The organism is Streptomyces sp. NPDC005181 (genome assembly GCF_040608395.1).
GTDB lineage: Bacteria > Actinomycetota > Actinomycetes > Streptomycetales > Streptomycetaceae > Streptomyces.
In genome coordinates this window covers 1-57671 of record NZ_JBEXID010000010.1, presented here as the reverse complement: position 1 = coordinate 57671, position 57671 = coordinate 1, and the positions used below count along the sequence as shown (strand labels likewise).

Below are 57671 nucleotides of genomic sequence, written 5' to 3'. Positions count from 1 at the left end.
CACTGATGTGGCGCGTCGACGGATGGCTGGGGCTGCTGCCCCAGCTGGGGGGCGTCCAGGACTGGCTGCTGGGCCTGCCGTTCGGATCGGGGTACGCCCGGCTGGTGGACGGCGGTCTGGTATCCGTATCACCGCACAACTACTACCTGCAGGTGCTTCTGCGGCTCGGCCTGGTCGGTCTGGCCGCCCTGCTCACCCTGTACGTCGCGGTCTGGCGCACGACCGGCCCCGGCGTTGCGGGACCGGTGATGGCACCCGCCACCGCTTCGGCCCCGGCCGAGCCGGACGCCGACGACCGGGCCCGCCTCCTGCTGCGTCTGCTGCTCTGCAGCCAGCTGGTCTTCTGCATCACCTATCCGCTCTTCCCCGAACAGGCCGTGGTGCTAGGCCTGCTGGCCGCCCATGCGCGGCCGCTCGGCAGAGCCGTCTCCCGTACACCCAAGGAGTTCCCATGTCCAGGACGACCGCTCTCATCACCGGAATCACCGGTCAGGACGGCTCGTACCTAGCCGAACTGCTGCTCGGCAAGGGATATGAGGTGCACGGACTGATCCGCCGCTCCTCGTCGTTCTCCACCGGCCGGATCGACCACCTCTACCAGGATCCGCACGAGGCGGACTCCCGGCTGCGGCTGCACTACGGCGACCTCGCCGACGGCTCCCGTATCGCCGCCCTGCTGGACCGCATTCAGCCGCATGAGGTCTACCACCTGGCCGCCCAGTCCCATGTCCGTGTCTCGTTCGACGAACCGGAGTTCACCGGCTCCACCACCGGACTCGGCACCACCCGTCTGCTCGAGGCCATCCGGATGACCGGCCTGCCCTGCCGCTTCTACCAGGCGTCGAGCTCCGAAATGTTCGGCACATCGGCGCCCCCGCAGTGCGAGCTCACACCGTTCCATCCGCGCTCCCCGTACGCGGCCGCGAAGGTGTACGCGTACTGGATCACCCGCAACTACCGTGAGGCGTACGGCATCCACGCGGTCAACGGCATTCTCTTCAACCACGAGTCGCCGCGCCGCGGTGAGACCTTCGTGACCCGGAAGATCGCCCGGGCCGCCGCCCGCATCGCCAGTGGCGAGCAGCAGTTCCTGCACATGGGCAATCTGGAGGCGCGCCGTGACTGGGGATACGCCCCCGAGTACGTCGAAGCGATGTGGCGCATGCTCCAGCGCGACCGGCCGGACGACTACGTCGTGGCCACCGGCACCAGTTACAGCGTCCGTGACTTCCTGACGTTCTGCTTCGAACACGTCGGGCTGGACTGGGAGAAGCACGTCCGCTTCGACGAGAGGTACCTGCGCCCGTCCGAGGTGCCGGATCTCGTCGGTGATGCGTCCAAGGCGGAGCGCGAGCTGGGCTGGCAGTCCGTCGTGCACGCCCCCGAACTCGCCCGGATCATGACCGATGCCGAGGTCAGGGCGGTTGTGGCATGAGCGCGCCTTCGGTGCTGCACCTCAGCAACGAACCCTCGCTGCAGGCGGGTCCGCGTTTCTCCCGGGCGTTTGCCGGATTCGAAGCGTCCGGTTCGCTGCGGTGCACTGTTGTCTCACCACGTGCCCTGCTCGCGGAGGGTGCCACACCGGAGGAAGCCTTCGCCCGGACGGTCTCCGCCGCCCGGGAAGCCGCCCCGGACCTGGTGTTCGTCCAGACACCGGGGCCGTTTCCCTGGAACGACGAGCGGGTGCGCGCCCTGCTGCACGCCACCGGGTCGCCACCTGTCGTGTTCTGGGACGGGGATGCCTGGGGCGGACGGAAGGCCCTGCCGGGCTCCGCGCTCGCGTGGCTGCGCCGTGCGGACCAGGTCTTCACGGTGGCAGCCGGGCAACAGGCGGAGCTCTTCCGGTCGGTGTCCCGCGGACACGTGAGGTACGTACCGCATGTGCTGCCCCCGGCGGTCGACCCACCGGACGGCGCAGCGCCGGCTGATGCGGGGCGGACCCCGGCGAACCGGGCCGACGCCGTAGACGCCGGAACAACAGACCGCCCGGATGTGGCCGTGGTCGGGAACCGCTATCTCCGGTTCGGCGTGCTCGAGCGGGTGGCGGGCAGCCGTGACCGTGCCCGCCTGGTGCGTGGCCTGCAACGCATCCCCGGCATCCGGACCGCCGTGTACGGACATGGCTGGCGCGGCCCCGGCGCCCGCGGCCCGCTGCCGTTCGCCGCGCAGCTGTCCGCCCTGGGCCGGGCCCGGATCACCGCGGGCTGGGACCACTACAACCGTCACCACGGCTACTTCTCCGACCGTCTCCCCATCGCCCTGTGCGCCGGCCGCGCCCACGTCACATCGCGCCAGCCGGGGATGGACTGGCTCCCGGGCCCCGATCACGGTCTGTACCTCGCGGACACCCCGGCCGCGGCGGTCTCGGTCGTCGAGTCCCTGCTGACCGAGGAGCCCGCGGAACTGGATTCTGCGGCGGCGCGGGGCGCTGCCTGGGTGCGCGAGCGCCTCACCGACCGTGAGGCGCTGTGCCACATGCTCGGCGGGTACGTTCCGTTGCCCGCTCCGCCCGCCGACCCGTGGGCACGCTTCGCATGAGCGTCCCGACCGGTGCGCCCGCTGCCCCTCAGGAAGACCAGCAAACGGTCGGCCCGCCGGGACGAGGGCAGCGGCGTCGCCGGTGGCGCACCCGGTTCGGCTCCGGTGCACAGGGACTGCTGTGGAACTACGCCGGTTCGCTGCTCGCGGTGTTTCTCCAGCTCGGCTACACCGCCTGCACCGGACGTCTGGTGTCCCCGGCCGCTTTCGGCTCCTACGCCCTCGCCACCGCCACCATCGCTGTCCTCGGCTACGTCGCCAACGGCGGGGTCGCCACCTGTCTGCTGCGGGCTCCGGTGCTCACCCGGCCGCTCGTCCTTCTGGCGCTGCGCATCACCGCGACCGCCGGGCTCTGCTGCTTCCTGGTGGCCCAGCTCGGGGCACACGTCGCGGAGCGGTTCACAGGCACGGAGGCCGGATCGGCGTTCCTGGTGCCGTTGGTGAGGCTGCTCGCCGTCCAGTTCCTCGTCGGGCCGATGGGGCTGGCCGCGACAGCGGCTCTGCGTCGCACGGGCCGGGCCGGCGCATGCGTCCGGCTGGAGCTGCTCGGCCAGGTGGCGGGCTGCGTGGCGTCGCTCACCCTGCTGACAGCAGGATGGAACCCGTACGCGCTCGCTGTGGCCGCTCCACTCGCGTCGGCTGTCACGCTGACCGGCTGTCTGTGGCACCTGGCGCGGGCCGGACTGCAGGGTGGGCCGACTCCCGCCCTCAGCGAACTCCTGGGCCCGTCCACCTTCTTCGCCGGTCACAGCATGGTGCAGTACATCTGCAACAGCGCCCCGCTGTGGCTGACCGGAGCGCTGTTCGGACCCGCTGCCACCGGCCACTTCTCACGAGCGGCGCTGTTCACCGGTCTGCCGCTCACCATGCTGGCTCAGGGCATCACCCGCGCCGTCGCCCCGCTGCTCGCCGAGGCGCGCGGAGCGGCACGGCAACGAGCCGAGCACGACGCGCTCTGTCTGGCCTCCGCTCTGGGATTCATCGGTTTCGGCGCGCTGGCGGCTGCCGGACCGGCGGCCCTGGGCCTGCTGCTCGGGCCCGGGTGGGGGGAGGCCCAGCGGCTGGTGCCGGTCCTGGCTGCCGGCGCCGCACCCGCGCTCATCGCCTCCGTGGGCGACGCGGTCAACCAGGTGCGCCACGAACCGCGCGCACTGATCCGTTCCCAGCTCGCCGCCGCTGCGGCGCTTGCCGCCACCCTGCTGACCGCGATCGCGCTGCGCAACGAACTACTGCTCGCCGCATGCGCGATCGCGATGCCCGCCGCGGCGCACTGCGTGCAACTGGCCACGTGGGGCGGCCTGCAGGCCCGCCTTCTGCTGCGGGCCCACGCGGCTCACGCGGCCCTGGGGGTCGCCCTGTACGCCATCGGTCCCACGGTGGCGCAGCGTCCGGCGGCCGGACTGGCCGCCGCGCTGCTCGTCCTCACCGGTGCGGTACTTCTGCGCAACCGGCTGCCCGGTTATGTCCTGGCCGCACGGTACGGGCTGATCCGCGCCCCGGTCCGTGCCCACCGGCAGCTGCCGTCTCCTGCGCAGGACCGTGTGTACCCCCAGAAGACCGACACGACCCCGGGCTCCGCCCCGACGACAGGAGAAGACTTCCGTGATCAGCCGTCCGCTCGTCCTTCACCTCAGCAATGAGAGCCGGCCGCTCGGTCCGTACACAGGCTTCGCGCCCGCCTTCACCCTGCTCGAGCGGGGGCCGGACGCCGATGCGAACGAAGGCGGACTGCTGCGGTACACATGTGTCCTGCCGGCCGCCGGCGACGCGCTGCCGACCCGGCTGCGGCCCGATCTCGTCTTCGTCCAGGTACCCCAGCCGCACCCGTGGCGCGCCCGGCAGGTGGCCGGCTGGCTGAGTGCGGTGGGATCGCCGCCGGTGGTGGTCTGGGCGGGCGACGCCTGGGGCGGCCTCACCAAGCAGGTACGGCAGCGGGACCTGGCGTGGATGCGCTGCGCGGATCAGATCTTCAGCGTGGCCATGGGGCCGCAGGCGCGGATGCTGGAGCGCCGCAGCGGCCGCCCCGTGCGCTATGTCCCCCATGTGGTGCCGGAGCCGTTCCTGCGCTACCGGAGCGACCACGATCCTCGCGGAGTCTCGCTGATCGGCAACCGGCTGACGTACTGCGGCGTGGAACTCATCCCGGGCGACCGGGCCCGGCAGACGCTGGTGCGGCAGCTGCAGCGGCTGCCCGAGGGACAGTTCTCGCTCTACGGGGCGGGCTGGCGCGGTCCCGGCACGTGCGGTCAGGTGCCGTTTCAGCAGCAGATGGAGGCGATGCGGCGTTCCCTGGTCACGGTCGGCTGGGACCGCTACACCGGTCACACCGGCTACTTCTCCGACCGGCTGCCGATCGCGATGAACTCGGGCCGCGTCCCCGTCAGTTCCCTCCAGCCCGGACTGGACTGGCTGCCCGGCCCCGACGACGGCCTGCACCTGCTCCGCACTCCGGCCGAGGCCGCCGCCCGGGTCCGGGACCTGCTGGCCGAGGACCCCGCACGGCTACTGGCGACGGCCCGCAGGCTGAGGCAGTGGACGGCAGGGCGGCTCACCCAGGGGCACGCGCTGTGCCACATGCTCGGCAGGTATCTGCCCCTGCCCGAGCCGCCGGCCGATCCATGGGGCGGCTTCTGATCCGCCATGCCGGCCGCGCGGGGCGGCCTGCCCGGCGCGGCCGGCGTGGCGGATCAGGAGTTGATGTCCTGGTCCTTGCGCAGCCGCTCGAAGAGCCGTCTCGCATCCGGCTGGGCCAATTCGTCGCGCTCGTGGTCGATCCGCGACGAACGCCGGGGCAGGATCAGGAAGTTGGTGTCCGTGCTGTCGATCGCTGTTGCTCTGTCCACCAGGGTGTACAGCTCCTTGATGGAATTCAGACCCGGATCCGCGGTCATGGACGAGGTCACCGCGCGCAGCAGCGGATAGATCCGGGCCGGGTCCTTCAGCGTTCCGCTGTCCATGATCTTGTCCATCAGCGCCCGCATGAAGCGCTGCTGACGTCCCATGCGCTGGGTGTCGCTGCCGTCGCCGACCCCGAGCCTGGTGCGCACATAGACCAGCGCCTTGGCTCCATCCAGGCGCTGAGTGCCCGGCTTCAGCCGCACACCCGATTCCGGGTCGTACACCGGTACGTCCACCTCGAGCGTGACACCGCCGGCGGCGTCGACGATCTGCTTGAATCCGGAGAAGTCGACCACCACATGGTGGTCGACCCGGATGCCGGTGAGCTTCTCGAAGGTGAGGATGGTGCAGGCCGGCCCGCCCAGCCCGTACGCCCAGTTGAACTGCACCCGCTGAGGGCGCGTGCGGCCGCCGCTCGGCCTCCGGCAGCTGGGCACCTGCACCAGCAGGTCCCGGGGGACGCTCATCAGGGCTGCCGAGGTCCGGTCGGCCGACAGATGCAGCAGCATGGTCGTGTCCGAGCGCTCGGATCCCGTGCCGGCCTCCTTGTCGGAGCCGAGCAGCAGGATGTTCTGTGCACCCCCCGCGGCAGGGCCGGGGCGCCCGTCCGGGATCTGGGACAGGGTCCGCTCGGTCGCCGTGTCGGTGCGGATATTGCCGTCGAGATCTTCATAGAGCATCCATGCGGCAGCTGCCCCGGCCGTGAGCGCGACGGCAGCGGTCAGGGCGGTGAAGCGCAGGACGCGACAGCGGGCGGACCGTCTCGGGACGGTCGGGACCGGTTTTCCGAAGCCGGCCGCGAGCACGCTTCCGCCACCGTGGTCATCGAGCCAGGCACGCGGCATCTGTTCGGGCGGTGGCCCGGTCTGCGGTCCCTGCTCCGGTTCAGGCTGTTCAGCTGACGCTGCATCGGACATCGACGAGTCCTTCCACTCCGTCGGCGAATCTGCGGGCCATCTCCTGCACGGTGTAGAGCGCGGCGTCGGCCCGGCATGCGGCGCTGAACCGGGCCAGACGCTCCGGCTGTTCGAGCAGCCGGGTCACGTGTGCCGCGTACGGCCGCGGGGTGGGTGCGTCGACGATCAGCGCGTTGCGGCCGTGCTGCAGGTAGGAGAACTCGGGGCCGTGAGCGGCGCGCAGGGTGGTGATCAGCGGCGTGCCAAGAGCGAAGGAGTCGACGGCGACCAGACCCACCGCACCCGGCACCATCAGCACATCGGCGACAGCCCCCAGCCGCGCCTTGTCCCCGTCGTTCGCGGTGCCCATGTACCGGACAGGGGCACCCGAGCGCTCCGCCTCCTCGACCAGCGTGCGCTGGGCCCCGTCCCCTGCCACCAGAAGCCGGAAGCCGGGGAGGGCCGCGGCCACCGCCCTGGCCGCCACCAGGAGAAAGGGGATGCGTTTGGCCGCGTCCAGGCCGCCGATGTACAGGCCGGTGCGGCCCTGGCGCAGCCCGTACTGCCGGCGGAGCGCCCCGCGATCCGCGTCGTCCACCGCAGCACCCGCGGCCACCAGGGACGTCGTGTCGATGGTGTTGTGCAGCACGGTCAACCGCCGGGCAGGGAAGCCTCCGGCGACGACATGCCGGGCCCCGGCCTCCGTGTAGGCGAAGAACCAGTCGGCCCGATTCGTCAGCAGGCGTTTCGCGCTGCGCAGCGGGCCCGGTTCCGGGCGGGTGTACGTCGCGCCGTGGCCCCAGAGCCCGACCGGCGGCCCTCCGCTGCGCAGCAGTGGCCGGTAGCTCTCCATGGCGTGCAGCGACTGGGTGAGCACGAGTGCGTCGCAGTCGTGCGCGAGGGAACCCAAGCGCCGCCGTACGAGATGCCGGGGGCCGCAGCGCAGGGTCTGCTGCGGAAGCTCGATGGCACCGGGGAGACGCTCGTCGTAGCCGCGCGAGGTGTCCTTGCCCCAGGGACGTCCATGAGCAAGCGTCAATTCGATACCACGTGCGGCGAGTTCCGGAACGAGATGCCGGTAGAACGCCACCCGGTACGCGGGTACGTGCGGCTGAACGACGACCACCCGCTTCATCCGCTCTCCGAGGTCGTGGCCAGTGACAGGGGAACGGCGCCGTCGCTTGCGTTGCCGACGCCCGCCAGAGGTCTGTGCGCGGCCGGCTGCGGTGCACGGGGGAGGGGTGCCGTCGAACGGCACAGCCGCTCATAGAGTCCCAAGGTCCGCTGCAGCCACAGAGATTCCCCGTACTGCCGCAGATATACGTCCCGGCAGTGCGTCCGCAGAGCGGGAAAGTCCCTGCTCGCCGCCTGCAGGGCGGCTGCGAGGGGGGTGTGCCACGAGATGACCGTGCCCGTGCCTTCGCGTTGCACCGAGGCGGCCACGGCGGAGCCGCCGAAGACGAGCACCGGGAGGCCTGCCACCAGCGCCTCCAGGTACACCAGCGGCAGACCTTCGAGCCACTGACTCGGGAAGACCAGCCCTCGGTAGCTGGCCAGGGTGGGGCGCAGCGTGTCCCGGTCGACGGGGCCGAGGAAACGTACCGACGACGGTGCGTGTCTGCGGCATTCCGCGTCCAGGGGGCCGTTGCCGATGACGTCGAGCCGCTCACCGCCGGGCCACCGGCGGAGCAGGTCGAGGATGCCCTTTTCGGGTGTGAGCCGTCCCACGTACACCCAGGCGTCCTGCTGCCCGGCGGGCTGAGCAGTCACGTCGGGGACGAAGTTCGGGATCAACTCGGCACGGGCGGGCGGCAGTCCGGTCGCGAGATAGGTGTCCCGGCTCAGCTCGGACAGGAACACCACCCGATCGGCCCGGCGCAGCAAAGGGTCGTCGGCCGCCCCCTTCAGGCCCGCCCAGGCGAGCGGCAGCGTGGCGAGGCGGGAGTCCCGGTAGCAGCCGTGACGCAGCCCCGCCCACCGATCGCCATCGGGACACCGGGTGCATGAGGCGCCGTCGCGGTGCAGAGTCGCCGCGGCGCACATCGGCCGGTAGTTGTGCAGCGTGGTGACGAGCGGCCCTTTCCACGATTCGACCCAGCGTCGACCGAAGTTGGGGAACAGATTGTGGATGTGCACGACGTCGGGTGCGAATGCGCGCAGAGCGCGCGCCGGGGAGCGCCCCCGTCCGGTGGCCACGGTCACCGCGCAGCCCAGTGGGTACAAGGGCTTGGTGCGGAGAGCGTCGGTGTGGGCGGCGTGCACGAGCACCTCGTGTCCGGCCCGGTGCAGCGCGGCGGCCTGGTCGCGCACGGCCTCGTTCTCACCGCCGGGCACGGCCGCTCCGTAGAAACTGTGGACCAGCGCGATTCTCATACGAGGGCCTCGGCGACGGCGGGTGGCCGAGTGGCCGCGGGCTCGCAGTCCCGGAACAGCACGAGGTCGCACTGGAGCATCCGTCCGTCGCGAGGGTCGGTGAAGCCGGGCACGACGGACATCAGGCTGAGTCCCAGTTCTCCCTGCGCCAGGTCCAGCGCCTGATTGAAGAGCAGTCCCCCCTCGTAAAGGGGCACGAAGGACGTCTCGGTCTGCAGACCTCTGCACGCGTGTGCGCAGGCACCTGCTCCGCGCAGCACATGCGCCTCGTATCCCTGGACATCCAGCTTGAGGAAGACGTGCTCGCCGGCGGTGGTGATCTGCGGCCACAGCTCGTCGAGTCTGCGCACCTCGACCGTTTCCGTGCCGGTGTAGGAGGCGTGGGGTGCGGCGGCCCGGTGACTGGGCAGCATGGGCAGAACGGAGCTGCTGGCACCGGAGTTGCCCGCGACGTTCATCGTCGTCGTGCAGGACCGGTCGCCGAGGGCGTACGGCAGCACGGTCCAGAGCGGATCGCCGGCCGCTGTGCGGTTGAGCTCGGCGCGCGCCGCACTGAGCGGTTCGAACGAGACGATGCGGCCGTCGTATCCGGAACGGCGCAGCATCGTCCCGTACCCTCCGGCGTGCGCCCCGACATCCAGCACCAGATCGATCTCGTACCGCTTCAGCAGCTGGACGAGTTGGTGGCCGCCCCAGGAGGCCGGGTAGCGGGCAATGTCGATACCGAAGCGCTGTGCGACGGTCCGTACGCGGTGGAGAAGAGTCATGTCCGTGCTCCTTTGTATGCTGCCCAGATGAACCGGGGATGGCCCCACAGCACCCGGCGCCACAGCCGGCGTGGTTCGCTGCAGAGCCGGAACAGCCATTCCAGGCCGCCTCGTTGCATCCAGAGCGGGGCCTGTGCCTTGTTGCCGGACACAAAATCGAAGGCCGCGCCCACTGCCACATAGACGGCCGGATGCGCAGCGGCGAGGCGGGCCGCCTCGTGGTCCTGTTTGGGGGTGCCCAGACCGAGCCAGACGATGTGTGCACGACTGGACCGGATCCGGTCCAGCTGCTCCTGCCGTTCCCCGGCGGTGAGTTCACGGAACGGCGGAGCCTCGGAACCCACGATGCGCGCGGCAGGGAACCGGGCCCGCAGTTCGGCGCCGAGTGCCTCCAGCACCTCGGGGGTCGAGCCCAGGAGGTAGTGGCGCAGGCCGGCTTCCTGCCCGGTGCGGAAGACATCGAGGAACAGGTCGGGGCCGTACACGCGCATCGGCGGAACGTTCCGGTGGACGAGCCGGTTGGCCCACACCACGCCCTGCCCGTCAGGGAAGTTGAGCGTGGCCGCACGAAGGGTCCGGTGCAGGCGTGGATCGCGGTCGGCGAGCGCCAGAGTGTAGGCGTTGCAGAGGTGGACGTCGGCGCCCTCGCCCCGGAGAGCGAGGCGTACGAGGGCGGCCGAGGCGTCGTCGGGAGTGGTGGCCACGACCGGGACACCCGCGCACAGGACGGTGGCAGGGGCCTTCGGCGTGCTGGGGAGACCGGAGGTCCGTTCGCCGACCGGGCCGGCCGGCGGGGCGGCCGCGAGGGGCTCGCGCGCGGCCGTCGCATCGTGGGGCATGAGCGGTGTCATTTCCTCTCTCCGGCGAGATCAGCGGGGGCCCGGCGGGCCGCCGGCGGGCTCATTGCCGCCCTGGCGCGATCACGGCCGTCGCGGTGGTGCGGGATGGCGGGAACCGTGCCCGTCCTGGCTCCGGTGTGCGTGCTGCTGACACCGGTCCCCGAGTTCCGGGCCGCGTACACCGGAATTCTGAGCAGCCCGCCGATCGCGGCCAGCGCACCGGCGATCGGTGCGAGGACCGTCAGCTGAGGCAGCAGCCCCGCGTAGACCAGCGTTCCGACGAGCGCCCCGACCGATGCGCCCAGGCCCAGCACGACAGCCGCTCCCTGCGCGGTGAAGTTGATCCGGCGCAGCCGGTGGGCGATGTGATCGGTGCCGCCCAGCAGCATCGGCCGGGCTGCCCGCCGACGGGAGACCATGACCAGCGCGGTATCGGTGAGGGCAACGACGGTGAGGGCCGGCAGCGATACCCAGTTGGCCCGTCCCTCAGGTGCCGCCGCGTGGACCAGGATGGCCGTGGAGGCGAGCAGAAACCCGGTGAACAGCGATCCGCAGTCGCCGAGGAAGATCCGGGCCGGAGCCCAGTTGTGGATCAGGAACCCGGCGAGCGACGCCATCAGGACGACCAGCAGCAGCACGATCCCGAACTGGCCGTCCACACAGGCGCAGACAAGCAGGCCGACCGCGGTGATCACGGCGGTAGTGCCCATGGCACCGTCGGAATTGTCCAGCAGATTGAAGGCGTTGGTGAGGAAGACGATCCAGATCACAGCGAGCACACCCGCCATCAAGGAGAGACCGGCGAACGACACGACGACACCGGCCGCGCACGTCTCGAATGCCAGCCGGAGCCGGGCGCCGAGTGGACGCAGATCGTCCACCAGCCCGAGCACCGCCACCGCGCTGGAGACGGCGAGCAGGCGCATGACCGCGCTCCCCGGTTCCGTGAGGCCCACCGCCGGTCCCGCGCACATGACCCCGGTGGTGGCCAGGAGGACCGCCACCCCGCCGAGATGCGGAGTGGGGCGCGCGTGCGCCTTGCGGCCGCCCGGCCGGTCCACCGCGCCGACGCGCAGAGCGACTCGGCGGATGCTCGAGGTCAGCATCGCCGCGACCAGCAGTGCGACGACGGCGGACACGACTGCCTGCAGTACGCTCACGCGTCCGCCCTTTCCCCGTGGGTGTGCCGGCGCGAATGGCCGTTGAAGGGCATGCCGATGCCCTGGTTCCTGCTCATGCGTCTGCGCATGTCCGTGCTGCCGCCGTACCCGGTCAGGCCGGCGCGGGCCGCCGTTCGGCCCGCACCTCGCTGATCGTTGCGTCGAGGATGTCGTCGAGGCTGCGCCGTGGGCGCCAGCCGGTCAGTTCCCGCAGCCTGGTGGTGTCCGGAAGCCTGCGCTCGATGTCCTCGAAGTTGGGGCCGTATGCCGTGTCGAAGGGGATCGAGTCGATGCGGGACGCGCTCTCGGCCCGGCTGACGATTCGGGCGGCCAGAGCGGCGATCGAGGTCTCCTCGTCCCCTCCGACGTTGAATACACTGCCGGCTGCCGCCGGATGGCGCAGCAGCAGGAGCAGGGCGTCGACGGCGTCCGCGACATGGGTGAAGCAGCGGCGCTGGGACCCGTCGCCGTAGACCGAGAGCGGCTCTCCCGCCACGGCCTGTCGGACCAGGCGGGGGATGACCATGCCGTACGCCGGGCTCTGGCGGGGCCCGACCGTGTTGAAGAGCCGGACGACCGTGGCGGGCAGACCGTACTCACGGTGATAGCCGAAGGCGAGGATCTCCTCGACGGCCTTCGCCGTGGAGTAGGACCAGCGGTCCACGGACGTGGCGCCGAGCACACGGTCGGCGTTCTCGTTCAGCGGGCCGCCGGAGTTCTTCCCGTAGATCTCCGATGTGGAGGCGAGGAGCACCGGCCGGTGATGGCGCCGGGCCGCCTCGACGACGATTTCCGCACCGCGCACATTGGCGAGGAAGGAAGCCAGCGGCTGCTCGACGATCAGCCGGACGCCCACGGCGGCGGCGAGATGGACGACCGCGTTGCACTGTCCGGTCAGTTCGTCGACGAGCCGTGCGTCGAGCACGGAACCGTGGACGAAGCGCAGCCGCGGGTCGTTCTGTTCGGCGAGGTTCTCCTTGCTGCCGGTGGAGAGGTCGTCCAGTACAACGACGCCGTGCCCTTCGGCGAGTAAGGCATCCGTGAGGTGCGAGCCGATAAAACCGGCACCGCCGGTGACCAGGTACGTCATTTCGGCGGATGAAGCGACAGTCATGTGGCGCCCGTTCGGTTGCGGTATCGGGGTGATGCATGACGGCACCTAAGTGGAGCCGATCCACAATTTAGAGGTTGTATGTCGGAATATGCCGGGAATGACACGAATCGCCGGTTATTGATCGGAGTTCAACACATGGAACCGAACAAGTACGCGCAGGGCGATGGGCGCGTCGACGGGCGTACGGGCGGGCCGACCGCCCCGGTGGGCCACTTGGCGGTCATCGGTCTCGGCTACGTCGGACTGCCGCTGGCGGTACGGGCGGCCGAGGCCGGATTCCGGGTGACCGGTCTCGATGTCGACGAGCGGCGCATCAAGGAACTCGCCTCCGGCGACTCCCATGTCGAGGACATCCCCGACGAACGGTTGCTGGCCGCGCTCGAGTCCGGGAGGCTGCGCATCTCGGAGTCGTACGAGGACGCCACGGGCTTCGACGTCTGTGTGATCGCCGTACCGACTCCGCTGCGCGGCGGCGCACCGGACCTCACCTACATCGAGAACGCGGCCCGCTCCATCGCCCCGCTGCTCACCCCGGGCGCAACTGTGGTGCTGGAGTCGACGACGTACCCCGGAACCACCGAGGACGTACTGGTGCCACTGCTGGAGGCGGGCAGCGGGCTACGCGCGGGCGCGCCGGGACACCGGTGCACGGAACCGGAATTGGAGGGCGGGGCCGACACCGGCGCCTGCTGTGTCACGGACCCGGCGCCGTACTTCCATGTCGGCTACAGCCCCGAGCGTATCGACCCGGGCAATGAGCGGTGGCACCTGGAGAACACCCCCAAAGTCGTCTCCGGCATCGACGACGCGTCACTGCGCAGCGTCGAGGCCTTCTACGGCCGGATCGTCGAGCGGACGGTGCCGGTCGCCTCGCCCCGGACGGCCGAGCTGACCAAACTCCTGGAGAACACCTTCCGGCAGGTGAACATCGCCCTGATCAACGAACTGGCCATGTGCGCCCGTCCGCTGGGTGTGGACATCTGGGAGGCGGTCGACGCCGCGGCAACCAAGCCCTTCGGTTTCATGCCGTTCTGGCCGGGCCCCGGTGTCGGCGGTCACTGCCTCCCGGTGGACCCCTCGTATCTGTCCTGGGAGGTCCGGCGCAAGCTCCAGCACGACGTGCGCTTCGTCTCGCTCGCCAATGAGATCAACGAGCAGATGCCCACCCATGTGGTGCAGCGCGTCGAGGACGGCCTCGGGCGTGAACTGACCGGCGCGGCGGTGCTCGTGCTGGGGCTGGCGTACAAGAAGAACAGCGGTGACGTACGGGAGTCACCGGCCGTCGCCGTGGCGGAACTGCTGAAGAAACGCGGCGCACGGGTACGCGCGGTGGAACCGTACGCCGAACCCCGGCTGCTGCCGGACGACGTCCTGTGTGTGGAGCTCACCGAGGAGGAGGTCGCGGCGGCCGATGCTGTGGTGATCGCCACGGATCACGACGTGTTCGACTACCCGATGGTGCAACGGCATGCGCGCTATCTCTTCGACGCCCGCAACCGCTGCCGCCCCGCCGGGCAGCTGCCCGCGCAGAACGGCGGCCCGATTCAGCCGGCCGGCGGGCTGGACCGCCTCTGAGGCTGATCCCTGCGTGGCTTCCCGTCCTCCTGCGGGAAAAAAACCGACCGGGTCGGCCTGCGGCTGTCGGATCGGGGCGGCGGTGGCGGGCCTCCCAGTCGCTGGGAGTCGAGGCAGGCGCGCTCGGCCTCGCTGAATTCATCGCAGCAGCCTCACGCGCCTGCCCCACCGCCGTCGTCCGACGCACCGGACAGTGGTCCTACGCCCTACGCCCTACGACCTGCGACCGGGTCGGCTCAGACCGGCAGGCCCCAGCGCGGCGCCGCCGCGTTCGGGGCGACCGGACGGATCGTCAGGTCGGGGCGGTCGCCCTCGGCCGTGATCAGCGCCGAGTCGCCCTTGCGGAGGTCGATCCGCACCGTGCCGTCCGCCACCTCCTCGTACGCCAGCGGCCGTCCGTGGCGGTCACGGATCTCGATCGGGCCGTCGATGCCGTGGCGTACGGCGCAGGGGGCGCCCGCCTCGCTGTTCACCCGCACCCAGCGGGTCCGGCCTTCTTCCCGCACCGCGCTGAGCAGGAAAGCGCCCTGGGTACGGAAGTCGTGGACGGTCAGCTCCCGCCAGGCGGCGGGCAGCGCCGGGAAGACCCTGATCGTGCCGCCCCAGGACTGGCACACCATGTCGTGCAGCGACTGGGCCGCCGAGAGCGGGGTCTCGATGACCGGGCCCGACTCCTTGTACATGGTGTTCGCCTGGATGAAGCGGCTCATCAGCTGGCCGAGGTACTTCAGCGCGTCCTCGCCCTTGCCGAGCAGCGCGGACATCGAGGCGGCTCCGGTGAAGGTGTAGCCCTGCAGGGCGCCTTCGAACCCCACCCAGTGGGCGAGGGACTTCTCGATCAGGGCGCGCTCGTCGGGCGTCGCACCTGTCTCGTACAGCGGATAGACGGCGAGCATGTGCGAGTAGTGGCGGTGCGACTTCGCGAACGGGACCCTGGCGCCGATCATGAACCCATTGGCGTCGACCGGATAGGGCGCGAGCCTGGCGAGCACCTCCTGCCAGCGGGCCGTCAGCGGGTCGTGGACGCCGAGCTGCTCGGCCGAGTCCAGCAGGGTGCGGCAGCCCCAACGCAGCAGCATGAGGTCGTAGTTGCAGTCAGGGGCGTTGACGCCGTACTCGGGGGAGAATGTGGCCGGGAGGTGCAGCTTGCCGTCCGCACCGGGCGTCAGGAAGTGCAGGTAGTAGTTGACCGCCTTGCGCAGCAACGGGAACAACGTGTCGCGCAGGATCGACTTGTCCATGGTGTGCCGGTAGGAGAGCCACACGTTGTGCAGCGCCCAGGTGAGATTGCCGACCTCGGGGGTGGGCGAGTCCTGGCCGGGGATGCCGACGCCGTAGCCGCCGTCGGTCACGGAGGCGCCGTTGACCAGCTGGGGGTCGGTGGTACGCGGGATGCTGGCCGAGTCCGCCCGGTAGGGGGCCGCGACCTCGCGGGAGAGCTGGTCCCGGAACTCGCTCAGGGCACGGGTGACGGCGTCCAGCTCCAGATGGTTGGAGCCGTGGATCAGCCAGTACTCCAGCTGGACGTTGAGGTTCCACCAGGTGTTCGGCCACGGGGTGGGCTCCAGCCAGGGACCCGAGGTTGCCATTACGGGCGCGTCCTTGCGGGCCGCCGACGCCGTCTTGTAGAGCTGGATCCAGTAGAAGCGCTGCAGCCGGGCGTCCGGAAGGGACAGGAAGCTCTTCCGGTAGAACCGGTCCCACCAGGAACGGTGCGGGGCGGCGAGCAGTGCGTACGGGAGCGCGGAAGCGGTCTTGACGGTACGCAGCGCGCGGTCACGGGCGGTCGTCTTCGGGTGGGAGTGAGTGACGGTGACGTACAGCGTGCGGCTGTCGCCCCTGGTGCGCTCCCGCCAGGCGGTGACGTGCTGGCCGCCCGCAAGCAGCGGCTGGACGGCGGCGGTCACTTCGCCGTGCTGCTCGACGACGGCGGGCGGGTTGCCCGTGTAACCGTCCGGAAGAGGTTTGAAGCCTGCACGCGGGCTGATGGCATCGGCAGGGTGGAAGACCCAGCGGAAGCCCTGCTCGCCCTCGCTCGGGGTGATTTCGACGGCGAGCAGATCGCTGGAGGAGTGGACGAAGGCGCGGAGCTTCAAGGTGCCCGCGGTGGTGGTGATCGTGCCTTCGAGTTCGGCGGTGCGCAGCCGCATCCACCACTCGATGCCGGTGATGGTGCCGGTCGGTTCCAGGGTGAAGTGCCCGATCGGCAGGCGGGCGAGGCCGAAGAGGGAGCCGAACTCGGCGCGGTGGTCCTGGACCTCGGAGTGCTGGACGTTGAAACGGACGGCCGTGGCCGTGGCGCCCGGCTCGGCGTAGATGCCGGAGCCCAGGCGGCCGTTGCCCAGATACGGGCCCTCGTACCAGGTCGTCGGCAGCTTCTGCCAGAGCAGGTCGGCGTCGTCGAGGACGGTGCGCCAGCTGTCGTCGGGGGAGTGCACGACGGGCGCGGCGGAGGCGGCAGGTGCGGTGGCCGGGGCGGCTGCCCGGGCGGGGACGGCCACGCCGCCCACCACCAGGGCGCCGCCGAGCGCAGTGCTGGTGGCGAGAACAGTTCTTCGGGAGGGGGACGGCGAAGAGGAGGCCGTCCGGGGAGTGCGGGGCGTGCAGGAAGGGTCCGGTGCTGTGGGCAAGGCGTCTCCTGGCGACTCGTACGCAGGCGCATCAATTCATCCGAGCTATTCCTTCACGGAAGGTAGGCACGGGTGATCCTGGCGTCAATAGAGCGGGAGAGATCCGATGTGTTACTTCCTATCTGGACAACATCCAGCCTGATGATCCTCGGGAAGAGGTTCGGACGGTCAGCTCCGGATCACCGCGCCCAGCCACGCCCCCGTCACCAGCAGACACGCGAACAGCTCGACGAGTACGGAGTAGCCGGTGGCCCGCATCACCGAACGGAGCGAGGCCCGGGCTGCCCCGCCGCTGCCGAGCCGCAGCCGCTCCGCGCCGTAGATCGCCCCGACGTATCCCACGATCCCGCCCACCACCGGCACCACGAAGAAGCCCACGATCCCGGCGATCCCACCCAGCATCAGCGTCTTGCGCGGCGCCCCGGACTCACGCGGGCGGCGCGGCCGCAGCAGCGGCTTCAGTGCCTGGTTCAGCAGCAGGAGGGCGGTGGCGCCGATCAATACGCCCCAGGCGGCCGGGCTCCTGTCGGTGAGTGCCCACCACAGCACGGCTGCCCAGACGATCGCCTGCCCGGGCACCCCGGGCACCAGCACGCCGACCAGGCCGAGCAGCATGACCAGGCCCACGGCGATGAGCTGCCACACACCCATCTCACCAGCCTGCCGGAGTCCGGCCGGTCCCGCCCGTCAGCAAGGCGTCGGGCGGGAGCCGTCGGTGCAGCTCAGGGGCATGATGGGGCGTTCTCGAAGCCCTGTCGAAGCCGTGCCGGACGGCCCGCCTCACGCCTGTCTCAGGCCTGTCTCAGGCCCGCGGGGTGCGGGCCACCCAGCCCCGTTCGTATGCATGCCAGCCCAGCTGCAGCCGCGTCGACACCCCGGTCAGTTCCATCAGGCCCTTCACCCGCCGCTGGACGGTCCGCAGCCCCAGATCCAGCTGCTTCGCCACGCTTGCGTCCGTCAGCCCGGCCAGCAGCAGCGAAAGAATCTCCAAGTCGGTCGGATCGGGGCCCACAGTGGTCTCCTGCGCCCAGCCGCTCTCGCCCAGCCGGAGCGGCATGGCTTCGCGCCACACCGCCTCGAAGAGCCCCATGAGCGACTCCAGCAGCCCGGAGGCATGGACGACCAGTGCCGCCGGCTCGGCGCCGCGACCGGTCAACGGCACCATCGCCAGCGAGGCATCCGCGACGACCAGCTTGGTCGGCACCCGGTCGACGACCCGGCACTGCTCGTCCCGGCTCAGCGCCGCCGACAGCTCCAGGATCCCGCTCGGCAGCGCGAGCACCTCGCGCTCGATCACCACCCGGAACGACACCCCGCGGGTGGCGGCCCGCTCCTCGGACTCGTTCTCCAGGCCGCTGACCGCGATCGGGTTCCCGGTGACCAGGGCGCACACCTCGTTCGCCGCCCCCAGTTGCAGCTGGTGGAAGCGGTGCGCCACCGCGCTCGCGCCCGTGACGACCTCGACCAGATCGTGCACGGCGGGCTCGGCGGCATCCGCCCGGTACTCCTCGGCGAGCAGCGCCGCCGCCAGCTCCGCCTGCTCCAGCTCATGGCGCTGCTGGGTGAGCAGCGCACCCAGGGCGACCCCGGGCGGCGCAGCCACCCACCGCCCGGTGCGGGCGGACGACTGGGCGGCGAGGCCCTGCTGCTCCAGCCGGCGCAGCGCCCGCTCGGTCTCCGACTCGGGAAGCCCCAGCCGGTGTGCGAGGTCACTGACCTCCGCCGCCCCCATCGCGACGAGCGCGCGATAGGCGGATTCCTGTCTCTCGTCGAGACCTATGGCTCCCAGCACCCTTGGACCCCTCCCCGGACGCGTCATTTCCGCATCGTTACGCACTCTTCGGCCGGCCGGCTGTGGCGGAAAGCGGCCACGGCGTAAACCCGCCGTGTACATCATCCCTGTCTCGCCCGTACCTCTGCCAATGTGGCGCCACCGCAGTACCAACAACCTCCGGAAACACAGCCTTTGTGCTGCCTTCTTCCGGAATCACCTGGGGAGTGCGATGCGCCCGATATCGCGTACGGCGCTGGGAGCGGCGACAGCCGCCGTCCTGGCGGCCACCGTGGTAGCGCCGTCCGTGGCCGTGCCACAGGACGCGTCCGCCGCGAAGAGACCGCTCACCGGCAGTGCGGCAGCCACCACTGCCGCTGCCGCGAAGGGCAGCAAGCCGGTCACCGTCACCCTGGTCACCGGGGACAAGGTTCTGGTGAGCACGGACCGTTCGGGGGCGGCGTCGGCCACCGCGCTGCCGCGCGAGGACGGCACCGTGCCACTCATCCAGACCCGGCAGTCCGGCAAGGACCTGTACGTCTACCCGGACACCGCGACCGAGGCGCTCGCCGCGGGCAAGGTCGACGAGGAACTCTTCAACGTCACCGGACTGATCCGCCAGGGCTACGACGACGCCGGCACCAAGTCGCTGCCGCTGATCGCGGTGTACAGCCAGAACCTGGCCCGCTCGGCGCCCGTCACCCCGCGCGGCGCCAAGCGCGGGCTCGCACTCGACGCCATCGACGGCGTCGCGCTCAAGGCGGACAAGGAGAAGGCCGCCGACTTCTGGTCGGACGTCACCGACACCCGGTCCCGCTCGGTCTCCGGTCTGAAGAAGCTGTGGCTCGACCGCAAGGTTCAGGCCACTCTCGACAAGTCGACCAAACAGGTCGGCGCTGACCTCGCCTGGGCCGCCGGATATGACGGCAAGGGCACCAAGGTCGCCGTGCTCGACACCGGCGTCGACGCCGAACACCCCGACCTCAAGGGCCGGATCGCCGCCTCGGCGAACTTCACCGACTCCGACACCACCGACGACCGGCAGGGCCACGGCACCCACACCATCTCCACCGTGGGCGGCACCGGCGCGGCCAGCGACGGCAAGAAGAAGGGCGTCGCCCCCGGCGCCGATCTGCTCGCCGGCAAGGTCCTCAACGACAGCGGCTCCGGCGCCGAGTCCTGGATCATCGCCGGTATGCAGTGGGCCGTCGACCAGAAGGCCGACGTCGTCTCCATGAGTCTCGGCAGCCAGACGCCGACCGACTGCACCGACCCGATGAGCGTCGCCGCCGAGGAACTCGCCCAGAGCGAGGACACCTTGTTCGTCATCGCGGCCGGAAACTCCGGTCCGTCGCTGAACACCGTCTCCTCGCCGGGCTGCGCCCCCAGCGTGCTGACCGTCGGCGCCGTCGACCGCGACGACTCCACGGCCCAGTTCTCCAGCCGCGGACCGGCGATCGGCTCGCACACCCTCAAGCCCGAGATCTCTGCCCCCGGGGTGAACATCTCGGCCGCTGCGGCCGGTGGCCGCGGGGTGTACGCGTACCGGACGATGTCCGGTACGTCGATGGCCACCCCGCATGTCGCGGGCGCCGCAGCCATCGTGAAGCAGCGTCATCCGGACTGGACCGCACAGCAGATCAAGGCGGCCCTGGTGTCGTCCGCGAAGAGTGACATCCCCGGCGACGTACGCGAGACCGGCGGCGGCCGCCTCGATGTCAAGGCCGCCATCGACACCACCGTCGTCGGCGCCCCCGCCGTCCAGGGCGGTACGTTCAACTGGCCGCAGGACAAGAGCGACCGCACCACGGTCGACGTCCCTTACACCAACTCCGGCACCAAGCCGGTGAAGCTGTCGCTGAAGGTCCAGGGCGTCACCGGCAACGACGGCTCGGCGGTTCGCTCCTCCGTCGCCGAGCTCGACGCGAGCAGCGTCACCGTCCCGGCCGGAGCGACGGTCAAGGTCCCGCTGCACATCGACCCGACCGCGCAGCTGAAGGCCGCCCAGTACGGCGACGTCACCGGGCGCGTGCTGGCCACGGGCGCCGACGGCGTCAAGGTCTCCACCCCGTTCTCGCTGTACGTCGGAGCCGAGACGGTCACCCTGCGCGTCAAGCTCGTCGACGCCACCGGGAAGCCCGCCGCGGGCGCCTCCTCGCTGGACGTCATCGGCACCGACACCGCCAGCGGTGAGCGCCGCTTCAACGACGGCGCGGCCGACCAGGTGTACCAGGTGCGCCCAGGCGCGTACTTCGTCTCCAGTTTCGTCACCTCGCCGGACCTGAAGGACACCACCGGCAGGATGGTCGAGTCCGTCGGCTACCTCGCCAGGCCGCAGCTGAACGTCACCAAGGACACCACCCTGGTACTGGACGCCCGCAAGGCCCACCGGGTGCAGGTCCGGACCGAGGACCGCAAGTCCGAGAACCACTCCACGACGCTCATCTTCGGCCGCAGCTGGGACGACGTCTGGCTGCACGCGGGTTCCGTCACCGGCAACCGCGCCATCAAGAAGTACACGGTCGACATTCAGGGCAGGGCGAGTGACGGCGACTTCGAGTTCGCCAGCTACTGGCGTGCGTATGCTCCGCAGATCGAGAAGCTCTCGGTCGCCGGCGGTGCCGAGCTGCACCCGCAGACGGCGAGCACCGGCTCCGTCAACCTCGACGGTACGGGCGAGGCCGCGCTCGTCGACGCGGGCACCGGCACCCCCGCCGAGCTGAAGGCCGCCGATGTCACGGGCAAGATCGCCCTGGTGAAGGTCGCCGACGACGGCTACATGACCGTCCAGGCACGGAACGCCAAGGCCGCCGGCGCAAAGGCGATCATCGTGTACCGGCCGTCCGAGGGCCCCTGGCTGCCGTCCGTCGGCTACGGTCAGGCACCGCTGCCCTCGCTGGGAGTCGAGGCGAGTGAGGCCGCCGGTCTGACCGCCGCCCTCGCCGAAGGTCCGGTGACGCTGCGCTGGAAGGCCACTGCCACCAGCCCGTTCGTGTACAACCTCGGCTTCCCCGAGACCGGCCCGGTCACCTCGGACCGCACGTACAAGGTCCGTGACAGCAAGCTCGGCAAGTCCACCGCCACGTACGAGGCGATGGGCGTCGCGGCCGACTACATCGACTCGATGGTCGTCGACCGGCCGTACGGCGGACGCTACTCCCTCGGGTTGTTCGACACCGTCGCTGCCCCGGGCAAGCGCACCGAGTACTACTCGGCGGGCGACACCGGCTGGGAGCGGTATCTCTCCTCCAGCTTCCCCTGGGGCGAGACCATGGTCGACCCGGCCCGCACCTACAAGTCCGGTTCGCAGCGCACGGAGAACTGGTACCGGGGGATTGTCGGCCCGTCCACTCCGCGCGACGCCCAGGGCAAGGAAGTGCTCGCCGCCGAGCGTCAGGACAACCTGATCGGTGTCGCCCCGGGCTTCTGGGCCGACAGCGAACACGCCGGCATCCAGGGCTCCTTCGGAGACCTGGGCAACATGAAGCTCACCAGCGGTGGTGAGGTGCTCGGGGAGTCCGGCTGGCCCTCCGGGGTGTTCACCGTCCCGGCCGAGGACGCACCGTACGAACTGACCATGACCACCATGAAGGTCGGTCAGCCCGCAGCCGTGTGGAAGCGGTCCACCCAGACCGAGGCCACCTGGAAATTCCGTTCGAAGCGGGACGAGAACGCGTACTCTCAGGGTATTCCGCTTCTCTTTCCGGGCTACGACCTGGCGACGGACGGGATGAAGACCCTGGCGGCGCAGGACGGTCAGACGATCGGTCTGAGCGTCACCGGCCACGCGGGCTACGCACCCGGCAAGCTGACCGCGGCCAAGGTCTCGTACTCGTACGACAGTGGCACGACCTGGACCCAGGCCACCACCGAACAGCGGGACGGGCGTTGGACCGCGACCGTGAACCACGCGGACGCGGCCGGCAAGCCGGTCACGCTGAAGACGGAACTGACGGACGCCAACGGCAACTCCGTCGTCCAGACCATCGTCGACGCATACGCGGTGCGCTGACCCGGGTCACACCAGGACCGGTCCGCCGGGCGTCCTTCCCGTGGGGGGTGGGGTCGCCCGGCGGACCTCTTTTTTCCGGATGACCCGTTATCGCACGGCCCGTGCGGTGGACAATAGGGGCATGAGTCAGCAGGGGGAGAGGCCCGCCGCCCACGAGGACGACTGGTGGCGCAGGCTGTACGACGAAACCGCCGCGGACACCGGGTCCACCGACGCGGCCGACAGTCTCGACGACCGCTTCGACTCGGCCTCGGACGCGGTGAGTTCGGCGGGGCGGGGCGGTCCCGGCCAGGACGACGGGTGCGGAGAGGCTGTCTCGGCCGTACCCGATCCACGGACGCCGCCCGCGCAACCTGCACGGGCCCGTGGGCCGTGGGAGCCTCCGACGGAGGCCGAGCGCGCCCCGTGGGAGCCACTGCGCGACGCCGCGCAACCACGCACCTTCGCCGCATCGCGGGCTTCTGCGCCGCCACTCGTCCATGCACCACCCCCGGTCCCGCCGCCCGGCGCTGAGCCACCGGGGCCCGTCGATGGACCACCACCGGTCCCGGCCCCACCACCGGTAACGGCCCCGCCACCGGTCCCGCCGCCGCCCGAGCACGTGCCGCCTCTGCCGAGGCGGCCGGTTGCCGAGCGGGCCGAGGCTTCGGAGGACTCCGCGCCTGCAGGAGCGGCCAGTTCCGGTTCCGCGGCCCGCCCGGCCGGTCCGGACCCGGTGGCTCCCGCCGCCACGTCCCGCCCCGGACTCACGTACGTAGGGGACCGGCCGCCCACCTACGACGCCGAGCCCACCGCCCTGCCCGCCACCACTCCCCAGGAACTCGACGGGCTCGTTGCCGACACCGTGCTCGACGGGGCCAGGTACGGCACGTACACCCTGCGGGCCGCCTCGGTGCGCGGCGATTCCGCGCGGTTCCGCGGCGAGCCCCGGTGCGACGCCCTGCTCACCGTGCGCTTCGGCGCCGCCGAGAACGCCCTCGTGCTCGTCGCCGTCGCCAGCGGCGCCCGCGCCGTCGAGGGCGCCCATCTCGCGGCCGCCGACGCCTGCCGTTGGATCGGCGGAGCCGTCGGCCGCAGCCACGCCCGGCTCTCCGAGGACATAAGGGCAGGCCGGCGGGGTGACCTCAAGTCCGGTCTGCACCGCCTCACCGACCGCAGCTACGGGAAGCTGCGCGCCCGCGCCGCCGAGCTGGGGCTCGGACCGCACGAGTACACCGCGGGCCTGCGCTGTCTGTTGCTGTCGGCCGACCCCGACTGCCGCACCCGGGTCTTCTTCGGAGTGGGCGGCGGCGGGCTCTTCCGGCTGCGCGACGGTGTCTGGCGTGACCTCGAACCGGACGTTCCGGCGCCCGGGACCGTCAGCGGGGAGCCCGTCGTCGGTTTCGGATCCGCGTCCCCCCAGAGCGGGCCCCACGGCGACCGGCTCACCATGGACCTGGGGATCACGACGCCCCCGTCCCCGTACATCGAGAGCCCGCCCCCGCCGCCCGCGGAGCCCTTCCGGTTCCGGGCCTCGGTGGCCCGCCCGGGGGACACACTGCTGCTCTGCAGCACCGGGCTGGCCGAGCCGTTGCGCGGCGAGCCCGCCCTCGCCGACGAGCTCGCCGAACGCTGGACGCCCCAGGAACCGCCCGGTCTGGCGGCCTTCCTCGCAGACATCCAGCTCAGGGTGAAGGGGTACGCCGACGACCGCACGAGTGTCGGCGTCTGGGAGGCGTAACCGTGCGGGCCATGGGTTGATGGACTCCTAGTGCGCTGCCGGCGCGGAGAGGATACGTACCCATGGCCAAGCAGAACGTGTCGGAGCAGTTCGTCGACATTCTCGTCCGGGCGGGCGTCAAACGGCTCTACGGCGTCGTCGGCGACAGCCTCAACCCGGTCGTCGACGCCATCCGCCGTAACGCCGCCATCGAGTGGATCCAGGTCAGGCACGAGGAGACCGCCGCGTTCGCCGCCGGTGCCGAGGCCCAGATCACCGGCGCCCTGGCGGCCTGCGCGGGCTCCTGCGGCCCGGGCAATCTGCACCTCATCAACGGCCTTTACGACGCCCACCGCTCCATGGCTCCCGTCCTCGCCCTGGCCTCGCACATCCCTTCGAGCGAGATCGGTCTCGGCTACTTCCAGGAGACGCATCCGGAACTGCTCTTCCAGGAATGCAGCCACTACAACGAGATGATCTCCAACCCGCAGCAGATGCCTCGGCTGCTCCAGACGGCGATCCAGCACGCGATCGGCCGAGGAGGGGTCAGCGTCGTCTCGATGCCGGGTGACATCGCCTCGCAGCCGGCGCCGGAGAAGTCGATCGAGCATGCCCTGGTCACCTCGCGGCCGACGGTACGGCCCGGCGACGCGGAGATCGAGAAGCTCTGCCGGATGGTCGACGAGGCGAAGCGGGTGACCCTGTTCTGCGGCAGCGGCACCGCGGGCGCCCACGCGGAGGTCATGGATTTCGCCGAGCGGGTGAAGGCCCCGGTCGGGCACGCGCTGCGGGGCAAGGAGTGGATCCAGTACGACAACCCGTACGACGTCGGCATGAGCGGACTGCTCGGCTACGGCGCCGCGTACGAGGCGACCCATGAGTGCGATCTGCTGATCCTGCTCGGCACCGACTTCCCGTACAACGCCTTCCTCCCCACCGATGTGAAGATCGTCCAGGTCGATGTGCGCCCCGAGAACCTGGGCCGCCGCTCCAAGCTGGATCTGGCGGTGTGGGGCGATGTCCGAGAGACGCTGCGCTGCCTGACGCCGCGGGTGAAGGCCAAGACCGACCGGAAGTTCCTCGACCGGATGCTGAAGAAGCACGCCGACGCGCTGGAGGGCGTGGTCAAGGCGTACACCCGCAAGGTCGAGAAGCACATCCCCATCCATCCGGAGTACGTCGCCTCGGTGCTCGACGACATCGCCGACGACGACGCGGTGTTCACCGTCGACACCGGGATGTGCAATGTCTGGGCGGCCCGCTATCTGTCGCCGAACGGCAAGCGCCGGGTGATCGGTTCGTTCAGCCACGGCTCGATGGCCAACGCGCTCCCGCAGGCCATCGGTGCCCAGTTCGTCGACCGGAACCGGCAGGTCGTGTCGATGTCGGGCGACGGCGGATTCACCATGCTGATGGGCGACTTCCTGACCCTCGTCCAGTACGACCTGCCGGTGAAGGTGGTCCTGTTCAACAACTCCGCGCTCTCCATGGTGGAGCTGGAGATGCTGGTCGCCGGTCTGCCGTCGTTCGGCACGACCAACAAGAACCCGGACTTCGCCGCGATCGCGCGGGCCGCCGGGGCGTACGGCGTGCGGGTCGAGAAGCCCAAACAGCTCGAAGGTGCCCTCAAGGACGCCTTCAAGCAGAAGGGGCCGGCCCTGGTCGACGTCGTCACCGACCCCAACGCGCTCTCCATCCCGCCGAAGATCAGCGCGGAGATGGTGACCGGGTTCGCCCTCTCCGCGAGCAAGATCGTGCTGGACGGCGGCGTGGGCCGGATGCTTCAGATGGCCCGCTCCAACCTGCGGAACGTGCCCCGCCCCTGAGCTGTTCCCGGACGGGGCGGTCGCTCAGGCCGGGGTCAGCCGCACGGTGAGGATCTGGAACGGCCGCAGCGCCAGTACGAGACCGTGCTCATCGGTCGTCGCGTCGTGCAAGGGCCGCTCCAGCAGGTCGGTGATCTGAGCCCGTACGACGGGGAAGCCGACCCGGAGCGTCGCCTCGGCGCGGCCGCCCGCCGACTCGTACAGCCGAACGATCACCTCGCCGCTGCGGTCCTCGGCCAGCTTCACCGACTCCACGGTCACCGCCGGATGACCGGTGGTGACCAGCGACGGCACCGCCGGGGCCACTGCCGCCCGCAGCGGCAGATTGAGCGCGAGCCCCGCGCGCACCGCGTCCGTGACATCGGCCCCGGGCGCCAGTGCGTACCGGAACCGGTGCGTGCCGAGGTCGGTCTCCGGGTCCGGGCTGTGCGGCGCGCGCAGCAGCGTCAGCCGTACGGTTGTGGCGAGACCCGACGCGTGCGGGGTCCGGGTCACATCGTGCCCGTACGTCGAGTCGTTGAGCACCGCGACGCCGTACCCCGGCTCGGCGACCCGCAGCCAGCGGTGCGCACAGATTTCGAAACGGGCCGCGTCCCAGCCGGTGTTGTCGTGCGTGGGCCGGTGGATGTGACCGAACTGGATCTCGGCCGTGGACCGTTCGGCATGCACGTCGAGCGGGAATGCCGCCTTCAGGACCTTCTCCGATTCCTGCCAGTCCACCTCGGTGTCGATGTCGATCTGCCGGCTGCCCGCGGCCAGCCGGATCTCCTGCACGATCAGGGACTTCCCGAACGTCCGCACCACGCGTACCGCCGCCCGCAGCGGCCCTTCCTCGACCAGCTCGACCGAGTCGGCGTCGGTCAGATCGGTGCGGGAGCGGCGGTAGTGCCGGTCGATGTCCCAGGCGTCCCAGTGGTTGGGGTGATCCGGGTGCAGCTGAAGGAGGTTGGCCCGGTGGCCGGGGGCGAGGACCTCGCGGCGCGCGTCGAGATCGCGGACCGCGGCGATCAGCCCGTCGCGGTCCACGGTGAGCCGCAGCAGCCCGTTGTCGAGGAGGAACCCGCCCTCCGCCGTGCGGCTCGCCGTGGCCTCCCGTTCCGGTACCGCCGCACCGTCGAGCGGCCCTGCGCCCAGTCCCGGCGCCTCGGCGAGGACGGCCGTGCGCCAGTCGTCGAGCGGCTGCACATGGGCGCCGGACGGCAGCAACGCGCTCGCCCCGGCGTCCAGTTCCACTACCTGCCTGCGTTCGTACGGCGAGGAGTTGAGAGCGACGAGCCCTTCCGTTGCACCCAGCGCCGACACCGCCTCCGCCACCAGGTCCGCCAGCTCCGCCCGCACCTGTTCATACGTGTCGCGGGCCTCGCGGTGCACCCACGCGATCGACGAGCCCGGCAGGATGTCATGGAACTGATGCAGCAGGACCGTCTTCCATACTCGGTCCAGCGTCTCGTACGGATACGCGTATCCGGGCGCCCGCAGCGCTGCCGTTGTCGCCCACAACTCGGACTCGCGCAACAGGTGTTCGCTGCGCCGGTTGCCCTGCTTGGTCTTGGCCTGCGTGGTGTATGTCGCCCGGTGCAGCTCCAGGTACAGCTCGCCGGACCAGACCGGCGCCTGCTCCGCGTACTCCTCCTCGGCCGCCGCGAAGAACGCCGACGGCTTCTCGATCGCGACCCGCGGCGAACCCTCCAGATCCCCCAGTCTGCGCGCCTTCTCCATCATCTCGCGGGTCGGACCGCCCCCGCCGTCACCCCAGCCGAACGGCACCAGGGAACGGGTCGCCCGTCCCTTGTCCGCGAAGTTCTTCTCCGCATGCGCGAGTTGACGTGCGTGAAAGTCCGCGTTGTATGTGTCGACGGGCGGGAAGTGGGTGAAGACACGGGTGCCGTCGATGCCCTCCCACCAGAAGGTGTGATGCGGCATTTTGTTGGTCTGGTTCCAGGACAGCTTCTGCGTCAGGAACCACTTCACCCCCGCCAGCCGTGCCAGCTGCGGGAAGGCCGCCGTGTGGCCGAAGGAGTCCGGCAGCCAGATCTCCTGCGTCTCCACCCCCAACTCCTGCTCGAAGAACCGCTTTCCGTGCACGATCTGCCGCGCCAGCGCCTCGCCACCCGGCATATTGGCATCGGACTCCACCCACATCGAGCCGACCGGTGCCCACTGCCCGTCCGCCACCGCCCGCTTGATCCGCTCCCAGATGTGCGGCTGATGGTCGCGCACCCAGGCGTACTGCTGAGCCTGCGAACAGGCGAAGACCAGCTCCGGATAGTCCTGGGCGAGCGCGGTGACATTGGCGAACGTACGCGAGGCCTTCCGCACCGTCTCGCGCAGCGGCCACAGCCACGCCGAGTCGATGTGCGCATGGCCGGCCGCCGTGATCCGGTGCGCACTTGCCGACGCCGGACGGGACAGGGCCCCGGTCAGTTCGGCGCGGCCCGCGGTCGCCGTGCCCGCCACATCGTGCAGGTCCAGCGCGTCGAGCATCCGCTCCAGCGCTCGCAGGATCTCGTGGCGCCGCGACCGGTCGGTGGGCAGTTCATGCATCAGCTCGGACAGCACCTCGATGTCCAGGACGAGATGCCAGACCTCCTCGTCCAGCACGGCAAGGTCCGCGGAGGCGAACCGGTAGAGGGGCCGGTCACCCGACGTCAGGACGTCACCGAGCGGAGTCGGCTCGAAGCCGTGCTCCAGGACGGCCGGGTTGGCCGCCGCCTCCAGCAGCAGGGAGACCGGCTCACCGCCCGACGCCGAGGCCGAGACGGTCAGATGGCGATTGCGAGGATGGATGCCCTTGAGCGGTACGCCCCCGGCGTCGTACAGCATTCCCTCGGCCTGGAAGCCGGGCCCCTGGCCGGAGAATCCAGGATCCACCACCACTTCGACATGGCGCCCCGTCCACGCCTCGGGTACCGCGCCCTCCAGCCGGAACCAGCTGGTCGACCAGGGCCTGCCCCACTCCGTGCCGGTCGCGAAGGGCTCGTACGTCCCCTTCATGGCCTCCGTCACCGGCACCGGCTCGCCCGGGGCATGCCACACCGAGAGGCTGAGCGGGGACCGGTCCGCGTACTGGGCGGGGCGGATGAATTGGTGGAGGGCCCGCTCCAGGCGGCCCTCCACCAGCGTGCGGTCGTCGTGCATCACGGCTCCTCGGGGTCGGCAGCTGCGGGGTGCTCATGGCACCACTTCCCCGGCGACGCGCGGGGCACCCCTGGTGCGGGTCCGTGACGGACGATGTACCCCGGTGGGCACCGGAGGCATACGCACGTGGTTCGCGGGTGCCCGGCCGCGGGCGCGGCGACGGTCAGCGCAGTCGCAGTGTGCCGGGCGCGGTCCGCTCCTCGATGATCTCCACCAGTTGGTCGAAGAGCGTCGGGCCGTGGCCGGCCAGCGCCTCGTCCAGATTCCGCTGGAGGGCCGGCCGGTTGGTGGGGTGTGCCCGGCCGAGCAGGTGGCGCACGTGGCGTGCGGTCTCCTCATGGCCCAGGGCGCGCGCGGAGAGCGCGTGATCGCGCCACTCGATGACGAAGTCGCCGTCGTCCGGTGTCCCCATGCCGCCGCTCAGACAGTCCGCGAAGGCGTCGAGGTTGCGGCCGAAGTAGCCACCGGGACCGTTCACCGCCTCGCCGATCACCTGCCAGAACCGTCCCAGTCCGGTGACTTCGGAGCCGTCGATCACATAGGTCACGGTCATGGGCGCAGCGTACAAGGCACCGCTTTCTCGTCGGTCCGGTGATCCGCGCCGCAGGTGGGGGGCTACGGCGCGGACCGGACCGGAGGGTGCTGCCGGTGGAGCCTCAGCAGCCGTGGTCGACGAGGTCGAACGTGGCGTAGTGGTCGGCGGTGTAGTAGTCCTCCTGGCTCTGCTCACCCGTGACGATCCGTCGCGCGCCGCGGGTGGACGAGCCCGGGGTGATCACCGTGTACTCGTGGTAGTAGCCGGTGCTCCGGCTGGGCAGGACGCCTTCCCGGTTCTGGAAGACGACGCCGTCCTGCGAGTAGGGGAAAGGGCCGCCCGCCTCGATGAGATCGAGGGTGTCGTGCGCCTGGGACGGCAGGTCCGAGTAGCAGATGCTGCCGACCGATGTGGTGGCGGCGGTGGCGGACGCCGTGATCGGGCCGCCGACGACGAGGACGGACAGGAGGGCGGCGACACCGCCGAGCGTAGTGATCCGTGGGGGGATTCGCATGTCCACCATGATGACGCGCGTAGACATGTCCCCGTCAACGCCAACCCGTGTGAATTTTTTGGAAGTTAATCGGGACGACGAGAATGTGCCGGCTGTGTTTCCGAGGCCAGGAGGGCGGCCCCGTCCCCATATGTGCTTATTGATGAGTCGACAAGCGTGACAGCTCGCGTGCGGGGCATGCATCCCGGGAAGGTGTTCGACGAGAAGGGGGTGATTCACTGTGCACGCGGGGGAAACTATGGAGCGTCAGCAGCTGATTCGAATGCACCGCAGACTGGCTCACACCGATCTGGCGGACATCTCCGAAGTGCGCTGTGCGCTGCGGGAATTCCTGCGATATCGATGGCGCGAGGACTCGGCCGAAGTGGCGGAGCTCCTGCTGAGCGAGCTGGTGACCAACGCACTGGTCCATACGAGGCATGGCGCAGTCGTCACGGTGACCGTGGCGCCGGCGACCCTGCGGGTCGAGGTGCGGGACTTCGTATCCGGACTGCCCCTGTCGTGCGGACCGGACGCCGACGACGGTACGCACGGCAGGGGGCTGGTCCTGGTACAGCGTCTCGCGGACGCCTGGGGCGTGAAGGCGCATGCGCTGGGCAAGGTGGTCTGGTTCGAGCTGGACGGCGGAAGGCCCTGAGGATTCTGGGAGTCCGGAGGTTCCGGAGGTCGGAACGGGGCCTTCCGCCCTGCACCGCAAGGGCGTTGTCGGGGCGGGTCCTGCGATGCGGGGTCCCGGTCAGCCGAACTGCTGCTCCAGGTCCTTGAGTTTTCGCTCCAGCGAGTCGAGCCGGGGCAGGGCCTGGGTGTCGTCCTCGGCCGTGAGGTCGACGGTCCTCGGATCACCTGTGCTCCGGTCCGAGGAGCCCTTCGCGCTCGTGCCGTTCACGGCTTGCAGGGACGGTCTGGGCCGCAGGGGCAGCTGTCCCGGCTCCGATATGGCGGGCTCCACGACGGACTGCGCGGAGCCCGCCGCCGGGGCGATGGCCGTGACGTCGACCTGGGCGCCGCCCCGGCCGGCCCGGCCCCAGGCCCGGTTCTGCCGGTTCAGGGCCTTGATGTGGGCCCGGTCCAGCTTCTCCTGGTCCCTCCTGCGGAGACGGTTCTGCTCCTTCTCCCGTCGGTCGTCGCGTACCTCGTCGACCGCTTCGTCCAGCGTGCGTACGCCCTCCAGCAGCATCAACGACCAGGCACCGAAGGTCTCCCGGGGCGCGCGCAGCCACCGTACGATCCTGATCTGCGGCAACGGACGGGGCACCAGGCCCTGTTCGCGCAAAGCGGCCCGGCGGGTCTGTTTCAGTGCCCGGTCGAAGAGCACCGCCGCGGAGAGCGACATCCCGGCGAAGAAGTGCGGGGCGCCCGCATGGTCCATGCCGCGCGGGGCGTGCACCCAGTTGAACCAGGCGGCCGCACCTGCGAACGTCCACACCAGCAGCCGTGAGCCGAGCGCCGCGTCACCGTGGCTGGCCTCGCGCACGGCGAGTACGGAGCAGAACATCGCTGCCCCGTCGAGGCCGAACGGGACGAGGTACTCCCAACCCCCGGAGAGGCTGAGGTTCTGCCGGCCGAAGCCGACCAGACCATGGAAGGAGAGCGCGGCGGCGACCGCCGCGCAGCAGAACAGCAACACGTACGAGGCGGTGGCGTAGAGGGCTTCCTTGCGCCTGCGCCGGTCCTCGCTGCGTTCCCAGCTGTCGTCGGCCGCGGACTTGTCAGCGGCGCGCTTGCCGCGCGCGACCATCGCCACCGCCGCCACGACCCCCACGAGCAGCACCGCGCTCGGAAGAAGCCAGTTGAGCGATATGTCGGTCAGTCTCATGCGCGGTCCCTTGCATCGCGTTAGGGGTTTCGGGCGCCATGGTGGCGGAAATCCCATCGGGCTCAGGGGGTTTCGGGGCAAGAGAACGCCATTGGGGTGGCGGGGCATACGGATGGGCGGGAACTCCTCGAACGCCCTTCTGTGCCAACCGAGTTGTGTTCGAATCGCGCCACCCGTGCGGGCGGTGCGGCACCGGCGGTGCGGATCAGGCGGCGGGCGTCAGCTTCCGTACCCGGTCGGTGTCGCACGTACGCGGGCAGGTGACACAGGTGTCCTCGGGCCGCAGCGTGTAGAAGAGGCAGCAGCTGGCCCGGTCACGGGTGGGCAGCGACTCGCCGTTCGGTCCGGTCAGTTCACGGAAGCCCGCGGTGCCGACATACGGCTTGGTGGTGCCCGGCAGGAGCGCTTCCAGCTCGGTCATCGCCCGCCGCTCCTCGCCGAGCAGATGCGCGATGTACCAGAGGCCCTCGACGATCTCGTCCGTCGCCATGCCCCACAGCGCCCGCTTGCCGCGGCGCATCCGGGGGCCGAAGCCGTCGAGCACCGGACCGATGTGTTCGGCCACCGAGGCCAGCACCTCGGCCCGCAGTGCCGCCTCGTCCGTCACCACCCTGGCCCCCGGCAGCGCGGCCGCCGGATCGTCCGGCAGGCAGGCGAACTCCCTTACGCGCACGGTCAGATGACCCAGGGCCCGCTGGAACGCGACGTCCTCGGCGGGGATCCGCGGCACCCTCCGGTACAGGAACCACGGCACCGTCACCAGCAGACACGCCGGCCAGGCATAGCGGTGCAGGCCGAAGCTGGCGACCACATCGGGCCGGGCCTGCTGCCCGTAGTCCTGCAGCACCTGCGCGTTGTCCCACGCGAGAAACGCATCCAGGGCGGCGCCGCCGGCCGCGAGTTCGTGCGCACCCACCCAGCCGACGCCGGACGGAGTGGGCTCGCCGTCCCCGAGAACCTCGGCACGCAGCCCGGGGAAGACCTCGGCCAGGCGGGTGTACGCGTCCGACACGGCGGACGTCGTTGTGCCGGGAAGCAGGGCGGGGAGGGTCATGCAGGGACCACCGAATCGCGATCGTTTGCAAGTTAGCCTTACCTTACCCGAAGAGATCGATGTTTGAACTGCGGCCTCCGCCGCCTATCGTGCACACGGGGCATGGCGTATACGAGCCGGGCCCGGAGCAGGCCGAGGAGGTCGGAGTGGAGCAGGGCAGCGCGCATGAGCAGGTGCGACCGCCGTACCTGTCCACCACGCCCGCGGCCGCTCGGCCGGCCGCACCGTCCGACCGGGTGCCCGGGCAGGCGCGCGCTCAACGGGCGCGAGACGAGCAGCCCGGCGGTGCGCGGTCCCCCGGTGAACAGCCGCGCGGCGAGCAGGCCCGCGGGGAGCACACCCACAGCGAGCCGCCCGCGCCCCGGGTCGTGGTGCAGCGGCACTCCGTACGCGGGCAGATCCTGGACGCCCTGCGCGCCGCCCTCGTCGGCGGTGAGCTGCTGCCCGGTCAGATCTACTCCGCCCCGGTGCTCGGCGCCCGTTTCGGCGTCTCGGCGACACCGGTCCGTGAGGCGATGCAACAGCTCGCCATCGAGGGTGCCGTGGAGGTCGTCCCGAACCGGGGCTTCCGGGTCGCCGAGCGCGGCCCGCACGAGCTGGCCGAGCTGGCCGAGGTGCGCGCCCTGATCGAGGTCCCTGTCATGCTGCGGCTGGCCCGCACTGTGCAGCGGGCCCGGTGGACCGCCCTGCGCCCGCTGGCCGACGCCACGGTCGCGGCCGCCGCGGTGGGCGACCGGGCGAGCTACGCGGAGTCCGACCGGGCCTTCCACCGCGCGGTCCTCGCGCTCTCCGGCAACCAGCAGCTCGTGATGGTCGCCGACGACCTGCACCGTCGCTCCCAGTGGCCGCTGGGGCACAACCCGGCCACCCGCCGGGCCGACCTCCTCGCCGATGCCGCGGAACACACCGCGCTGCTCGACGCACTGATCGCCCAGGATCTGCCCGTCGTGCAGTCACTGGTGCGCGAACACTTCACCGGCGCGGACCGCTGACCTCCCTCGTCCGGGCTGCCGCCACCTCCACGGACCGCTGTGGTTACTCTGTGCCTCTCATTGCATGATCGTTCTCGAGGGGGCGGGATGATACGGATCCGAGGGCCTCGGCCGGTGTCCGCGCTGCTGGTGGCGACGCTGGGCCTGGCACTGGCAGCGGCGGGCTGCTCCGAGTCCGGCAAGTCCACCGGGAAGCCTTCCGGGACACCCGCTCCCGCGACGCCGTCGCCGAGCGCGAGCCCCACCCGTACACCTGCGGATCCCGCCGCGCCTTCGCCGACGCACTCCGCGCCCCCGTCCGCCTCCGCTTCGGTCGCCGTCTCCGCGACGCCGACGAGGAATCCCGCACCGCCGAAATCCCCGGTCACGCCGCCCCGGCGCGACAGCAGCGGGCAGAACGGAAAGCCCGCCGCCGCCGTACCGCAGAACCCGAACCGCGGCCCGACCCCGCCGCCCGCTCCGCCGCGTCCGACGCCGACCCCCGAGGGGAGCGACGCGGGCTGGAAGCCCGGCGACCCGGTCGAGGACCGTGCCTGACGGTCCTCAGCGGCGGGCCCGTGCTCAGTTCGCGTCGGCCGCCTCCGGAGCGGGCGGGTCCAGGTGCGGGGCCAGCCAGGTGGGGACGCCGCCCAGGAGGCGGAAGAGGCGGCCCGCCTCGGCGCGCAGCCGCGCAGCCGCCTCCGGTTCCGGCTCGGCATCCGCCAGGGCGATGAGGGCCGGGGCCGTACCGACCAGATAGCCCAGCTCCTCCCGTATCCGCAGCGACTCGGTGAACCCGTGCCGGGCCTCGGCCAGTTCGCCCTCACGCAGCGAGAGCAGCGCGAGGTGGCGCCAGGTGGAGGAGAGCAGCAGTTCGTCGCCCTGGGCGGTCGCGCCGGCGTGCGCCCTGAGGTACGCGGCGCGGGCGGCCTGCGGCGAGTCGGCGATGTTCTGTGCGATCAGGCCCCGGCGGAAGTCGAGCAGCGGACGGGCCGGGGCGGCGGGGGAGAGCAGGGCCGCGGACCGGCTCAGCGCGACACGGGCCTCGTCGGCCCGGTCCCGTACCCCGAGAAGGGTCGACGCGTACGCCAGATGACCCCGTTCGCAGGCCGCGGCCCCGCGCTCGGCGTCGTCGTGGGCGAGGGCCTCGGCGGTGCGCAGGGCGTCCTCGGCATCGGTCCAGCCCTGGCCGGTGTACAGGCACCGTTCGATCAGCAGCGCCGTCCGCTGGAGCGCCGCGGCCGGATCGGTGGCGGCGTCGTGCTCGAGCAGAGCGGCGGCATCCGTCCAGCAGGCACGTGACCGCAGCCGCCATACCGCTGTCTGGAGCGGCGGATCGTCATCTGCTGTCGTTCCGGAACCAGACATGGCGGTATACGCCACATTGCCCTCCCCGAGCGCGGCATTGAGCTGTTGAGTCTGGCGGCATCTCAGCACGGAATGGCACTCCGGGCCAAGGGGTCAGGTGAATGAATTCACAATCGGCCGGTCGCGGGCAGGGCTGTGGTAGGTCCGCCGAGTCAGCTCATACGCAGGGCCAGGAAGAAATCGAGCTTGTCCTCCAGGCGGGAAAGGTCACGCCCCGTCAACTGCTCGATTCGCCCGACCCGGTAGCGCAAGGTGTTGACGTGCAGGTGCAGCCGGGCCGCGCAGCGGGTCCACGAACCGTCGCAGTCCAGGAACGCTTCCAGCGTCGGGATCAGTTCGGCGCGGTGGCGCCGGTCGTAGTTGCGCAGCGGGTCGAGCAACCGTGCGGTGAACGCACGGCGCACATCGTCGGGGACGAACGGCAGCAGCAGGACGTGCGAGGCCAACTCGTGGTGACCGGCCGCGCAGACCCGGCCCGGACGGGCTGCCGCCACCCGGCGGGCGTGCCGGGCCTCCTCCAGGGCGCCGCGCAGACCCTCGGGGGAGTGCACGGCGGCACTGACACCCAGTGTCAGGCGGCCGTCGTCGGCGAGGCCCGCGGAGAGCGGTTCGCGAACGGCGGCGAGCAGTGCGTCGGCGTGCAGCACCGGTTCGTCCTTGGCCGGCGTCGCACCGCCTGCGTCGTCGGCCTCCGCCAGGTCCGTGGCGTCGGCAGGCGGTGCGGCGAGGGCGGGCAGCGGTACGAGCGCGATGGCCTCGTCGGCGGTGTGCGCGACCGCGATCCGCTCGGCGGAGTCGGGGCCGGTGACCGCCGGGTCGACCAGGATCTCCTCCAGCAGTGCCTGGGCGACCGGGCCGCCCGCGACGCCGGATGCGACCGCTCCGCCGGGGGAGCCCGGCGCGCCCTCCGCGCCCCAGTCGACCCGGGCCACCACGACCTGCCAGTGCGGGGCGGTGCCCAGGCCGGGCAGCAGGACCGGGGCGGCGACCCGCAGCCTGGCCGCGATCTCGGCGGGTGCGGCGGCGGCCTGGACCAGTTCCAGGACTTCCTGGGCGAGCCTGCGGCGTACCGTACGGGCCGCGTCGCGCCGGTCCCGTTCGACCGCGATCAGCTGGGTGACGCCCTGGAGAAGATCCAGCCGGGCGGCCGGCCAGTCGCTCGCGTCGGCCTCGACGGCGAGCAGCCAGTCGGAGAGCACCGACTCGCGGACATCCCGGGATGCCGGGGCCGCACCCCGGCCGGTGTTGCGGATCGGGAACAGCGAATATGTGACGCCATCGACCGTGGCCCGGTGCGGACCCCGACGGCCGGTGCGGGTGGCGGCCAGATGGTGGCCCGCCAGCGTCGCGCCCACCGGTCCGGGCAGCGGCGCACCGGCGCCCGCGATCTGCCGGCCGGTGGGGGACAGCACCCAGGCGTGCAGGTCGAGGTCGGAGCCGAGCAGGTCGAGGACCACCTCGGGGCCGCCACCGGCCGGACCCGAGGTCATCAGCCTGCGGTGCCGGTCGACGACTGCCGCCAGATCGCCCGCCCGCTCCCCGGAGACCTGGCGCACCACGTACTCGGTGATCGTTGCGAACGCGACGGTCTCATGGACGGCGAAGAGCGGCAGCCGGTGCCGCTCGCACGCCTCGATCAGATCGCCCGGGATGTCGCCGAGTTCCGCCTCGCCCGCCGCGAGCCCGGCGACCCCGGCGCCCGTGAGGATCCGTACGAACGGCTCCGAGTCCGCCGCGTCCCGACGCCAGGCCAGACCGGTCAGGACCAGCTCGCCGCCGGTCAGATAGCGGCTCGGGTCCCGCAGGTCGGTGGTCATGACGCCGCGGACGGACCGGTCGAGCTCGTCCTCGCCGCCGAGCAGCCGCAGGCCCAGCGCATCGGTTTCCAGCAGTGCGCGCAGCCGCATGTCGTTGCCGCCGATCTCTTTCGTTGGTGCGGGTGAAAACTGGGTATTGCGGTGAGGTTACTGAGCCCCGCCATTCGTTCGAATCTACAAGACGAGGACGGAGACCAGCCAACTCCTTCATGGTTTCGGTGACTGCACCGCGTGGAGTCCCGGTTGTGTACTGGGCCACACACCGCGTTAACAGCACATGAACAAGCCAATCGAGGGCCGGCCGTCCCCAGCCCCAGCGAACGACCCGATTGAGAAGAAGAGAGCCACTCATGGACTTCCTTCGCCCCGCCAGCTGGGAGGAGGCGCTCGCCGCCAAGGCAGAGCACCCGACGGCTGTGCCCATCGCGGGCGGTACCGATGTGATGGTCGAGATCAACTTCGACCACCGGCGGCCCGAGTACCTCCTGGACCTGAACCGCATCGGTGAGCTGTCCGAGTGGGAGGTGGGCCAGGAGAACGTGCGGCTCGGCGCCTCCGTGCCGTACAGCCACATCATGGAGCACCTGCGGGCCGAGCTGCCCGGTCTGGCGCTCGCCTCGCACACTGTCGCATCGCCGCAGATCCGCAATCGCGGGGGCGTCGGCGGCAACCTCGGTACCGCGTCGCCCGCCGGTGACGCGCACCCGGCGCTGCTCGCCGCGGGCGCCGAGGTCGAGGCCGAGTCCGTGCGCGGGACCCGGATGATCCCGATCGACGTCTTCTACACCGGCGTCAAGCGCAACGCCCTCGCACCGGACGAGCTGATCCGGGCCGTGCACATCAAGAAGGCCGACGGGCCCCAGCAGTACTCCAAGGTCGGCACCCGCAACGCGATGGTCATCGCCGTCTGCGCCTTCGGCCTGGCCCTGCACCCGGAGACCCGCACGGTCCGTACCGGCATCGGCTCCGCCGCCCCGACACCCGTCCGGGCGAAGGAGGCCGAGGAATTCCTGAACGCCGCGCTCGAAGAGGGCGGGTTCTGGGACAGCCGCACGATCATCACGCCCTCCATCGCCGCGCAGTTCGCCACGCTCGCCGCCGGCGCCTGCAACCCGATCGACGATGTGCGCGGGACCGCGAGCTACCGCAGGCACGCGGTGGGAATCATGGCCCGCCGCACGCTCGGCTGGACCTGGGAGTCGTACCGCGGCAACGGCCGCAGCACCGAAGGAGCTGCCTGATCATGCGCGTCAATTTCACGGTCAACGGCCGTAAGCACGAGGCGGACGACGTCTGGGAGGGCGAGTCCCTCCTCTATGTGCTGCGCGAGCGGATGGGCCTGCCCGGCTCCAAGAACGCCTGCGAGCAGGGCGAGTGCGGCTCCTGCACGGTCCGCCTCGACGGCGTTCCGGTCTGCTCCTGTCTGGTCGCCGCAGGCCAGGTGGAGGGCCGCGAGGTCGTCACCGTGGAGGGCCTCGCCGATTTCGCCGCCCACCGCGCCGAGGCACACCCCGGCACCGGCTGCGCCTCCGGCGCCTGCGGCACCTCGCTCGACCGGGCCCGCCGGTGGGAGGCCAAGCCGGCCGCCGAGCAGTCCCGGGACACCGGCGAACTCTCCCCGATCCAGCAGGCGTTCATCGACGCCGGTGCCGTCCAGTGCGGCTTCTGCACCCCCGGCCTGCTGGTCGCCGCCGACGAGCTGCTGGAACGCAACGCGGAGCCGTCCGACGCGGACATCCGTGAGGCGCTCTCCGGCAACCTCTGCCGCTGCACCGGCTACGAGAAGATCCTCGACGCGGTCCGCCTCGCGGCCGCCCGCGCGGAAGAAACGGTCTGACGATGGGCGTTACCGGCTCCCCCACGAACATCCACCAGGGCACCCGCACCAAGGGCGGTATCGGCGAGTCCACGCTCCGCCCCGACGGCATCCTGAAGGTCACCGGCGAGTTCGCGTACTCCTCGGACATGTGGCACGAGGACATGCTCTGGGGCCACACGCTGCGCTCCACGCTCGCGCACGCCGACATCGTCTCGATCGACATCTCCGAGGCGCTCGCCACCCCCGGCGTCCACGCCGTACTCACCTACGACGACCTGCCGACCTCGGTGAAGAACTACGGCCTGGAGATCCAGGACACTCCCGTCCTCGCCCACGGCAAGGTCCGTCACCACGGCGAACCGGTGGCGCTCGTCGCCGCCGACCACCCGGAGACCGCCCGCCGCGCCGCCGCGAAGATCAGGATCGACTACCGCGAGCTGCCCGTCATCACCGACGAGGCGTCGGCCACCGCCCCCGACGCGATTCTCGTCCACGAGGGACGCAGCGACCACCACGCCGGGCACGTCCCGCACCCGAACATCGTCCACCGCCAGCCCATCGTCCGCGGCGACGCGGACGCGGCAGCGGCCCGCGCCGATGTCATTGTCAGCGGCGAGTACGTCTTCGGCATGCAGGACCAGGCCTTCCTCGGTCCCGAGTCCGGCCTGGCGGTCCCCGCCGAGGACGGCGGCGTCGATCTGTACGTCGCCACGCAGTGGCTCCACTCCGACCTCCGTCAGATCGCCCCCGTCCTCGGTCTGCCCGAGGACAAGGTCCGCATGACGCTCTCCGGCGTCGGCGGTGCCTTCGGCGGCCGCGAGGACCTGTCGATGCAGATCCACGCCTGCCTGCTGGCGCTCCGTACCGGCAAGCCGGTCAAGATCGTCTACAACCGGTTCGAGTCCTTCTTCGGACACGTCCACCGTCACCCGGCGAAGCTCTGGTACGAGCACGGCGCCACCCGCGACGGCAAGCTCACCCACATGAAGTGCCGCATCGTGCTGGACGGCGGCGCCTACGCTTCCGCCTCCCCGGCCGTCGTCGGCAACGCCTCCTCGCTCTCCGTCGGCCCGTACGTCATCGACGACGTCGACATCGAAGCGATCGCGCTCTACACCAACAACCCGCCGTGCGGTGCCATGCGCGGCTTCGGCGCGGTCCAGGCGTGCTTCGCCTACGAGGCACAGATGGACAAGCTCGCCGCCGAACTGGGCATGGACCCCGTCGAGTTCAGGCAGCTCAACGCCATGGAGCAGGGCGCCCTCCTGCCGACCGGGCAGGTCGTCGACTCGCCTGCCCCGGTGGCCGAGCTGCTGCGCCGGGTCAAGGCCCGGCCGCTGCCGCCCGAGCGCCAGTGGGAGGTCGCCGGCGAGGAGGCCGACGTACGGGCCCTGCCCGGCGGTCTGTCCAACACCACCCACGGCGAAGGCGTCGTACGCGGCATCGGCTACGCGGTCGGCCTCAAGAACGTCGGGTTCTCCGAGGGCTTCGACGACTACTCCACCGCCCGGGTCCGCATGGAGGTCGTCGGCGGCGAACCGGTCGCCACCGTGCACACCGCAATGGCGGAGGTCGGGCAGGGCGGCGTCACCGTCCACGCCCAGATCGCCCGTACCGAGCTCGGCGTCGCCCAGGTCACCATCCACCCGGCCGACACCCAGGTCGGCTCGGCCGGATCCACCTCCGCCTCCCGGCAGACGTACGTCACCGGCGGCGCCGTGAAGCACTCCTGCGAAGCCGTCCGCGAGAAGGTCCTGGAGATCGGCCGCCGCAAGTTCGGTACGTACCACCCCGCCTGGGCCACCGCCGAGCTGCTCCTCGAAGACGGCAAGGTCGTCACCGACGGCGGCGAGGTGCTGGCCGATCTGGTCGACGTACTGGAGGGCGAGGCGGTCGACATCGAGCTGGAGTGGCGGCACCGGCCCACGGAGGCGTTCGACCTGCGCACCGGCCAGGGCAACGGCCATGTCCAGTACTCCTTCGCCGCGCACCGCGCCGTCGTCGAGGTCGACACCGAGCTCGGCCTGGTCAAGGTCATCGAACTGGCCTGTGCCCAGGACGTCGGCAAGGCACTCAACCCGCTGTCCGTCGTCGGCCAGATCCAGGGCGGCACCACCCAGGGACTGGGTGTCGCCGTCATGGAGGAGATCATCGTCGACCCGAAGACCGCGAAGGTGCGCAACCCGTCCTTCACGGACTATCTGATCCCCACCATCCTCGACACGCCGACCATCCCGGTCGATGTGCTCGAACTCGCCGACGACCACGCCCCGTACGGGCTCCGTGGCATCGGCGAGGCCCCGACCCTGTCGTCGACCCCGGCCGTCCTCGCGGCGATCCGGAACGCGACGGGCCTGGAGCTGAACAGGACGCCGGTGCGCCCCGAGCACCTCACCGGCACCTGAGAGCCGCTCCCGCGAACTCTCCGGGCGGTGCGTGCCTGCCAGGAACGTCACACTTCCGCCGCCCGTACCGCCCGGAGATCCGGAGTACCGCACCGCTCGCGGTCCTCGGCGCCACCGAGCAGTACCCGCAGTACCGCTGTGCCAGCAGTACCCGCATCACCGAGCAGTACCCGCACATCCACTCTGCATGAACAGTTCGTCTCGGGCCGTCCCCCGGGTCGTGCAGCCAAGCAGTCATCCCAAATCCCGCATTCGGAGTCTCCATCGCGGGTGCCCCTGTGAACCTTGGGAGTCAGGCATCATGACCCAGCAGTCAGTGGAGCCCAGGACCACCGCGGAGGAGGCGGGCCCCGGCTCGCGCATCCCCGCCGGCAGATCCTGGCTCGACCGGTACTTTCACATATCCGAGCGTGGATCCACCGTCGCGCGCGAAGTGCGCGGCGGCGTCACGACCTTCATGGCCATGGCGTACATCCTGCTGCTCAACCCGCTCATCCTCGGCGGCAAGGACGTCGAGGGACATCTGCTCAGCCAGCCGGGACTGATCACTGCCACCGCGCTCGCCGCGGCCGCGGCCACCCTGCTGATGGGCTTCGTCGGCAAGGTGCCGCTGGCGCTCGCCGCCGGTCTCAGCGTCTCCGGCGTCCTCGCGTCGCAGGTCGCTCCCGCCATGACCTGGCCGCAGGCCATGGGCATGTGCGTGATGTACGGCCTGGTGATCTGCCTCCTGGTGGTCACCGGCCTGCGCGAGCTGATCATGAACGCGATCCCGCTCCCGCTGAAGCACGGCATCACCATGGGTATCGGGCTCTTCATCGCCCTGATCGGCCTCTACAAGGCCGGGTTCGTCGGCAAGGGCTCGCCGGCCGGACCGCCCGTCGCCCTCGGCATCAACGGCGAGCTGGCAGGCTGGCCCGTCCTGATCTTCTGCGTCACCCTCCTGATGATCTTCATGCTGCAGGCCCGCGCCGTCCCCGGAGCGATCCTGATCGGCATCGTCGTCGGCACCGTGATCGCGGTCGTCGTCCACAAGGCGGCCGGTCTCGACGCCAAGGCGTGGAACATGTCCCCGCCGGAGCTGAACGGCAGCGCGGTCTCCGCCCCCGACTTCTCCCTCTTCGGGAAGGTCGAATTCGGCGGCTGGGGCGATGTCGGCGCGATGACCGTCGGCTTCATCGTCTTCACCCTGGTGCTGGCCGGCTTCTTCGACGCGATGGCCACCATCATCGGTGTGGGTACGGAGGCGAAGCTCGCAGACGACAAGGGCCGGATGCCGGGCCTGTCCAAGGCGCTGTTCATCGACGGCGCCGGCGGTGCGATCGGCGGTGTCGCGGGCGGCTCCGGCCAGACCGTGTTCGTCGAGTCGGCGACCGGTGTCGGCGAGGGCGCACGGACCGGTCTCGCCTCCGTGGTCACCGGCCTGTTCTTCGCGGCCTGCCTCTTCTTCACCCCGCTCACCGCGATCGTGCCGCCCCAGGTCGCCTCCGCGGCCCTGGTCGTCATCGGCGCGATGATGATGCAGAACGCCAAGCACGTCGACTGGAGCGACCGCGCGATCGCCGTCCCGGTCTTCCTCACCGTCGTGCTGATGCCGTTCACGTACAGCATCACCCCGGGCGTCGCCGCCGGTGTGATCTCCTATGTCGCCATCAAGGTGGCACAGGGCAAGATCCGTGAGATCGGCGGTTTCATGTGGGGTCTGACGGTCATCTTCGTCGTCTACTTCGCACTGCATCCGATCGAGAGCTGGCTGGGTGTCAACTGACCCCCGCCCCTGAACACCACGCTTAAGGAGACACGCCATGCTGGACATCGCCGAAGAGCTCCACCGGTGGGTCGGGCAGGGACGCGAATTCGCCGTCGCCACCGTCGTGGCGGTCGGGGGGAGCGCGCCCCGGCAGCCGGGAGCCGCCCTCGCCGTCGACCGCGACGGCACGGCGATCGGGTCGGTCTCCGGCGGGTGTGTGGAAGGCGCGGTGTACGAGCTGTGCCAACAGGCCCTCGACGACGGCACCACCGTGCGGGAGCGGTTCGGCTACAGCGACGAGGACGCCTTTGCCGTCGGTCTGACCTGCGGCGGCGTCATCGACATCCTGGTGACACCGGTCCATGCGGACGACCCCGCACGCCCGGTGTTCGCCGCCGCGCTCGCCGCCGCGGCGGCAGGGGAGGCGGCGGCGGTCGTACGGATCACCGACGGGCCGGCCGAGCTCCTCGGCCGGCCCCTCCTCGTCCACCCCGACGGTTCGTACGAGGGCGGGCTCGGCGGACATCCGGAGCTGGACCGCACCGCGGCGGCCGAGGCCCGCGCGATGCTGGACGTGGGCCGGACCGGCCCCCTCACGATCGGCGCCGAGGGATCGCGCTGCGGCCGGCCGCTCGGGCTGCTCGTCGAGTCGAGCGTCCCACCGCCCCGGATGATCGTCTTCGGGGCCATCGACTTCGCCGCCGCCCTGGTCCGGGCCGGTAAATTCCTCGGGTACCACGTCACCGTGTGCGACGCCCGGCCCGTCTTCGCGACCGAGGCCCGCTTCCCCGACGCCGACGAGGTGGTCGTCGACTGGCCGCACCGCTATCTGGCGGCCACTGCCGTGGACGCGCGCACGGCCCTGTGCGTGCTGACCCACGACGCAAAGTTCGACGTCCCGCTGCTGGAGACGGCGTTGAAGCTGCCGGTCGCGTACGTCGGGGCGATGGGCTCGCGCCGCACCCATCTGGAGCGCAACGAGCGGCTCCGCGAGGTCGGCGTCACCGAACTCGAACTGGCCAGGCTGCACTCGCCGATCGGTCTCGATCTCGGCGCACGCACCCCCGAGGAGACCGCCCTGTCGATCGCCGCCGAGATCGTCGCCGACCGGCGCGGCGGCAGCGGAGTCCCGCTCACCGGCGCGCATGCCCCGATCCATCACGAGAGCGGGCAGCCGGTGGCCGGGCGCATCTCTTCGGTGGCCTGACCCGGACGGCCGAACGTTTCCGGCACCTGCTCCGTCATAGGAGCGAGAAACGGAGCTGGGAATGGGCCGATGGCGCAGAGCCGAGTCCCCGGACCGTGGACCGACCCTTGCGGAATCACTGGACACCGGGCGGGTACGGGCCGTACTCGCCCTCGGCGGCGTGCCCTGGGACGAACTGGACGACGGAGTCCAGCAGGTACGGCTGAAGCTGATCGAGGAGGAAGCGAAACGGGGACGGCAGCAGATCAGGGAACCCTCGGCGTGGATCAGTGTCGTCGCCTCGCGGGTAGCGATCGACTGGCACCGTGCGCGCACCCGTGACGCGGGACTGCGGGAGCGGCTGACCGAGCGATGGGAACGACAACCGCCCGCCGAACACTCCGAAGAACACCGTCTGCTCGCACTGAGCGTCGCCCAGGGCCTGGACACCCTGCCTCCGGCGCAGCGGCAGATACTGACGCTGCGCTTCTACGCCGACCTCACCGTTCGTGACATGGCACGGCTGCTGGGCATTCCCGAAGGAACGGTCAAGAGCAGGCTGCACGCTGCCGTCACTGCCGTGCGGGCTCCGCGACCGCGCGGGCAAGCCGATGGACGGCTATGTCGTCCTCGGCGAGCTGAGCGACCCGTATCTCAACCTCATACCGGTCTCCGGCGACACCACGCTGCGGCTGCCCCCGGGCACCTACACCTCCTGGGCCTCCGTCGACGTCGACGGTGACCGCCCGGACTCGAAGGCCGTCGCCTTCCTCGCGGAACCCGAGACGGTCCTCGACAAGCCGACCACGGTCACGTTGGACGCGTCCAAGGCCCGCAAGGTCAGTGTGCGGACGCCGAAGGAGACCGAGATCCGGCAGCTGCGCTACGACATGGCGCGCACCGCGCCGGACGGCACGCTCCTGCGCGACGCGTACCAGATCCCGGTGGCGTACGACCAGCTGTGGGCAAGCCCCACCAAGAAGGTCACTCAGGGCGACTTCAGCTTCCTGACCCGCTGGCGCCAGGGCGAGAAGCAGATCGATCTGTCGGTCGACGGCCGTGATGTGCCGGTCGCCGTACAGGGCGGATCGCCCGTCGCCGAGGACAGCAGTCAGACGCTGACCGCGGTCTTCGCGGGCAAGGGCGCCGAGAGCGACTACACGGGTCTGAACGTCAAGGGCAAGGCTGTCGTCGTCCGCCGCAGCGACGCGGTGGCCGCGGCCGACCGGCTCGCCAACGCGCTCGCCGCGGGCGCGAAGGCGCTCTTCGTCGTCAACGACGGACGCGGTGTGGCGATGGAGTGGTACACCGAGTACGGCACCACGACCACCATCCCGGTCGCCTCGGTGCAGCAGCTGGCCGGCGAGACCCTGATCAAGGCGGTCACGCGGGGCGAGCAGCTCACCATGATCCAGCGCAGGTTCGCCCGGTACGTGTACGACCTGGTCGACCGCCACAACGGCGCCGTCCCGGACCGCTCGCTCGCGTTCGCCCCGACGACCCGCAAGCTGGCGAAGGTGGGGAACACCTTCTACGGCCACAAGGCCACACTCGGCGGGGGCTACCGCTACGACATTCCGGACTACGGGCCCGGCATCGGCTTCGCGGAGTACGAGAAGTTCCCCGGCACCCGCGACGAGTGGGTCACCCCGCTTCCGGGCGCCTCCTTCTGGTACGAGGACCACTCGGTCTTCAACGCCGCGGAGACCGGTTTCGCGCACGAGGTGCGCAGCGGCGAGATGGACTACACGGCGGGTCGCACCTACCCCGCCGACTGGTTCGCGCCGATCAGCCGCCCGCGTCTGGGCACCGGCTTCTGGGGTCCGTTCCGTTCCGTCACCAACGACATGCAGTTCAACTTCACCCCGTGGACGGACTCGGGCGCGGGCCACTCGGGCTCCATGCCGGAGGACGAGTACGACACCACCACCACCGCCTTCTACCAGGGCGACACACTGATCCGGAAGGTCGCGGGCCGGGCCGGATACATCGGGAACCTGTCGGCGGAGAAGCTGCCGTACCGCTTCGTCCTCGACTCCACCCGCGACGGCGACATCTGGAAGACTTCCACCCGCACCCACACCGAGTGGAGCTTCGTCTCGGGCCAGATGGACCAGAACGGGCCCTGGCAGGCCGACCTCCCGCTGCTGCAGCTGGACTACAAGGTCGACACCGACCTCGCCGGTGACGTCGAGGCCGGCCAGTGGACCGAGATCGGTCTCGCCTCCGGCACACAGGAGTGACTGGACGGCGCGGTGAAGGCGAAGAAGGCCTCGCTGTCGGTCAGCTACGACGACGGCAAGACCTGGAGCGCCACGGAGCTGCGCAGGACCTCCGAGGGCACGTGGACCGCCCGGTTCCAGACGCCCAAGAAGGCCGGCGGCTTCGTCTCGGTCAAGGCGCACAGCGAGGCCGGGAACGGGCTCGGCATCGACCAGGAGATCATCCGGGCGTTCGGTCTGAAGTGACCGTGGCCGAAGTGGCCTGCTGAGCTCCCTGCTTGAGGCGGCTCCGCACCCCCGACCGGGGAGCGGAGCCGCCTCTCTGCCCGGCCCCATGGCCGAACTCCTCACCAGGCCCGCTCCGACCGCACTGCTCCTGACCGAATTCCGGCGCATGCTCGACGGGAGCAAGGCGACGCTGTCCGGCGGACGAGTTCGAAGCGAGCCCGGCGTCGACGGCTGCGGCAAGGCCCGAGCGCAGGCAACGGGAACATCACCGGCGGGCCCGGCTGAATGCGAACGCCGCACAGAGCAGCACCGGGGTCGCCGCGAGCGTGAAACACACCGCGAGCGGCAGCCGGCCCACCAGCAGACCGACCGCGGCCGTACCCCCCGAAGACCCGGCATTGACCGCGGTGTTGACCCAGGCGCCGGCCTGTGTGCGACTGCCCTCGCCCACGGACTCGTCCGCGATCAGATATGCCGTGGTGAGGGCCGGCGCGACGAACAGTCCGGCTGCGGCGACCGCGGCCGCCAGGACGTACACGTTCGGCGACACTCCCGCCGCGACCAGGGACACCCCCAGGGCCGTGCCAAGTGCTCCCAGCCGTACCCGACGTGGCATGCGCCATGAGACGGCTCCGTAGGCCAGACCGCCGACCGCGCTCCCTGCGGAGAGCGCCGCCAGCACCCAGGCCACCGAGGCGCCCTGATGACGGTCTTCGGTGAAAGCCACGACGAGTAGGTCGAGGGAGCCCAGGCACAGCCCCAGGCCGGCCGCGACCACGACCGCGTGACGCAACCCGACGGCACCGAGCAGTCGTTTCCCGGAGGGTTCGGATGGCAAGAGGGGCGTCGCCCTGGTCGGGCGGCCGCCCGTACCGCGCACGGCCGGGGACGACACCAGCGCCGACGCGCCGACGAGTACGAGCGCGGCGCTGACGGCCACACCGGCCGCCGGCTCGGCGGTCCTCGCCAGCAGACCCACCAGCAACGGCCCGATGACGTACAGCAGTTCCTCGGCCACCCCGTCCAGGCTGTACGCGCGCTGCAGCAGTTCCCGGTCGGGTACCAGGCTGCTCCACACGGTCCGCATCACGGGCCCGAGCGGTGGGGTGCAGGCACCGGCCGTGACAGCCAGCGCCCCCAGCCGGAGCCCTGAGCTGCCGGGCTGCCAGGTGGCAATACGCCAGGGCGGAGAGGAGCAGAGCATAGGCGGCCCCCATGGGCAGTAGTGCCCGGCGTGGCCCGTACCGGTCGATCAGTGCGGCACGGACGGGCGAGAGAAAGACACTTGTTGCCCCGAACAGGGCCATGACAGCGCCCGCCACGGAGTACGAGCCGGTGGCGTCTTTGACCGCCAGCACCAGGGCGAGGGAGACCATCCCGTACGAGAGCCGTCCCAGCAGTGCGGCGCCGAAGGTGCGGGAGGCATGACGGGTACGCAGGACGGCTGCGTACGAGGGAGCGTGCGAAGGCGAAAGCATGAGGGCTGTTCCTCGGGAGGCAGCGCGGAGATACGCGCTGTGCGTGTGCGGGGACGCCGGAGTGCCGCACCTGGTGTGGTGGGGTGCGGTCGGTGCGGGGTCCTAGGCACGGGGGAGGAACATGCGTGGCAACGCAGCAGGCGACCGGTCGGCGCGGACACCCTGTAGGAGGTGTCCGCGGACACCTCCTACAGTCGGTCCGCCCGGCGGCCTGTCCAGGAACTCCTCGGCGGTCCGCGGCAGAGGTCAGGTGTGCCCGACAGGGCCGATGTGCCGGGCACCTGACGGCCCACCTGTGGGATTCACCGGCCGGAGTCCGGTCGTTCGTCTCGTCGGGGACGCCGTCCAGCGGCTGCGTTCCGGGACGCGGGGTCAGCGTCCCGCGTGCAGCGCCGCCCAGGTCTTGCTGCCCGCGATCCCGGTGACCGGCAGCCCCCTGTGGGTCTGGTAGGTGCGCACCGCCGTCAACGTGGCGGGACCGAAGGTGCCGACGGCGTTCACGCTCGTGCCGAGCGCCGCGGCCAGCGACCGCTGGAGCCGCTTCACATCGGCGCCCGAGTCGCCCTGCTGCAGCGTCGGAGTGGGGCCGGCCGACAGCAGCGCGGTCCAGGTCTTCGGGCCGACGATGCCCTGGGCGGGCAGCCCGTGGCTCGTCTGGTACGCCTTCACCGCGCTCAGCGTCGCCGCGCCGAAGTTCCCGTCCACGACGCCCGCGGCGAAGCCCTGCTTGTTCAGCAGCTGCTGCACCGCCTTGACCTGGGCGCCCGACGCCCCGCTCTGCAGGACTGTGTACGAGGCGAAGTCCAGCCCGTCGCTGCCGCTGCTGCTGCCGCCACTGTCGCGGTCGCCACTGTCGCCGTCGCCACTGTCGCCGACGACGAAGCTCATGTAGCGGTTCCAGTCCCAGTACCGTCCCGGGTCGACGTGGTCGGTGCCCGGTGCCTCGCTGTGCCCGATGATGTGGGCCCGGTCCTTCGGGATCCCGTACTTGTCGCACAGCGCGCTGGTCAGCGCGGCCGAGGAACGGTACATCGTGTCCGTGAACCAGGACGGGTCGTCGATGAACCCCTCGTGCTCGATGCCGAGCGCCGAGGCGTTGGCTTGCTTCGCGTGAAACGCAGTGTCGCTGTCGCGCACCGTCTGGGTGACCTGCCCGTCGGAGGAGCGGACCACGTAATGGGCACTCACCTCGGACGTGGGGTCCTGGAACCACTTGACGGAGCCCGCGTACGAACCCTGCGTGACATGGATGATCACCCTGTCGATGGTTGCCGTCCGGCCGACGGAGAAGTTGTGCGCGTCGGCCGGGACCCACTGCGCCGTCGAGTGGCCGGCGATCGCGACGCGTACGTGCCGGGCGGCGGCGGGTGACGCCGGAGGAAGTGCGGCCGGGGCGGCGGCGGCCGGTGTGCCGGTCGCGGTCAGCGCGGTGACGGCGAGGGCCGCCAGGACGGATGCGCGGCCCCCTGTGTGGGCTGCGGCTCGTCTGGGCATACCTGCTCCTGCTCTGTGGGGGGAGAAGAACGGCCCCCGGACCCGAGTGGGGTGGGCCGAGGGCCGTGACGCCCGGTCAAGATATATATGTGTCCAGGGCATGACAATGATCTTCAGGCGTGTCGAACTCCCTTTCACTCCAATGGGGTTGGCCGACCGAGTGGAATCTCTCCACTCGGAGCCGTGGATTCGTACACCTGGACGGTCAACCACCGCACGGGGGAACGCGGACCGGACACCTGACCCCGAAGGCGTATAAAGGGTCGCCCCCGGAACCGGCCGGCGTCCCCCGGTGGCACGTGCACCTCGCACGGCAGGCGTCACCGCGTACGACAGCGGAGGAGTGCCCTCATGAGCACAGCAGAAGAGATCAGCACCTTGCTGGTGTCGAACTTCGGAACCGATCCCCTGGCGATCCGGCCGGAGGTGCCGCTCCATCAGCTCCGCCTGGACTCACTGGCTCTGGAGGAGCTGCGGCTCCTGATCGAGGACCGCATGGGGGTCGATCTGGACGATGTCCAGCTGAACTCGCGGGACACCTGGAGCCGGCTGGTCGAGACGATCCACGGCAAGGCGGCCGCGTGACAACCCGCCCGGCCACCGAGAGCCTGGTGGCCCGTCCCGCCGCCGAGAGCTTGGTGGCCAGACCGGTCGCCGAGGACGCGATGGCCCGCCCGGCCAGCGGGAGCCCGGCGGTCCGTCCGGTTGCCACGCGTCGGATCCCGCCGCAGCGTCTGGATCCGTTCAGCGCCGCCGTCACCGGAATCGGTCTGGTCACCGCCGCCGGCGTGGGCACCGCCGCCACCTGGCGCACCGTCTCCGAGGCAGTCGGCGCGCCCTCCGTCCTGCGGCGTCCCGAACTGGCGGATCTGCCCTGCGACTTCATGTACACCATCACCGGCCTCGACACGAAGGCCGTCCTCGGCGCGGCCACGCACCGGCTGATGGACCGCTTCTCGCACCTGGCCGTCATCGCGGCACGCGAAGCCGTCGCCGACGCCGGACTCGACCCCTCGGTGTGGGACGGCGGACGGGTCGCCGTCGTCATCGGCTCCGCGCACGGCGGACTGCCGTTCTACGACGAGCAGCACGCCACCCTCGCCGGACGCGGCGCGCGCCGTGTCTCCCCGAAGCTGGCCCCACTGACCGTCGTCAACGGCGCCGCCAGCAGCGTCGCCACGGACCTCGGCGCCCGCGGCCCGAGCCAGGCCGTCTGCACCGCCTGCTCCTCCGGCACCGTCGCGATCGGCACCGCCCACCAGATGCTGCGCACCGGCGCCTGTGACGTCGTCATCGCGGGCGGCGCCGAATCGGTCTGCTCCAGGCTGCTGATCGCCAGTGCCTGCCAGCTGAAGGCCGTCTCCACCCGTCGTGACGACCCCGAGGCGGCCTGCCGCCCCTTCGACACCCACCGCGACGGCTTCGTCGTCGGCGAGGGCGCCGGCCTCCTGGTGCTCGAGCGCCCGGAACACGCCCGCGCCCGCGGCGCCACGGTCCGCGCCCACATCGCCGGATACGGGGCGTCCAGCGACGCGTACTCCGCGGTTGCCCCCGACCCCGAAGGGCTCGGCATCGAACGGGCGCTGCGCACCGCCCTCGCCGACGCCGGGATCGACGGCGCGGACGTCGGCCATGTCAACGCCCACGGCACCTCGACGGTCGCCAACGACCTCATCGAGGGCACGATGCTCCGCCGGGTCCTCGGCGGCCACCCCCTCGTCACCTCGACCAAGGCGATGACCGGGCATACCCTCGGCGCCGCAGGCGGCATCGAAACGGCGTTGACCGTGCTCGCGCTCCAGTGCCAACTCGTGCCGCCCACGGTCAATCTGGACGCACCCGACCCGGCGATCCCCATCGACGTGGTCAGCAAGGAGGCCCGGCCGGGCCAGTTCGACGTCGCCGTCAAGACCTCGCTCGGCTTCGGCGGCCACAACGCCGCGCTCGTCCTCACCAGGGCCTGATGCAGAACGGAAGGCCCCGCATGCCCGAGGAGACTGTCCGGACCCTGTCGGTTTACGGACTGCGATTCGGCTACCGACTCCTGCAGCAGCCGGCACCACGCACCGAACCGGTCGTCATCCTCGGCGGTGCGCTCCAGGGAATGTTCGGCTGGCCCCAGATGGACAACCACGTGGGGGCTGTCGCCGACGTCGTGACCGCCGACCTGCCCGGCATGGGCGGGGCCGACGCCCTCCCGGCCGTCCCCAGCGCCGGAATCATGCGCTCCGCCCTCACCAGGATCATCGACGACCTGGGTGTGGAAAGGGTCAACCTCTTCGGCTACTCCTACGGCACCTCGATCGCCCTCCAGTGCGCTCAGCACAACCCGGGCCGCATCGCCCGGCTGATTCTCGGCGGTGTGCCCTCCCACATCGACGACAGCCAACGCGCCCACTGGCGACGGGCCGAGGACCGGCTGAAGGCCGGTGACCTCGACGGTGCCGCGACCCTCGCCGCCGAGGGGCTGATGTGCCTCGACCCGGACCGCCAGGTCCACCGAAGGGAGCTGGCGCTGCGCTACGTACGCCGCTCGCTCCTGCACGCGCTGTCCCGTTCCCCCGCACGCCGCGGACTCGGTGAGCCGCGTGCTGGGGGACCCGCCGGACTTCTCCGGCGGACTTGCCGGCGTACCCGCCCTGGTCTTCGCCGGCGAGCACGACACGGTGAGCTCGCCCGTACAGCAAAGGGAGTTCGCCGCCACCATCGAGGGGAGCCGGTTCCTCACCATGACGGAGTCCGACCACTGGGTCGTCCTCGAACGCCCCGACGACGTGGCGGATCTCGCGGCCCGCTTCTTCACCGACCGCCCCCTCGACACCGCCCCGGGGCTTGCCGCACTGCCGCGCCCGCGCCGGGCGGGCCACGGAGCGGCGGTTCCCGGATTCGCCCCGAAGCGCTGAACTCGTGGCACCGAGCCGATGGTGTACGGGCGGGCCTTCATGGCCGGCGACGCCGTCCGCAGTGTGCCGCCGACCGGGGTCAGGGCCCTCAACCTCGCCTCGCCGTCGGCACCCGTCGGCAGATCTCCCGGCTCGGCCGCATCGCCGGATCCTCCCACGCTGCGGCCGAGCCGGCGGAGAACCATGCAGGGCTGTACATCTCCCGATGGCCCGCACCTCTCCTGATGCCCGCCGGGCGGGCCGGTCGGATCAGTGGTGACCGTGGTCCGGAGCGTTCACGTCCACGCGCACGATCTGCGGGTCGTGGTCGCTCGCCTGGTCGGCGAACTCCGCGTTGATGTGCACCACGTCATAGTCGAAGCGGCGGAAACCGGGGCTGAGCAGGATGTGGTCGAGGGTCTGCGAGTTGCCCTCGTACACATAGCTGTACTGCTCGTTCTTCGGCAGCGTCGTGATCAGCGGCTTGAGTGCCTTGCCGCCGGTCAGCGCGCCCATCGTCGGTGAGAACGCGAAGTCGTTGAGGTCGCCGAGCGTGATGACCCGGGCCGACTTGTCCGCTGCCAGCAGCGACTTGACGAAGGTGTTGACCTCCGTCGCCTGCTTCACGCGCTTCGTCTCCGAGCTGCGCGTCGGCTCCTGGTAGCGGCCGTGCAGGGGCTGGTCGCCGCCCTTGGAGGCGAAGTGGTTGCCGATGACGAACACCGGCTTCCCGTGGAAGCGGAACTCGCCGACCAGCGGCTTGCGGCTGTCGTTCCAGGCGTCGCTGGTCGGGGCGATCCGGCCGGGCGAGGCCGACAGGGTGACGCCCTTCTTTGTCTCCACGGCCGTCACCGCAGTGGTCGCGTCGCCGCCCGGGCGGTCCACGAAGTCGACCCGCTCGGGGTTGAAGAGGAAGACGTTACGGATGTTGCCGCCGGGCTCGCCGCCGTCCTTGCCGTTCTCGGGGGCGATGTAGCGCCACGCGTACTGCGGGCCGCCCGCCGCGACGATCGCGTCGGTGAACCGCTTGAGCGTCGCGTCGGAGCCGACCGTGCCGTCGTTCACCGCACCGTTGTCGTCCTGGATCTCCTCCAGCGACACGATGTCGGGCGAGGAGAGGTTGACCGCGACACCCGCGGCGAGGGTGTCGAACTTGCCCTGCTCGTCGAGCGCGTCCAGGTTCTCCACGTTGTACGTGGCGACCGCGAGCTCCTTGCCCTTCTGCTTCCGGGTGACCTCGCGCCGCAGGTGGTGGTCGGTGAGCGTGCCGAGCGCGGTGGCCTGGAGGTTGTAGCCGCCGAAGGAGTCGTAGTCCAGGACACCGGTGGTGGTGCCGGACAGCACGTCGCCCACGTTCGCGACGGGGATCGGGCGGGTGGCGTCGAGGGACATCACCTTGATGCGGCCGGTGTTCTGGTCGGTGTACGAGGAGTACAGCGTGCCGCCGCGCCGGGTCGGGTTCTCGTTCGGCTTGATGGTCACCCACACCTCGTGGTACGCGGTCGTCGCGCCCGTGACCCGGGTGTCGGCGATCTCGACGCGGGTGCCTTCGAGCGACTCGTAGAGGTCGAGGGCGTACGTCGCCGGGTCGAGGGCCAGCGCGTCGACCGATGCGCCGTCCGCCGAGGGGACGTATGCGTCCGGCACCGAGGCGGCGTCGAGCACGACCGGCGCGGGCAGTGCGTTGCCCGACGACAGGACTGTGACCCTGGGGGCGGTGATCTCCGTGACCGACTGGGTGGTGGCCGACGGGTAGTACTCGTCGACCTTGCCGCTGACCAGCACCGAGTCGCCCACGGCGACGGCCGGTGCGGCGGAGCCGGTGTAGACGAAGACCCCTTCGCCCGTGCGGGGGTCCGCGTCCGGCGTGGCGTCCTGGATCCAGAAGCCGCGCGAACCGCTGGTGCGCACACCGGTGACGATGCCGGGGACGCCGGTCACCGACTGGCCGTCCAGCGGCGAGACGCGGGTGGTGCCCTGGATGTCGTGCACCCGCACGGTGCCGGGCTCGGTCGGGTTTCCCGGGTCGCCCGGTCCCGCACCGCCGGACGTCTCACCGGCCGCATTGACCGGTGTCGGGGCCCCCGCAGACAGGTCGGCCGCATTGTCGTCGGTGTCGGCGAGCGATGCGGCGCGCGCCACGGAGGCGGTGGCGGAAGTACCCGTCACCGGCCCGCTGCCCTCGCGTACGACCGCGGAGCCGTAGCCGACGAGGTCCACGATGCGGGTGTCGGCTGCGCAGTCGGCCGCGGTCTTGCAGGTCAGCGGGGTGGTGCCGGAGACGAGGGCGACGGTGCCGCTGGTCGCGGACATCGCGACGGTGCCGGTCGCGTCCGGGGTCGGCAGAGCGACGGTGCCGCCGGTGCCCGCGGCCTGGGCGACCAGGTAGCGGCCGCCGGGGGCGACGGCTCCGGTCAGCGCGGAGACCTGCCACAGGGAACCGGCGGACGGCGAGCCCGGCAGATACTGGACGCTGAAGCCGGACAGGTCGTACGCGGAGGAGCCGGCGTTGGCCAGCTCGATGAAGTCGCGGGTGAGCGTCGCACCCGAGTTGCCCCCGCCGCCGTACACCTCGGAGATCACGGCGGTCGAGGACGGGGCCGCGAAGGCGGCAGGCAGAGCGGTCGCCGAGAGCGTCACGGCGACCGCGCCGGCCAGCAGGACGGAACGCGGTCTGGATATCTGCACGGTGAGCTGCCCCCCAGAGTGTGATGAGAGGCCACAAGCTATGCGCGTAGAACAGGCCATGACAAGGCATCAGAGGTTAATTCCAGAAATCGCTCCGCCGTCCAGGCGCCTGGCCGGCCGCCCGTGATTCGACAAGCAGTCAAAAGGTGGCTGAACGTGCGGTTTCGCCATGTGGGGTGTCCATGATGCGGGCAGCAGTTTGACCGGGTTACGTCATTCCGGCTACGTTGCCCGCCATGCAGCGATCCGCACACCTGACGACTCGAGGTCATGTCGACCTCAAGCGTGTGTGCTCCGCCGCGTGTCACCAGGCCTGAGAGCACGGCGCCCGCGCGACCGGCCACAGGCGCACCCTCGGGTGCCGCCCACCGGACCCTCGCAGGGTGTTTCTCTCCACGGGAGAAGCAGAGCCCGCTCACCGTGCCCCGCACGGCAGCAGCGGTCTGCCACGCGCTCCTTCTCCGACGAGCGCGCACCGCGTCGCCCGCTGCCACCGAGGACCTGGAAGACACTGTGAAGAGTCTGTCTGCGGCCGCCCGCCGAGCCACCCCCCTGCTCCGCTCCGACCTGCCCGCCATCGGCCCCGCCCGCCGCGTCTCGGGCACCGGCTCCGTACTGAGCGCGATTCTCGACCACGGCCCGGTCGCCAGGTCCACCGTCGCCCGGCTCACCGGCCTTTCGCCCGCCTCCGTGACCGGGCATGTCGGCCAGCTGCTCGCCCGCGGACTGGTCCGGGAGAGCGCGGAGACCGCGGGCCCCCGGGGGCTCGGGCGGCCGCACATCCCCGTGGAGATCGACACCGGCCGCTATCTGGTGGCCGGGGCGCACATCGCCGTAGCCCACTCGACCGTGTCCCTGATGGATCTGCGGGGCCGGATCGTCGCCGAAGAACGGCAGCCGCATCGGAGCACCGACCCGCACCGGCTGCTCGCCGCCCTCGCCGAGCGCCTTCCCCGGCTCGTGTCCGCGCGCGCGGCGGGGCGAAGCGTGCTGGCCCTGGGCATCGCCACCGGGCACCGGGTCGACCCCGTCGCCGGGGTGATCGTGGAACATTCACTGCTCGGCTGGCGCGATGTGCCGGTACGGGACGTCCTTTCCGCCGCGACCGGACTGCCGGTCCATGTGGACAGCCACTCCAGGGCGTTGACGCGGGCCGAGCAGATGTTCGGCGAGGCGTCGACCCGGGCCAGCACGGTGCTGCTGTTCATCGGTGCGGTCGTGGACGCTGCTTTCGCCACGGAGGGCGCCATGCACCGGGGGCCGCGTTCCGGGGCGGGCAGCGTCGCCCATCTTCCGCTCGGGGCAGGCGGATCCGGTGGGGCCGATCCGTGCTCGTGCGGGCGGTCCGGCTGTCTCCAGTCGGAGGTGTCGGAGCGGGCCATGGTGCGACGGGCGGCCGAACAGGGGCTGCTGGTTGCCTCGTTCGGGGAGCTGCTGGACCAGGCCCTGGCCGGCGACGCACGGGCGGTGGCGCTGTTCCGGCGCCGGGCCCGGCTGGTGGGCCGGGCCACGGCGCTGCTCCTGGACATGTTCGACCCCGAGGTACTTGTCGTGGTGGAACCCGGCGCGGGTCGCATCCCGCAGTGTCTGGCCGATCTCCGCGAACAGGTCGCGGAGCGCTCCTGGGTCTGCGACGACCCGGAGCGCGCGGTCGTGCCGAGCAGCTTCACCGGCTCCGTACTGGCCACCGCGGGCGGCGCGGTGGCGCTCGGAGCGCTGTACGTGGACCCGCTCGGCCCATGGCCCGCGCTTCCCGCTGTGTCCTGACGGAGCGACGCACCACCCGACTTAATTCAGGAAGTTGCATTGTTGACCGGGCCCGAGCCCGAACGGGATGATGGATTCATGACCAGCCAGCAGCGGAATTCCCGGTACGCGCCCTCAGCAGCGCGCCACCGCCGCGCGGCCGCGCCGGTGCGTATCGCCGCCCGGCGTTTTTGTTGTCGCTCCTGTCCGGGTTGCCGATAACCATCCGCTGAATTACGCGAACGGTTACGCGTGGATGTGCACTGCCTCAATTCGGCCTGCACTACCCGCACTTGTGCAGGATTCTCCTGTCATCCCTCCCTCATTCCCACCCTTTCTCTTCTCCTTCCCTCTGCCCTTTTCCAACCCGGTACTACAGCCGGTTGTTCACGTGACGTGATGGTGATCGGACTCGTTGGCGGTGCATGGGGCTGATGCTGCCGCCGGGTCTGGTCCGGCGCGATG

The 57671-nt window shown here is 70.9% G+C and carries 38 protein-coding genes and 5 pseudogenes (1 of these 43 running past the window's edge); 23 read left to right on the top strand and 20 right to left on the bottom strand.

Going from position 1 to position 57671, the window contains the following annotated elements:
- The 5 genes in view from ABZV38_RS09875 to ABZV38_RS09855 are tightly spaced (each overlapping or abutting the next) and all read left to right on the top strand, a layout consistent with a single transcriptional unit that may run on beyond the window.
- A protein-coding gene (locus ABZV38_RS09875) for an O-antigen ligase family protein (protein ID WP_356326266.1) crosses the window boundary here: on the top strand, positions 1-509 show its 3' end. The gene continues 895 nt to the left of window position 1, outside the view; 509 of the gene's 1404 nt are visible here — the last part of the coding sequence; its start codon lies beyond the left edge, outside the window; the stop codon is at positions 507-509.
- The gene (gene gmd, locus ABZV38_RS09870) at positions 452-1435 is read left to right on the top strand and encodes a GDP-mannose 4,6-dehydratase (RefSeq protein WP_356326265.1); all 984 of its coding nucleotides are present in this window, start codon (positions 452-454) and stop codon (positions 1433-1435) included. The genes ABZV38_RS09875 and gmd overlap by 58 nt, the downstream gene beginning before the upstream one ends.
- Positions 1432-2538: a hypothetical protein gene (locus tag ABZV38_RS09865; protein WP_356326264.1), complete on the top strand. Its 1107-nt coding sequence runs from the start codon at positions 1432-1434 to the stop codon at positions 2536-2538. Before gmd ends, ABZV38_RS09865 begins: the two co-directional genes overlap by 4 nt.
- A complete protein-coding gene (locus ABZV38_RS09860) occupies positions 2535-4178 on the top strand; it encodes an oligosaccharide flippase family protein (RefSeq protein ID WP_356326263.1) in 1644 nt (547 codons plus the stop codon). Before ABZV38_RS09865 ends, ABZV38_RS09860 begins: the two co-directional genes overlap by 4 nt.
- Complete coding sequence (locus ABZV38_RS09855) at positions 4141-5172, top strand: hypothetical protein (protein ID WP_356326262.1); 1032 nt, start codon at positions 4141-4143, stop codon at positions 5170-5172. The genes ABZV38_RS09860 and ABZV38_RS09855 overlap by 38 nt, the downstream gene beginning before the upstream one ends.
- Positions 5173-5225: 53 nt before the next feature.
- Here ABZV38_RS09855 and ABZV38_RS09850 read toward each other — a convergent pair whose 3' ends face one another.
- The 7 genes from ABZV38_RS09850 to ABZV38_RS09820 form a co-directional block, all read right to left on the bottom strand.
- A complete protein-coding gene (locus ABZV38_RS09850) occupies positions 5226-6353 on the bottom strand; it encodes an LCP family protein (protein ID WP_356326261.1) in 1128 nt (375 codons plus the stop codon).
- Complete coding sequence (locus ABZV38_RS09845) at positions 6331-7467, bottom strand: glycosyltransferase family 4 protein (protein WP_356326260.1); 1137 nt, start codon at positions 7465-7467, stop codon at positions 6331-6333. The genes ABZV38_RS09850 and ABZV38_RS09845 overlap by 23 nt, the downstream gene beginning before the upstream one ends.
- On the bottom strand, positions 7464-8705 hold the full coding sequence (locus tag ABZV38_RS09840) for a glycosyltransferase family 4 protein (protein ID WP_356326259.1): 1242 nt from the start codon (positions 8703-8705) through the stop codon (positions 7464-7466). Before ABZV38_RS09840 ends, ABZV38_RS09845 begins: the two co-directional genes overlap by 4 nt.
- On the bottom strand, positions 8702-9472 hold the full coding sequence (locus tag ABZV38_RS09835; RefSeq protein WP_356326258.1) for an FkbM family methyltransferase: 771 nt from the start codon (positions 9470-9472) through the stop codon (positions 8702-8704). The genes ABZV38_RS09840 and ABZV38_RS09835 overlap by 4 nt, the downstream gene beginning before the upstream one ends.
- A complete protein-coding gene (locus ABZV38_RS09830; RefSeq protein WP_356326257.1) occupies positions 9469-10311 on the bottom strand; it encodes a WecB/TagA/CpsF family glycosyltransferase in 843 nt (280 codons plus the stop codon). The genes ABZV38_RS09835 and ABZV38_RS09830 overlap by 4 nt, the downstream gene beginning before the upstream one ends.
- A gap of 8 nt (positions 10312-10319) precedes the next feature.
- Entirely contained in the window at positions 10320-11471 is a 1152-nt protein-coding gene (locus ABZV38_RS09825; protein WP_356326256.1) for an MraY family glycosyltransferase, read from the bottom strand.
- Positions 11472-11583: 112 nt separating this feature from the next.
- Positions 11584-12585, bottom strand: coding sequence for an NAD-dependent epimerase/dehydratase family protein (locus tag ABZV38_RS09820; protein ID WP_356326255.1), 1002 nt, complete (start codon positions 12583-12585; stop codon positions 11584-11586).
- Between the two features lie 135 nt (positions 12586-12720).
- Here ABZV38_RS09820 and ABZV38_RS09815 point away from each other — a divergent pair, with 135 nt between their 5' ends.
- Positions 12721-14160, top strand: coding sequence for a nucleotide sugar dehydrogenase (locus ABZV38_RS09815; protein ID WP_356326254.1), 1440 nt, complete (start codon positions 12721-12723; stop codon positions 14158-14160).
- Between the two features lie 236 nt (positions 14161-14396).
- On the opposite strand, the gene ABZV38_RS09810 is transcribed toward ABZV38_RS09815, so the two are convergent.
- The 3 genes from ABZV38_RS09810 to ABZV38_RS09800 all read right to left on the bottom strand — a co-directional run bounded on the left by ABZV38_RS09810 (position 14397) and on the right by ABZV38_RS09800 (position 18582).
- Complete coding sequence (locus ABZV38_RS09810; protein ID WP_356326253.1) at positions 14397-16790, bottom strand: glycoside hydrolase family 95-like protein; 2394 nt, start codon at positions 16788-16790, stop codon at positions 14397-14399.
- Between the two features lie 168 nt (positions 16791-16958).
- The gene (locus ABZV38_RS09805) at positions 16959-17441 is read right to left on the bottom strand and encodes a DUF456 domain-containing protein (protein ID WP_356326252.1); all 483 of its coding nucleotides are present in this window, start codon (positions 17439-17441) and stop codon (positions 16959-16961) included.
- Between the two features lie 151 nt (positions 17442-17592).
- The gene (locus ABZV38_RS09800; protein ID WP_356326251.1) at positions 17593-18582 is read right to left on the bottom strand and encodes a helix-turn-helix domain-containing protein; all 990 of its coding nucleotides are present in this window, start codon (positions 18580-18582) and stop codon (positions 17593-17595) included.
- 211 nt (positions 18583-18793) lie between these two features.
- Between ABZV38_RS09800 and ABZV38_RS09795 the strand changes: the two genes are divergently transcribed.
- The 3 genes from ABZV38_RS09795 to ABZV38_RS09785 all read left to right on the top strand — a co-directional run bounded on the left by ABZV38_RS09795 (position 18794) and on the right by ABZV38_RS09785 (position 26098).
- Positions 18794-22573 carry a S8 family serine peptidase gene (locus ABZV38_RS09795; protein WP_356326250.1) on the top strand — a complete coding sequence of 1260 codons (3780 nt, stop codon included), beginning with the start codon at positions 18794-18796 and terminating at the stop codon, positions 22571-22573.
- Positions 22574-22694: 121 nt separating this feature from the next.
- Positions 22695-24293 (top strand): protein phosphatase 2C domain-containing protein, encoded by a 1599-nt coding sequence (locus tag ABZV38_RS09790; RefSeq protein ID WP_356326249.1) that lies wholly within the window; start codon positions 22695-22697, stop codon positions 24291-24293.
- 62 nt (positions 24294-24355) lie between these two features.
- Positions 24356-26098, top strand: a complete 1743-nt coding sequence (locus ABZV38_RS09785) for a pyruvate dehydrogenase (protein WP_356326248.1) — start codon at positions 24356-24358, stop codon at positions 26096-26098.
- Positions 26099-26122: 24 nt separating this feature from the next.
- Here ABZV38_RS09785 and ABZV38_RS09780 read toward each other — a convergent pair whose 3' ends face one another.
- The 3 genes from ABZV38_RS09780 to ABZV38_RS09770 form a co-directional block, all read right to left on the bottom strand.
- Positions 26123-29236 carry a glycoside hydrolase family 38 C-terminal domain-containing protein gene (locus ABZV38_RS09780; protein WP_356326247.1) on the bottom strand — a complete coding sequence of 1038 codons (3114 nt, stop codon included), beginning with the start codon at positions 29234-29236 and terminating at the stop codon, positions 26123-26125.
- A gap of 163 nt (positions 29237-29399) precedes the next feature.
- Positions 29400-29789, bottom strand: coding sequence for a barstar family protein (locus tag ABZV38_RS09775; RefSeq protein WP_356326246.1), 390 nt, complete (start codon positions 29787-29789; stop codon positions 29400-29402).
- A 103-nt stretch (positions 29790-29892) separates the two neighbouring features.
- Positions 29893-30285: a ribonuclease gene (locus ABZV38_RS09770; protein ID WP_356326245.1), complete on the bottom strand. Its 393-nt coding sequence runs from the start codon at positions 30283-30285 to the stop codon at positions 29893-29895.
- A 274-nt stretch (positions 30286-30559) separates the two neighbouring features.
- Here ABZV38_RS09770 and ABZV38_RS09765 point away from each other — a divergent pair, with 274 nt between their 5' ends.
- Positions 30560-30922: an ATP-binding protein gene (locus tag ABZV38_RS09765; protein ID WP_356326356.1), complete on the top strand. Its 363-nt coding sequence runs from the start codon at positions 30560-30562 to the stop codon at positions 30920-30922.
- A gap of 99 nt (positions 30923-31021) precedes the next feature.
- Here ABZV38_RS09765 and ABZV38_RS09760 read toward each other — a convergent pair whose 3' ends face one another.
- Positions 31022-32101, bottom strand: a complete 1080-nt coding sequence (locus ABZV38_RS09760; protein ID WP_356326244.1) for a DUF2637 domain-containing protein — start codon at positions 32099-32101, stop codon at positions 31022-31024.
- Positions 32102-32306: 205 nt separating this feature from the next.
- Positions 32307-33155: a (2Fe-2S)-binding protein gene (locus ABZV38_RS09755; protein WP_356326242.1), complete on the bottom strand. Its 849-nt coding sequence runs from the start codon at positions 33153-33155 to the stop codon at positions 32307-32309.
- 146 nt (positions 33156-33301) lie between these two features.
- Between ABZV38_RS09755 and ABZV38_RS09750 the strand changes: the two genes are divergently transcribed.
- Positions 33302-34147 (top strand): GntR family transcriptional regulator, encoded by an 846-nt coding sequence (locus tag ABZV38_RS09750; protein ID WP_356326241.1) that lies wholly within the window; start codon positions 33302-33304, stop codon positions 34145-34147.
- Positions 34148-34261: 114 nt separating this feature from the next.
- Positions 34262-34684, top strand: coding sequence for a hypothetical protein (locus tag ABZV38_RS09745; protein WP_356326240.1), 423 nt, complete (start codon positions 34262-34264; stop codon positions 34682-34684).
- Between the two features lie 24 nt (positions 34685-34708).
- On the opposite strand, the gene ABZV38_RS09740 is transcribed toward ABZV38_RS09745, so the two are convergent.
- On the bottom strand, positions 34709-35494 hold the full coding sequence (locus tag ABZV38_RS09740) for a hypothetical protein (protein ID WP_356326239.1): 786 nt from the start codon (positions 35492-35494) through the stop codon (positions 34709-34711).
- A 152-nt stretch (positions 35495-35646) separates the two neighbouring features.
- Complete coding sequence (locus ABZV38_RS09735) at positions 35647-37401, bottom strand: PucR family transcriptional regulator ligand-binding domain-containing protein (protein WP_356326238.1); 1755 nt, start codon at positions 37399-37401, stop codon at positions 35647-35649.
- Positions 37402-37661: 260 nt separating this feature from the next.
- On the opposite strand from ABZV38_RS09735, the gene ABZV38_RS09730 reads away from it, so the two are divergent.
- From ABZV38_RS09730 to ABZV38_RS09700, 7 genes and pseudogenes are all read left to right on the top strand, one after another.
- Positions 37662-38552 carry a xanthine dehydrogenase family protein subunit M gene (locus tag ABZV38_RS09730; RefSeq protein ID WP_356326236.1) on the top strand — a complete coding sequence of 297 codons (891 nt, stop codon included), beginning with the start codon at positions 37662-37664 and terminating at the stop codon, positions 38550-38552.
- A gap of 2 nt (positions 38553-38554) precedes the next feature.
- Positions 38555-39148: a (2Fe-2S)-binding protein gene (locus ABZV38_RS09725; protein ID WP_356326235.1), complete on the top strand. Its 594-nt coding sequence runs from the start codon at positions 38555-38557 to the stop codon at positions 39146-39148.
- A gap of 2 nt (positions 39149-39150) precedes the next feature.
- Positions 39151-41535, top strand: coding sequence for a molybdopterin cofactor-binding domain-containing protein (locus tag ABZV38_RS09720; protein ID WP_356326234.1), 2385 nt, complete (start codon positions 39151-39153; stop codon positions 41533-41535).
- Positions 41536-41836: 301 nt separating this feature from the next.
- Positions 41837-43300: an NCS2 family permease gene (locus ABZV38_RS09715; RefSeq protein WP_356326233.1), complete on the top strand. Its 1464-nt coding sequence runs from the start codon at positions 41837-41839 to the stop codon at positions 43298-43300.
- Between the two features lie 37 nt (positions 43301-43337).
- On the top strand, positions 43338-44489 hold the full coding sequence (locus ABZV38_RS09710; protein ID WP_356326232.1) for an XdhC/CoxI family protein: 1152 nt from the start codon (positions 43338-43340) through the stop codon (positions 44487-44489).
- Between the two features lie 61 nt (positions 44490-44550).
- Positions 44551-45054 (top strand): annotated as a pseudogene (locus tag ABZV38_RS09705) (sigma-70 family RNA polymerase sigma factor); the annotation flags it as partial.
- 1 nt (position 45055) lies between these two features.
- Positions 45056-46936, top strand: a pseudogene (locus ABZV38_RS09700) (PA domain-containing protein); the annotation flags it as partial.
- 247 nt (positions 46937-47183) lie between these two features.
- On the opposite strand, the pseudogene ABZV38_RS09695 reads toward ABZV38_RS09700, so the two are convergent.
- A pseudogene (locus ABZV38_RS09695) lies at positions 47184-48396 on the bottom strand (MFS transporter).
- A 372-nt stretch (positions 48397-48768) separates the two neighbouring features.
- Positions 48769-49716: pseudogene (locus ABZV38_RS09690) on the bottom strand (N-acetylmuramoyl-L-alanine amidase); the annotation flags it as partial.
- Between the two features lie 525 nt (positions 49717-50241).
- Here ABZV38_RS09690 and ABZV38_RS09685 point away from each other — a divergent pair.
- From ABZV38_RS09685 to ABZV38_RS09675, 3 genes and pseudogenes are all read left to right on the top strand, one after another.
- Complete coding sequence (locus tag ABZV38_RS09685) at positions 50242-50475, top strand: acyl carrier protein (protein WP_356326231.1); 234 nt, start codon at positions 50242-50244, stop codon at positions 50473-50475.
- An 80-nt stretch (positions 50476-50555) separates the two neighbouring features.
- Positions 50556-51854: a beta-ketoacyl-[acyl-carrier-protein] synthase family protein gene (locus tag ABZV38_RS09680; RefSeq protein ID WP_356326355.1), complete on the top strand. Its 1299-nt coding sequence runs from the start codon at positions 50556-50558 to the stop codon at positions 51852-51854.
- Positions 51855-51874: 20 nt separating this feature from the next.
- Positions 51875-52793 (top strand): annotated as a pseudogene (locus tag ABZV38_RS09675) (alpha/beta fold hydrolase).
- 249 nt (positions 52794-53042) lie between these two features.
- Here the strand turns inward: ABZV38_RS09675 and ABZV38_RS09670 are convergent.
- Positions 53043-55460: an endonuclease/exonuclease/phosphatase family protein gene (locus ABZV38_RS09670; RefSeq protein WP_356326230.1), complete on the bottom strand. Its 2418-nt coding sequence runs from the start codon at positions 55458-55460 to the stop codon at positions 53043-53045.
- A 513-nt stretch (positions 55461-55973) separates the two neighbouring features.
- Here ABZV38_RS09670 and ABZV38_RS09665 point away from each other — a divergent pair.
- Positions 55974-57227, top strand: coding sequence for an ROK family transcriptional regulator (locus ABZV38_RS09665; protein WP_356326229.1), 1254 nt, complete (start codon positions 55974-55976; stop codon positions 57225-57227).
- The last annotated feature ends 444 nt before the right edge of the window (positions 57228-57671 follow it).

Coding starts and splice junctions, on each gene's coding strand:
- ABZV38_RS09815 (WP_356326254.1), top strand. CDS start 12,721: ATGGAACCGAACAAGTACGCGCAGGGCGATGGGCGCGTCGACGGGCGT.
- ABZV38_RS09785 (WP_356326248.1), top strand. CDS start 24,356: ATGGCCAAGCAGAACGTGTCGGAGCAGTTCGTCGACATTCTCGTCCGG.
- ABZV38_RS09865 (WP_356326264.1), top strand. CDS start 1,432: ATGAGCGCGCCTTCGGTGCTGCACCTCAGCAACGAACCCTCGCTGCAG.
- ABZV38_RS09860 (WP_356326263.1), top strand. CDS start 2,535: ATGAGCGTCCCGACCGGTGCGCCCGCTGCCCCTCAGGAAGACCAGCAA.
- ABZV38_RS09775 (WP_356326246.1), bottom strand. CDS start 29,789: ATGACCGTGACCTATGTGATCGACGGCTCCGAAGTCACCGGACTGGGA.
- ABZV38_RS09735 (WP_356326238.1), bottom strand. CDS start 37,401: ATGCGGCTGCGCGCACTGCTGGAAACCGATGCGCTGGGCCTGCGGCTG.
- ABZV38_RS09830 (WP_356326257.1), bottom strand. CDS start 10,311: ATGCCCCACGATGCGACGGCCGCGCGCGAGCCCCTCGCGGCCGCCCCG.
- ABZV38_RS09740 (WP_356326239.1), bottom strand. CDS start 35,494: ATGTCTGGTTCCGGAACGACAGCAGATGACGATCCGCCGCTCCAGACA.
- ABZV38_RS09820 (WP_356326255.1), bottom strand. CDS start 12,585: ATGACTGTCGCTTCATCCGCCGAAATGACGTACCTGGTCACCGGCGGT.
- ABZV38_RS09850 (WP_356326261.1), bottom strand. CDS start 6,353: ATGTCCGATGCAGCGTCAGCTGAACAGCCTGAACCGGAGCAGGGACCG.
- ABZV38_RS09845 (WP_356326260.1), bottom strand. CDS start 7,467: ATGAAGCGGGTGGTCGTCGTTCAGCCGCACGTACCCGCGTACCGGGTG.
- ABZV38_RS09755 (WP_356326242.1), bottom strand. CDS start 33,155: ATGACCCTCCCCGCCCTGCTTCCCGGCACAACGACGTCCGCCGTGTCG.
- ABZV38_RS09790 (WP_356326249.1), top strand. CDS start 22,695: ATGAGTCAGCAGGGGGAGAGGCCCGCCGCCCACGAGGACGACTGGTGG.
- ABZV38_RS09805 (WP_356326252.1), bottom strand. CDS start 17,441: ATGGGTGTGTGGCAGCTCATCGCCGTGGGCCTGGTCATGCTGCTCGGC.
- gmd (WP_356326265.1), top strand. CDS start 452: ATGTCCAGGACGACCGCTCTCATCACCGGAATCACCGGTCAGGACGGC.
- ABZV38_RS09725 (WP_356326235.1), top strand. CDS start 38,555: ATGCGCGTCAATTTCACGGTCAACGGCCGTAAGCACGAGGCGGACGAC.
- ABZV38_RS09760 (WP_356326244.1), bottom strand. CDS start 32,101: ATGAGACTGACCGACATATCGCTCAACTGGCTTCTTCCGAGCGCGGTG.
- ABZV38_RS09795 (WP_356326250.1), top strand. CDS start 18,794: ATGCGCCCGATATCGCGTACGGCGCTGGGAGCGGCGACAGCCGCCGTC.
- ABZV38_RS09780 (WP_356326247.1), bottom strand. CDS start 29,236: ATGCACGACGACCGCACGCTGGTGGAGGGCCGCCTGGAGCGGGCCCTC.
- ABZV38_RS09715 (WP_356326233.1), top strand. CDS start 41,837: ATGACCCAGCAGTCAGTGGAGCCCAGGACCACCGCGGAGGAGGCGGGC.
- ABZV38_RS09680 (WP_356326355.1), top strand. CDS start 50,556: ATGGCCCGCCCGGCCAGCGGGAGCCCGGCGGTCCGTCCGGTTGCCACG.
- ABZV38_RS09840 (WP_356326259.1), bottom strand. CDS start 8,705: ATGAGAATCGCGCTGGTCCACAGTTTCTACGGAGCGGCCGTGCCCGGC.
- ABZV38_RS09710 (WP_356326232.1), top strand. CDS start 43,338: ATGCTGGACATCGCCGAAGAGCTCCACCGGTGGGTCGGGCAGGGACGC.
- ABZV38_RS09730 (WP_356326236.1), top strand. CDS start 37,662: ATGGACTTCCTTCGCCCCGCCAGCTGGGAGGAGGCGCTCGCCGCCAAG.
- ABZV38_RS09720 (WP_356326234.1), top strand. CDS start 39,151: ATGGGCGTTACCGGCTCCCCCACGAACATCCACCAGGGCACCCGCACC.
- ABZV38_RS09770 (WP_356326245.1), bottom strand. CDS start 30,285: ATGCGAATCCCCCCACGGATCACTACGCTCGGCGGTGTCGCCGCCCTC.
- ABZV38_RS09685 (WP_356326231.1), top strand. CDS start 50,242: ATGAGCACAGCAGAAGAGATCAGCACCTTGCTGGTGTCGAACTTCGGA.
- ABZV38_RS09835 (WP_356326258.1), bottom strand. CDS start 9,472: ATGACTCTTCTCCACCGCGTACGGACCGTCGCACAGCGCTTCGGTATC.